General features: G+C 70.9%; 47 protein-coding genes and 5 pseudogenes (1 of these 52 running past the window's edge). 33 read left to right on the forward strand and 19 right to left on the reverse strand.

The genetic code is table 11. From position 1 onward, the window contains the following. Window positions 1-336: 336 nt before the first annotated feature. The 6 genes from HB370_RS01330 (at window position 337) to HB370_RS01355 (ending at window position 6103) form a co-directional block, all read left to right on the forward strand. Complete coding sequence (locus HB370_RS01330; RefSeq protein WP_030793834.1) at window positions 337-990, forward strand: GntR family transcriptional regulator; 654 nt, start codon at window positions 337-339, stop codon at window positions 988-990. A gap of 48 nt (window positions 991-1038) precedes the next feature. Continuing rightward, complete coding sequence (locus HB370_RS01335) at window positions 1039-1797, forward strand: PIG-L deacetylase family protein (protein ID WP_030793837.1); 759 nt, start codon at window positions 1039-1041, stop codon at window positions 1795-1797. Then, window positions 1797-2492 carry a 4-carboxy-4-hydroxy-2-oxoadipate aldolase/oxaloacetate decarboxylase gene (locus HB370_RS01340; protein ID WP_030793840.1) on the forward strand — a complete coding sequence of 232 codons (696 nt, stop codon included), beginning with the start codon at window positions 1797-1799 and terminating at the stop codon, window positions 2490-2492. Before HB370_RS01335 ends, HB370_RS01340 begins: the two co-directional genes overlap by 1 nt. Then, entirely contained in the window at window positions 2489-3571 is a 1083-nt protein-coding gene (locus HB370_RS01345) for a 4-oxalomesaconate tautomerase (RefSeq protein ID WP_030793843.1), read from the forward strand. Before HB370_RS01340 ends, HB370_RS01345 begins: the two co-directional genes overlap by 4 nt. Beyond that, window positions 3568-4521: a catechol 2,3-dioxygenase gene (locus tag HB370_RS01350; RefSeq protein ID WP_030793846.1), complete on the forward strand. Its 954-nt coding sequence runs from the start codon at window positions 3568-3570 to the stop codon at window positions 4519-4521. The genes HB370_RS01345 and HB370_RS01350 overlap by 4 nt, the downstream gene beginning before the upstream one ends. 268 nt (window positions 4522-4789) lie before the next feature. Further along, window positions 4790-6103 carry an aromatic acid/H+ symport family MFS transporter gene (locus tag HB370_RS01355; protein WP_030793848.1) on the forward strand — a complete coding sequence of 438 codons (1314 nt, stop codon included), beginning with the start codon at window positions 4790-4792 and terminating at the stop codon, window positions 6101-6103. Window positions 6104-6895: 792 nt separating this feature from the next. Here the strand turns inward: HB370_RS01355 and HB370_RS01360 are convergent. Together HB370_RS01360 and HB370_RS01365 are read right to left on the reverse strand one after the other, a co-directional pair. After that, a complete protein-coding gene (locus HB370_RS01360) occupies window positions 6896-7972 on the reverse strand; it encodes an iron chelate uptake ABC transporter family permease subunit (RefSeq protein ID WP_244405338.1) in 1077 nt (358 codons plus the stop codon). Continuing rightward, window positions 7969-9039, reverse strand: a complete 1071-nt coding sequence (locus HB370_RS01365; protein ID WP_037703303.1) for an iron chelate uptake ABC transporter family permease subunit — start codon at window positions 9037-9039, stop codon at window positions 7969-7971. Before HB370_RS01365 ends, HB370_RS01360 begins: the two co-directional genes overlap by 4 nt. Before the next feature lie 188 nt (window positions 9040-9227). On the opposite strand from HB370_RS01365, the gene fes (HB370_RS01370) reads away from it, so the two are divergent. The 10 genes from fes (HB370_RS01370) (at window position 9228) to HB370_RS01415 (ending at window position 20931) form a co-directional block, all read left to right on the forward strand. After that, window positions 9228-10544: an enterochelin esterase gene (fes, locus tag HB370_RS01370; protein ID WP_078637816.1), complete on the forward strand. Its 1317-nt coding sequence runs from the start codon at window positions 9228-9230 to the stop codon at window positions 10542-10544. Window positions 10545-10615: 71 nt separating this feature from the next. After that, entirely contained in the window at window positions 10616-11593 is a 978-nt protein-coding gene (locus HB370_RS01375) for an ABC transporter substrate-binding protein (RefSeq protein ID WP_030793859.1), read from the forward strand. Further along, window positions 11590-12363: a 2,3-dihydro-2,3-dihydroxybenzoate dehydrogenase gene (locus HB370_RS01380; RefSeq protein ID WP_030793861.1), complete on the forward strand. Its 774-nt coding sequence runs from the start codon at window positions 11590-11592 to the stop codon at window positions 12361-12363. Before HB370_RS01375 ends, HB370_RS01380 begins: the two co-directional genes overlap by 4 nt. 39 nt (window positions 12364-12402) lie before the next feature. After that, window positions 12403-13602, forward strand: a complete 1200-nt coding sequence (locus HB370_RS01385; RefSeq protein WP_030793864.1) for an isochorismate synthase — start codon at window positions 12403-12405, stop codon at window positions 13600-13602. Beyond that, window positions 13599-15227 carry a (2,3-dihydroxybenzoyl)adenylate synthase gene (locus tag HB370_RS01390; protein ID WP_030793867.1) on the forward strand — a complete coding sequence of 543 codons (1629 nt, stop codon included), beginning with the start codon at window positions 13599-13601 and terminating at the stop codon, window positions 15225-15227. Before HB370_RS01385 ends, HB370_RS01390 begins: the two co-directional genes overlap by 4 nt. 19 nt (window positions 15228-15246) lie before the next feature. After that, window positions 15247-15879, forward strand: coding sequence for an isochorismatase family protein (locus HB370_RS01395; RefSeq protein ID WP_030793869.1), 633 nt, complete (start codon window positions 15247-15249; stop codon window positions 15877-15879). Window positions 15880-15882: 3 nt separating this feature from the next. Further along, window positions 15883-16110 (forward strand): phosphopantetheine-binding protein, encoded by a 228-nt coding sequence (locus HB370_RS01400; protein WP_030793872.1) that lies wholly within the window; start codon window positions 15883-15885, stop codon window positions 16108-16110. After that, the gene (locus HB370_RS01405; protein ID WP_030793875.1) at window positions 16107-19985 is read left to right on the forward strand and encodes a non-ribosomal peptide synthetase; all 3879 of its coding nucleotides are present in this window, start codon (window positions 16107-16109) and stop codon (window positions 19983-19985) included. The genes HB370_RS01400 and HB370_RS01405 overlap by 4 nt, the downstream gene beginning before the upstream one ends. Continuing rightward, window positions 19982-20176 (forward strand): MbtH family NRPS accessory protein, encoded by a 195-nt coding sequence (locus HB370_RS01410; protein ID WP_037703297.1) that lies wholly within the window; start codon window positions 19982-19984, stop codon window positions 20174-20176. The genes HB370_RS01405 and HB370_RS01410 overlap by 4 nt, the downstream gene beginning before the upstream one ends. Beyond that, complete coding sequence (locus tag HB370_RS01415) at window positions 20173-20931, forward strand: 4'-phosphopantetheinyl transferase superfamily protein (RefSeq protein WP_063766469.1); 759 nt, start codon at window positions 20173-20175, stop codon at window positions 20929-20931. The genes HB370_RS01410 and HB370_RS01415 overlap by 4 nt, the downstream gene beginning before the upstream one ends. Here HB370_RS01415 and fes (HB370_RS01420) read toward each other — a convergent pair. Then, complete coding sequence (fes, locus tag HB370_RS01420; protein ID WP_244405340.1) at window positions 20858-22120, reverse strand: enterochelin esterase; 1263 nt, start codon at window positions 22118-22120, stop codon at window positions 20858-20860. The two genes, HB370_RS01415 and fes (HB370_RS01420), sit on opposite strands and share 74 nt — an antisense overlap. Window positions 22121-22273: 153 nt before the next feature. On the opposite strand from fes (HB370_RS01420), the gene HB370_RS01425 reads away from it, so the two are divergent. Together HB370_RS01425 and HB370_RS01430 are read left to right on the forward strand one after the other, a co-directional pair. Next, window positions 22274-24052, forward strand: a complete 1779-nt coding sequence (locus HB370_RS01425; protein ID WP_157855669.1) for a hypothetical protein — start codon at window positions 22274-22276, stop codon at window positions 24050-24052. Window positions 24053-24119: 67 nt separating this feature from the next. Beyond that, window positions 24120-25175: a YncE family protein gene (locus HB370_RS01430; protein ID WP_030793889.1), complete on the forward strand. Its 1056-nt coding sequence runs from the start codon at window positions 24120-24122 to the stop codon at window positions 25173-25175. A 164-nt stretch (window positions 25176-25339) separates the two neighbouring features. Here the strand turns inward: HB370_RS01430 and HB370_RS01435 are convergent, their stop codons facing one another. Next, window positions 25340-25831 carry a helix-turn-helix domain-containing protein gene (locus HB370_RS01435; protein ID WP_030793893.1) on the reverse strand — a complete coding sequence of 164 codons (492 nt, stop codon included), beginning with the start codon at window positions 25829-25831 and terminating at the stop codon, window positions 25340-25342. Window positions 25832-25925: 94 nt separating this feature from the next. Between HB370_RS01435 and HB370_RS01440 the strand changes: the two genes are divergently transcribed. Then, entirely contained in the window at window positions 25926-26423 is a 498-nt protein-coding gene (locus HB370_RS01440) for a tautomerase family protein (protein ID WP_030793896.1), read from the forward strand. A gap of 320 nt (window positions 26424-26743) precedes the next feature. Here HB370_RS01440 and HB370_RS01445 read toward each other — a convergent pair whose 3' ends face one another. The 3 genes and pseudogenes from HB370_RS01445 to HB370_RS01455 form a co-directional block, all read right to left on the reverse strand. Continuing rightward, window positions 26744-27490, reverse strand: coding sequence for an SDR family oxidoreductase (locus tag HB370_RS01445; protein WP_030793899.1), 747 nt, complete (start codon window positions 27488-27490; stop codon window positions 26744-26746). A gap of 70 nt (window positions 27491-27560) precedes the next feature. Then, a complete protein-coding gene (locus HB370_RS01450; protein ID WP_030793901.1) occupies window positions 27561-28631 on the reverse strand; it encodes an aldo/keto reductase in 1071 nt (356 codons plus the stop codon). Between the two features lie 69 nt (window positions 28632-28700). After that, a pseudogene (locus tag HB370_RS01455) lies at window positions 28701-29516 on the reverse strand (SDR family oxidoreductase). Between the two features lie 48 nt (window positions 29517-29564). On the opposite strand from HB370_RS01455, the gene HB370_RS01460 reads away from it, so the two are divergent. Then, window positions 29565-30128 (forward strand): TetR/AcrR family transcriptional regulator, encoded by a 564-nt coding sequence (locus HB370_RS01460; RefSeq protein WP_030793903.1) that lies wholly within the window; start codon window positions 29565-29567, stop codon window positions 30126-30128. 155 nt (window positions 30129-30283) lie between these two features. On the opposite strand, the pseudogene HB370_RS41590 reads toward HB370_RS01460, so the two are convergent. Then, window positions 30284-30764 (reverse strand): annotated as a pseudogene (locus HB370_RS41590) (IS5 family transposase); the annotation flags it as partial. A gap of 136 nt (window positions 30765-30900) precedes the next feature. Here HB370_RS41590 and HB370_RS41315 point away from each other — a divergent pair. Beyond that, window positions 30901-31419 carry a hypothetical protein gene (locus HB370_RS41315; protein ID WP_244405342.1) on the forward strand — a complete coding sequence of 173 codons (519 nt, stop codon included), beginning with the start codon at window positions 30901-30903 and terminating at the stop codon, window positions 31417-31419. A gap of 131 nt (window positions 31420-31550) precedes the next feature. Here the strand turns inward: HB370_RS41315 and HB370_RS41595 are convergent. Both HB370_RS41595 and HB370_RS01480 read right to left on the reverse strand, forming a co-directional pair. Continuing rightward, a pseudogene (locus HB370_RS41595) lies at window positions 31551-31799 on the reverse strand (hypothetical protein); the annotation flags it as partial. Window positions 31800-32868: 1069 nt separating this feature from the next. Then, a complete protein-coding gene (locus tag HB370_RS01480) occupies window positions 32869-33504 on the reverse strand; it encodes a TetR/AcrR family transcriptional regulator (RefSeq protein ID WP_167512932.1) in 636 nt (211 codons plus the stop codon). A 107-nt stretch (window positions 33505-33611) separates the two neighbouring features. Between HB370_RS01480 and HB370_RS01485 the strand changes: the two genes are divergently transcribed. Further along, entirely contained in the window at window positions 33612-34550 is a 939-nt protein-coding gene (locus HB370_RS01485; RefSeq protein WP_030793908.1) for an alpha/beta hydrolase, read from the forward strand. 274 nt (window positions 34551-34824) lie between these two features. Next, window positions 34825-35214 carry a hypothetical protein gene (locus tag HB370_RS01490; RefSeq protein ID WP_051816199.1) on the forward strand — a complete coding sequence of 130 codons (390 nt, stop codon included), beginning with the start codon at window positions 34825-34827 and terminating at the stop codon, window positions 35212-35214. Window positions 35215-35336: 122 nt separating this feature from the next. Here the strand turns inward: HB370_RS01490 and HB370_RS01495 are convergent, their stop codons facing one another. Beyond that, window positions 35337-35930 (reverse strand): TetR/AcrR family transcriptional regulator, encoded by a 594-nt coding sequence (locus tag HB370_RS01495; protein ID WP_030793910.1) that lies wholly within the window; start codon window positions 35928-35930, stop codon window positions 35337-35339. Between the two features lie 103 nt (window positions 35931-36033). Here HB370_RS01495 and HB370_RS01500 point away from each other — a divergent pair, with 103 nt between their 5' ends. Together HB370_RS01500 and HB370_RS01505 are read left to right on the forward strand one after the other, a co-directional pair. Further along, on the forward strand, window positions 36034-36879 hold the full coding sequence (locus tag HB370_RS01500) for an SDR family oxidoreductase (protein ID WP_030793913.1): 846 nt from the start codon (window positions 36034-36036) through the stop codon (window positions 36877-36879). A gap of 1 nt (window position 36880) precedes the next feature. Then, window positions 36881-37657, forward strand: coding sequence for an SDR family oxidoreductase (locus HB370_RS01505; protein WP_030793921.1), 777 nt, complete (start codon window positions 36881-36883; stop codon window positions 37655-37657). Between the two features lie 217 nt (window positions 37658-37874). Here HB370_RS01505 and HB370_RS01510 read toward each other — a convergent pair whose 3' ends face one another. Continuing rightward, the gene (locus HB370_RS01510) at window positions 37875-38462 is read right to left on the reverse strand and encodes a TetR/AcrR family transcriptional regulator (protein WP_030793924.1); all 588 of its coding nucleotides are present in this window, start codon (window positions 38460-38462) and stop codon (window positions 37875-37877) included. Between the two features lie 82 nt (window positions 38463-38544). Here HB370_RS01510 and HB370_RS01515 point away from each other — a divergent pair, with 82 nt between their 5' ends. Then, window positions 38545-39348: an SDR family oxidoreductase gene (locus HB370_RS01515; protein WP_167512933.1), complete on the forward strand. Its 804-nt coding sequence runs from the start codon at window positions 38545-38547 to the stop codon at window positions 39346-39348. Window positions 39349-39656: 308 nt separating this feature from the next. Here the strand turns inward: HB370_RS01515 and HB370_RS01520 are convergent, their stop codons facing one another. Continuing rightward, entirely contained in the window at window positions 39657-40040 is a 384-nt protein-coding gene (locus tag HB370_RS01520; RefSeq protein ID WP_030787146.1) for a hypothetical protein, read from the reverse strand. 72 nt (window positions 40041-40112) lie between these two features. Here HB370_RS01520 and HB370_RS01525 point away from each other — a divergent pair. Both HB370_RS01525 and HB370_RS01530 read left to right on the forward strand, forming a co-directional pair. Continuing rightward, window positions 40113-40457, forward strand: a pseudogene (locus HB370_RS01525) (IS5/IS1182 family transposase); the annotation flags it as partial. Between the two features lie 119 nt (window positions 40458-40576). Beyond that, a complete protein-coding gene (locus HB370_RS01530; protein ID WP_244405344.1) occupies window positions 40577-41098 on the forward strand; it encodes a TipAS antibiotic-recognition domain-containing protein in 522 nt (173 codons plus the stop codon). A gap of 47 nt (window positions 41099-41145) precedes the next feature. Here the strand turns inward: HB370_RS01530 and HB370_RS01535 are convergent, their stop codons facing one another. From HB370_RS01535 to HB370_RS01555, 5 genes are all read right to left on the reverse strand, one after another. Then, window positions 41146-43470, reverse strand: coding sequence for a hypothetical protein (locus HB370_RS01535; protein ID WP_030787156.1), 2325 nt, complete (start codon window positions 43468-43470; stop codon window positions 41146-41148). Further along, complete coding sequence (locus HB370_RS01540; protein ID WP_030787159.1) at window positions 43467-43781, reverse strand: hypothetical protein; 315 nt, start codon at window positions 43779-43781, stop codon at window positions 43467-43469. The genes HB370_RS01535 and HB370_RS01540 overlap by 4 nt, the downstream gene beginning before the upstream one ends. Further along, a complete protein-coding gene (locus tag HB370_RS01545) occupies window positions 43778-45283 on the reverse strand; it encodes a PrsW family glutamic-type intramembrane protease (protein WP_078637643.1) in 1506 nt (501 codons plus the stop codon). Before HB370_RS01545 ends, HB370_RS01540 begins: the two co-directional genes overlap by 4 nt. Continuing rightward, window positions 45280-45651: a hypothetical protein gene (locus HB370_RS01550; protein WP_157855612.1), complete on the reverse strand. Its 372-nt coding sequence runs from the start codon at window positions 45649-45651 to the stop codon at window positions 45280-45282. Before HB370_RS01550 ends, HB370_RS01545 begins: the two co-directional genes overlap by 4 nt. 81 nt (window positions 45652-45732) lie before the next feature. Further along, window positions 45733-47064: a hypothetical protein gene (locus HB370_RS01555; protein ID WP_157855613.1), complete on the reverse strand. Its 1332-nt coding sequence runs from the start codon at window positions 47062-47064 to the stop codon at window positions 45733-45735. 119 nt (window positions 47065-47183) lie between these two features. On the opposite strand from HB370_RS01555, the gene HB370_RS01560 reads away from it, so the two are divergent. The 5 genes and pseudogenes from HB370_RS01560 to HB370_RS01585 all read left to right on the forward strand — a co-directional run bounded on the left by HB370_RS01560 (window position 47184) and on the right by HB370_RS01585 (window position 53823). After that, window positions 47184-48203, forward strand: coding sequence for a LysR family transcriptional regulator (locus HB370_RS01560; RefSeq protein WP_078637644.1), 1020 nt, complete (start codon window positions 47184-47186; stop codon window positions 48201-48203). A gap of 116 nt (window positions 48204-48319) precedes the next feature. After that, entirely contained in the window at window positions 48320-48562 is a 243-nt protein-coding gene (locus tag HB370_RS01565) for a hypothetical protein (protein ID WP_157855615.1), read from the forward strand. 1390 nt (window positions 48563-49952) lie between these two features. Then, window positions 49953-50861: a zinc-binding dehydrogenase gene (locus tag HB370_RS01575; protein ID WP_030787173.1), complete on the forward strand. Its 909-nt coding sequence runs from the start codon at window positions 49953-49955 to the stop codon at window positions 50859-50861. Window positions 50862-50918: 57 nt separating this feature from the next. Next, window positions 50919-51836, forward strand: coding sequence for an AraC family transcriptional regulator (locus tag HB370_RS01580; RefSeq protein WP_030787176.1), 918 nt, complete (start codon window positions 50919-50921; stop codon window positions 51834-51836). A gap of 1163 nt (window positions 51837-52999) precedes the next feature. Next, window positions 53000-53823: pseudogene (locus HB370_RS01585) on the forward strand (IS5 family transposase). 326 nt (window positions 53824-54149) lie between these two features. Here HB370_RS01585 and HB370_RS01590 read toward each other — a convergent pair. Then, on the reverse strand, window positions 54150-57671 hold the 3' portion of the coding sequence (locus HB370_RS01590) for a glycosyl hydrolase family 18 protein (RefSeq protein ID WP_078637647.1). 1230 nt of this gene lie beyond the right edge of the window; only the last 3522 of its 4752 coding nucleotides appear in the window; its start codon lies off the right edge, out of view — the gene reads right to left on this strand; it ends in the stop codon at window positions 54150-54152.

Raw genomic sequence — 57671 nt, forward strand, 5'->3', positions numbered from 1 at the left:
GAGACCGGGATGTGGCCGAGCCGCCCGGCCAGGCCGTGACCACGCGAACCACCGGCACCAGGGCCACGCCGCCGATGAGGATTAGGGCGACTTCATCAAGCGGGCCGCCGAGGTGAGGGGCCACAAGAGCCGGCCACCGACACCGTGACACCGTGAGCCCGTTCCGCCGTCCCTTGCCGGAGCCGACCGCCATGGACGGCCTGAACACGCCGCGGCGATTGCGCCACCACCGCCGGCCCGCCGTGACTCGCACCAGCCGCAAAAGTGAGAACAGAATCGTTGACAATTCTGTTCGCCTAGATTTAGCGTCGACAGGCACTCACTCAGGGAGGGCAGATGCCGAAGGAAGCCCGTCCAGGCTCCGGAGAGCAGGCCAAGCAGTACGCACTCGAGCGGCTCAGGAAGGCGATCCTGCGGGGCGAGATGGCACCGGCACAGCGGCTGGTGGAGAACGAGCTGGCCGAGAGCTACGGCGTCACGCGCGCCAGCATGCGTGCCGCACTGCTGGATCTGACCTCCGAGGGGCTGGTCGAGCGGATCCGCAACCGCGGTTCACGGGTGCGGGTGGTCACGGTCGAGGAGGCCGTGGAGATCACGGAGTGCCGGATGGTGCTCGAAGGGCTGTGCGCGGCCAAGGCGGCGACCGAGGCCACCGACGCGCAGCTCGACGAGCTGACCGCCATGGGCAAGGCCATGGGCAAGGCGGTCGCCGACGGCGATCCGGTCACCTACTCCGAGCTCAACCATGACCTCCACGCCCTGATCCGGGACGCCTCCGGCCAGCACACGGCCGTCGGTCTCCTGGAGCGGCTCAACGCCCAGCTGGTGCGCCACCGCTTCCAGCTGGCGCTGCGGCCGGGCCGTCCGCAGCAGTCCCTGGGTGAGCACCTGGCCGTGATCGACGCGATCAGGGCCAGGGATCCGCAAGCGGCCGAGACGGCCGTTCGCGCCCACCTCAGCAGCGTGATCGACGCCCTGCGCGCCGACTGAAGCGCGCTCCTGGGGCGGGTGCGGCACCTGTCACCAAGGAGATACAGCATGACCCACGGCAACGGCGCACCCGCCGCCGCTCCGCCCCGATCGACCCTCGTCGTCACCGCGCACGCCGGCGACTTCGTGTGGCGGGCGGGCGGAGCCATCGCCCTGGCCGCCTCCCGGGGCGAGAAGGTCACCATCGCGTGCCTGACCTTCGGCGAGCGCGGCGAGTCGGCCAAGGCGTGGCGGGAAGGAAAGAAGCTCGAGGAGATCAAGGCCATACGCCGGGAGGAGGCCGAGAAGGCCGCCGCCGTCCTCGGCGCCGAGGTCCGCTTCTTCGACGCCGGCGACTACCCGCTCGTCGCCACGGCCGAGCTGACCGACCGGCTCGTCGCCGTCTACCGGGAGACGCAGCCGGACGTCGTCCTCACCCACCCCACCGAGGACCCGTACAACGGCGACCACCCGGCCGCCAACCGCATGGCCCTGGAGGCCCGCGTCCTCGCCCAGGCCGTCGGCTACCCCGGCGAGGGCGGGATCATCGGCGCCCCGCCCGTCTTCTACTTCGAACCGCACCAGCCGGAGATGAGCGGCTTCAAGCCGGAGGTTCTCCTGGACATCACCGAGGTGTGGGAGACCAAGCGCAAGGCCATGGAGTGCCTGGGCGCACAGCAGCACCTGTGGGACTACTACACCGATCTCGCCGTACGCCGAGGAGTGCAGCTCAAGCGGAACGCCGGCCCCAACCTGGGCCTCGCGCACAAGACGATGGCCGAGGCGTACATGCGGCCCTACCCGCAGATCGCGAAGGAGCTCGCCTGATGCCCGGTGTGATCGTCACCAACCCGCCCAGGGCCGAGGCGGAGGACGTCGAGGCGCTCGCCGGCCACGGGACGGCCACCGTCGGCGAGGCCATGGGTCGCACCGGCTTCCTCGGCACGCATCTGCGCCCGATCCAGCAAGGTGTCCGTGTCGCGGGCACCGCCGTCACCGTGCTGTGCTGGCCCGGCGACAACCTCATGATCCACGCGGCGGTCGAACAGTGCGGCAAGGGCGACATCCTCGTCGTCACCACCACATCGCCCTGCACGGACGGCCTGTTCGGCGAGCTGTTCGCCACCGCTCTGCAGCGGCGCGGAGTACGCGCAGTGGTCCTGAACACCGGCATCCGCGACACCGCCGAACTGCGCGCGATGGGCTTTCCCGCCTGGTCCGCCGCGGTCAGCCCGCAGGGCACGGTCAAGGCGACCGGCGGCAGCGTGAACGTACCGATCGTGATCGGCGGCCAGATGATCCGCCCCGGTGACGTGATCGTCGCCGACGACGACGGCGTGGTGGTCGTCCCGCGCGAGCGCGCCCGCGACACCGCCGAGGCGTCCGAGGCCCGCGAGCGGAAGGAGGCAGGGGCCCGCGCCGCCTTCCTGGAGGGGCAACTCGGCCTGGACCGCTACGGGTTGCGCGAAACGCTCGCACGGCTCGGGGTGACCTACCGGTCGTACGAGGAGGACGGGTCATGAGCGGCCCAGCGGGGATCCGCTGCATGCTGATGCGCGGCGGCACCTCCAAGGGCGCCTACTTCCTGGCGGACGACCTGCCCGCCGAACAGACCGTGCGTGAGGGGCTGTTGTTGCGGGTCATGGGCAGTCCCGACCCGCGCCAGATCGACGGCCTCGGTGGCGCCCACCCGCTCACGAGCAAGGTGGCCGTGGTGTCCCCGTCGGCCGACCCCGAGGCCGACGTGGACTACCTCTTCCTCCAGGTCGCCGTGGACAAGGCAGAGGTCTCGGCCCGCCAGAACTGCGGCAACCTGCTCGCCGGGGTCGGTCCGTTCGCCGTCGAGCGCGGACTCGTACGAGCGGGGACGGACGAGACGTCCGTGCGCATCCGCATGGTGAACTCCGGCGACTTCGCCACGGCGACCTTTCCGACCCCGGACGGGCGCGTCGACTACAGCGGCGACACGGAGATCTCCGGGGTCCCCGGGAGTGCCGCCCCCGTGGTCATCGAATTCCCGCCGGGCAAGGGAACGTTGCTGCCCACAGGGAACGTGCGCGACACGGTCGCGGGCATCGAGGTCACGTGCGTCGACAACGGCATGCCCACCGTCCTGGTCCCGGCCGAGGCCCTCGAGGTCACCGGTCACGAAGACCCGGAGGAGCTGGAGGCGAACCAGGATCTCACCGCCCGGCTCCACGACATCCGGCTGGCAGCGGGGCGGCTGATGGGGCTCGGTGACGTCACCGGCACCACCGTTCCCAAGCTCACCCTCCTCTCACCGCCCCGCCACGGCGGCGCCGTCACCACCCGCACCTTCATCCCGGCCCGCGTGCACACCTCCATCGGCGTCCTGGGCGCCGCCGGCGTGGCGGCCGGGCTGCGGATCGAGGGGAGCGTCGCGCACGGCATCGCGGCCCTCCCCGAGGACGGTGACCGGCTCCGCATCGAGCACCCCAGCGGATTCACAGACATCGACAGCAGCATCGAACGCGCTCCCGACGGCGGCCCGAGGGCCCGTCGCACCGCCGTCGTCCGCACCGCCCGCAAGATCTTCGACGGCACCGTCTTCCCCGTACCAGCCGCAGGAGGTCGCTCATGACCCCGCCTCTCGGCGACATCGCCCACATCGGCCACGCCCAGCTGTTCACCCCGGACCTGGACGCCTCCGTCGCCTTCTTCACCGGCTTCCTGGGCCTGACCGTCAACGGACAGCACGGCGACACCGTCTACCTGCGGACCTTCGACGACTACGAGCACCACAGTCTCGTCCTCACCGCCCGCGACCAGCCCGGCCTCGGCCGCCTCGCCCTGCGCACCTCCAGCGAGGAGGCGCTCCGGCGCCGGGTGCGGGCCATCGAGGCGGCGGGCGGCACGGGAGAGTGGACCGAGGACGAGCCCGGTCTCGGCCGGCTCTACGTCACCACCGACCCGGACGGCCACGAACACGCCCTGTACTGGGAGAGCGAGTACTACCAGGCCCCCGGCGCGCTCAAGCCCTCCCTCAAGAACCAGCCACAGGCCAAACCCAACCGCGGCGTCGGCGTACGCCGCCTGGACCACGTCAACTTCCTCGCCGCCGACGTCCTCGCCAACGCCGAGTTCCAGGAACAGGTCCTCGGCGCCCGCCCCACCGAGCAGATCCGGCTCGACTCCGGGAAGATCGCGGCGCGCTGGCTGACGTACACCGACAAGTCGTACGACGTCGTCTACACATCCGACTGGACCGGCAGCGCGGGCCGCCTGCACCACATCGCCTTCGCCACCGACACCCGCGAGGACATCCTGCGAGCCGCCGACCTCGCCATCGACACCGGCGTCTTCATCGAGACGGGACCGCACAAGCACGCCATCCAGCAGACGTTCTTCCTCTACGTCTACGAACCCGGCGGCAACCGCGTCGAACTGTGCAATCCGCTCACCCGCCTCGTCCTCGCCCCCGACTGGCCACTCATCACCTGGACCGAGGAGGAGCGCAAGAAGGGCCAGGCATGGGGCCTGAAGACCATCGAGTCCTTCCACACGCACGGCACACCACCCGTGCGGCCCTGACCTGATCCGTGCCTTTCCGGCCCCGGGGACGACGCACCCGCACCCCCGGGGCCGAATCGTTGCCTAAATTGTCAACAAAAGCGTTGACGCAACGGGAACGGCTTTCTTAACGTCTACGCCACAACAAGCTCGGCTCCCCTCGCGGAGTCCGCAGCTCAGGGGCGTGCTCCGTCCGTTTTCCCACCGGCCGCGCGAGCCACACCGGCCCCACCCCCTTGCAGCCAGGGACCAGGCCCCTGTCCGATGTCCCGCACGAGAGGAAACAACGATGTCCTCCTCCGCCGCCTCCCCGCTCGCCCAGGCGACCGGGACAGCGACCCGCCGAAGCCGCACCGCCGTCATCGCCCTGTGCTGGGGACTCGTCCTCCTCGACGGCATCGACACGTTCATCTACGGCTCCGTGCTCCCCAAGATGCTCGGCGGCCACAGCCTCGGCCTCACCCCCGACACCGCGGGCACGATCGGCAGCTACGCCAACTTCGGCATGCTGCTCGGCACGATCCTGTCCGGCATGGCCTCGAACTGGATCGGCCGCCGCGTCACCGTCTTCGTCAGCGTCGTGATCTTCACCCTCGCCACGCTGGGTACCGGCTGGTCCCAGTCCTCGGGCCAGTTCGGCTCCTTCCGCTTCGTGTGCGGCTTCGGCCTCGGCGCGCTGCTGCCGATCGCGATCTCGTACGGCATGGAATTCACCAGCCGCGGCCGCCGCGCCCTCGCCACCGGCGTCATCATGACCGCCCACCAGACCGGCGGCGCCCTGGCCCCGCTGATCGCCCTCTGGCTGGTCGACGACCACGGCTGGCGAACGACCTTCATCGCCTCCGCGATCCCCGCCCTGATCCTGCTCCCGGTCGCCTTCAAGCTGCTGCCCGAGTCGCCCACCAACCTGCTCACCCGCGGCCGCCGCGCCGACGCCGAGCTGCTCGCCGCCGACTACGGCACCGAACTGGCCGAGCCGAAGGCGAACAGCGGGGACAAGCTGGACGCGCTGAGGAATCTCTTCCGGCGCGGCCAGTGGTCCACCACTCTGTGCTTCTGGCTGACCTCCTTCGCGGGTCTGCTCCTGGTCTACGGAGTCGGCCAGTGGCTGCCGAAGATCATGGTCGACCTCGGCCACGACACCGGCGACTCGCTGCTCTTCTCGACGTCCCTGAACGTCGGCGGCATCTGCGGCATGCTCATCGCCGGCCGCACCGCCGACCGCATCGGCCCGCGCAAGGTCGTCATCGCCTGGTTCGCCCTGACCGCCGTCTTCGTCCACCTCATGGGCGTCAAGATGTCGGTCGGCGTCCTGTACGCGGTGGTCTTCTTCGCCGGACTGCTGCTCTTCTCCGGCCAGACCATGGTCTACGCGACGGTCGGCACCCACCACAACGACGAGGACCGCCCCACCGCCCTCGGCTGGGTCTCCGGCATGGGCCGCTTCGGCGCCATCTTCGGCCCGTGGATCGGCGGCGCCCTCATCGAGGCCGGCAACGCCGGCATCGGCTTCACCATGTACGCCTGCGCCGCCCTCTTCGGCGCGCTCATGATGGCCGCGGCCGCCCTCACCATCAAGACGCGTACGGCCGCCGCAGTCTGACCGCGGGCAGACGGACAAGACCCTGCACCGCCGAGGGCCTGCCAGGAGTCGTCGCACCACGTGCCGCGTGATCAGGCGGCAGCAGTCTCTGCAGACGCTCGGCCGGGGTCTCCCAGCCGAGCGTCTTGCGCGGGCGGCCGTTTTCCCCGGTCGGGGACGCGGGTGGAAGCGAGAGTGGCGGGATCCGGGACGGCCGGAAGGTAGTCGTCAAGATCGGCGCCACGCGAGGACCGGGAACGGTCAGGCCCCCCGAGTTGTACGCCCGCATCCCCCGCTGGAGTCGCCGGCCGTCGCGTGGCCGCGCCGAAGCGGATACGACCCGCTGCTGCGCGCCGCCCTCGGCCGGACCTCGGCGACGCCCTCCTGGAGCCGGCCGCCCGTACCGCGGTGGCAGCGGCCGGCAGGTGACGGACCGCGGCGCCCCGCCCAACGGCTACGCGGTCGCTGCCGGAGGGCCCGGCTCCCAGGCGTGGACTTCGCCGACGGGCAGTCTGCGGCGACCGTCCCCCTCGTCGTTCCACTGTCCGGCGGGGCGGCCACGGCGTACCGCTCGCCGCGTTCGACACGCTGGGCCACCCTGCGAGAGGCCCGTCCCCGGTCACCTCGGCACCGGCACCGGCATCCACTCGGGTGTGCGCCACGCTCCGGTCGGGACACGCGGCACGTCCCGCGGCCCAGTCGGCGAGTGCCGTGAGGCGCCGTCGCGTGCGCGCCGCAGGGCCCCTTCTCGCCTCCGGACTGCCCCAGCCCCTGCCGGTACACGTCCGGACCGTTCCCCGCCCGGCCCCGCCCTCAGAGCCGCGCCCCCCTCCGCTCGCCCCGCAGGAGCCACGCCAGGTACGCGCCGCCGGCCACGCCGGTCAGGACGCCGACCGGGAGCAGGGCCGAGCCGGTCAGGCGTTGCGTGGCGAGGTCGGCCGCGGTGAGCAGGAGGGCGCCCGTCCAGGCGGCGGGCAGGATGTTGGGGCCGGCCGCGCGGGTCATCCGGCGTGCGAGCTGGGGCGCGGCCATGGCCACGAACGGGACCGGTCCGGCCGCCGCGACGGCCAGCGCCGTCAGGCCCGTACCGGCGCTCAGCAGGATCAGGCGGCTGCGCTCGGGCGGGACGCCCAGCGCGGCGGCGGTGTCGTCGCCCATCTCCAGCATGGTCAGGCGCCGCGTGTACCCCAGGACGACCGGCCCGAGCACCGCCACGCCGAGCGCGGCGACGGTGACGTCGCTCCAGTCCCGGGCGTTCAGCGAACCGATCGTCCAACTCGCCGCCTGCGCCGCCTTGCCGATGTCGGCGCGCAGGTACAGGAAGTTGGTGACCGCGCCCAGCACCGCGGAGGCGCCGATGCCGACGAGCACCAGCCGGTAGCCGTGCACCCCCCGCTTCCAGGCCAGCAGGTAGACCGCCGCGGCCGTGGCGCAGCCGCCCGACACGGCGCCGACGGCCGTCTGCGTCGCGCCCGCGTCCAGCACGATGATGGCGACGAGCGCGCCCGCCGAGGCGCCGTTGCCGAAGCCGATGATGTCGGGGCTGCCGAGCGGGTTGCGGGTGAGCGACTGGAACACCGCGCCCGCCATGCCCATCCCGAACCCGACCAGCGCGGCGACCAGGGCGCGCGGCAGCCGGAGGTCGAGGACCACGAACCCGGCGCCCGGCGGCCCGTCGCCGAAGAGGGTTCGCACCACCTCGGCCGGGGACAGTTCGTACGTCCCCGTGCCGAGGGCGAGGACCATCGCGAGGGCGGCCAGCGCGGCCAGCAGCACGCAGACCAGGACCGCCCGGGGGTCGTACCGCAGCGACCAACGCCCCGTGCGCAACAGCCCGCGCCGCGGATCGACGTGGACGGCCGGGCGCTTCCTCTCCCGCACCGGGCTCACAACTGGGCCACCTTCCGCTGCCGTACCAGATGGATGAAGAGGAGTCCGCCGAGGAACGCGGTGACCGTGCCGACCTCGATCTCCGACGGCGGGACGACGATCCGTCCGATGACGTCCGAGACGAGCAGCAGCACCGGGGCGAACACCGCGCAGTACGGCATGAGCCAGCGCGGGTCGGGGCCGCAGAAGGCGCGGGCGGCGTGCGGGATCATCAGGCCGATGAAGGCGATCGGGCCGCACACGGCGGTCGCGCCGCCGCACAGCAGGGTGATGGCGACGACGGAGAGCACCCGTACCCGCCGCACCCGCGTGCCGAGCGCCAGCGCGTGGTCCTCGCCGAGCGCGATCGCACCGAGCGGCCGGGCCAGCGCGAAGGCGAGCAGCGCGCCGGCCACCAGCAGCGGTGCCACGGTGAGCAGGAGGGACGCGTCGCGTTTGGCGAGGGTGCCGACCGACCAGTACCGCATCTCGTCCAGGGTGCTCAGGTGCCACAGCGAGAGGCCGTTGACGTAGCCGAACAGGGCCGCGTTGACGGCGGTTCCGGCGAGCGCGAGACGGACCGGGGTGGCCCATCGGCCGCCGCCGAGGGCGTGCACGGCGGTGGCGGCGACGGCCGCGCCGGCCAGGGCGAACCACAGGTATCCGGTGAACGAGGTGATGCCGAGGACGCCGATCGCGGTGACCACGGCCGCGGCGGCACCCGCGTTGACGCCGAGCAGACCGGGGTCGGCGAGCGGGTTGCGGGTCAGGGTCTGCATGATCGCGCCGCCCAGGCCCAGGGCCGCGCCGACCGCGACGCCGATCAGCGTGCGCGGCAGTCTCAAGTCCCGCACGATCGCGTCGTTCTCGCTGCCTGACGGGGTGAACAGGCCGGACCAGACCTGGTCGAGGGGGATTCCCTTGGTGCCCACGGCCAGTGACAGGGCGGCCGCCGCCGCCAGCAGCACGGCTCCGAGGAGCAGACCGGCCGGGCGCAGCGCGGCCCGGGTGCGGGCGGCCCGGGTGCGGGCGGCCCGGGAGCCGGGTGCCGTGTCCGGCGGCGGGGCGGACGCGGTGGCCGCGCTCATGAGGCCGCCGCCGCGCGGGCCCGGCACCGCGGCCGGTGCCGGGGGGCGGACACCGTTTTCGGCCGATGGTGTGCACACATTCCAATGGACATGTGCTTAGCTTAGGCTAACCTAACCGGAGTTGTTGACGATCTCGTCCACACAACCGGTCGTCCTGCGCGCCTCAACGCGGTTCACGGAGAACACCGATGACCACCCTGTCCAGTTCCGCCCCGAATGACACAGCATCGGATGTCCGTCCGGTGCGGGTCACCGGCCCACGCGTCGCACGCCTCCTGGCGGAGACGGCCGGGGCGGACGCGGTCCGCCGCGCCGCGTCGGCCGCCGAGTTCTGGCGCGAGGCGGAACGTTCGGGCACGCCGCTGGTCGAGGAAATCGACGGTGATCCTCGGCATCGCGCGGTCACCTTCCTGTGGCGGGGTCACCGCGCCACCCGGCAGGTGCTGTTCAGCGGCAACCGCGTCACCGACCGGGACCGGCTCGCCGATTCGCTCCTGGAGCGGGTCCCGGGGACCGACGTCTGGCACCTGGGGCTGCGGCTGCGCGCCGACCACCGGGGCTCGTACCGGCTGGCCGCCGACATCTCGCTGCGCGAGCCGCCGGCCGACCCGGACGCCCTCCAGCAGCGGTTGCGCTCGCTCGCCGCGCACGCGGCGGCGGATCCGCTGAACCTCCGCAGGATCGCGACGCGTTGGCAGTCCGCCGACAGTTCGGTCTTCGCGCTGCCGGACGCCCCGGCCCAGCCGTGGTCCGGCCGCCGGGGCACCGTTGCGGCCGGGCGCGTCGAACGCCACCGGGTGACGGCCGCGGCCCCGGTCGGTGACCGGGACGCCTGGGTCTACCTGCCGCCGGAAACCGGACGCCGGGACGGAACACCGCTGCCGGTGGCCGTGGTGTGCGACGGCGACATGTGGTTCGGGCGGCTCGGTCTCGCCGACACGCTCGACGCGATGATCGCCGACGGGGCGTTGCCGCCGCTGGCCGTCGTCGCGCCGGACGCCGTGGACCGGACCGCCCGCCGGCGCGACCTCGGCGCCCGGGAGCCGTTCGTCGCCTTCCTGGCCGACGTCCTGCTGCCCTGGGCGGCGGGCCGCTGGCCGATCACCACCGACCCGCGCCGGACGGTGGTCGCCGGACAGAGCCTCGGCGGCCTGACCGCCCTGTACGCCGGGTACCTGCGGCCCGACCGGTTCGGCAACGTCCTGGCCCAGTCGCCCTCCCTGTGGTGGCGGCCGGGGCTGCCGTCCCCGCCCGGCCCCAAACCCCCCGTGCACGGCGACCCCTGGCTCGTCGCCCGCTTCAAGGCCGAGCCGCCACGCCCCCTGACCGTCCATCTGGACGTGGGGCTGCACGAGGGCACCATGGTCGACCACGCCCGCGTCCTGTACGACACCCTGCGCGCGGGCGGCCACCGGGTGACCTTCGACGCCTTCAACGGCGGTCACGACTACGCCTGCTGGCACGGCGCGCTGGCCGACGGCCTGGCCCGGCTGCTGGCCGGCTGAACCCCGGCCCCCGGCCGGAACCCCGAGAACCGTTTCCCTCCCCTCACCCTCGACCCAGGAGTTCTTCTTCCATGTCCACTCGTCGTTCCACCCGCAGAACCCTCCTGACCTCCGCCGCCGCGGTACTGACCGGCGCCGTCCTCCTCACCGGCTGCGGGAGCGACGGCGGCGGTGACGGCGCGAGCGGCAAGGAGCCGGGCACCCGTCACATCACCGATGCCACGGGCCGCGAGGTCGACGTGCCGGCCGCCCCGAAGAAGGTCGTCACGCTCAGCGAACCCACCCTGGACGCCGCCCTGGCGCTCGGTGTCGAGCCGGTCGGCGCCACCGCGGGCCGCGGGCAGAAGGGCGTCTCCACCTACCTCGCCGGCAAGGCGGGCACGGCGCAGGTGGTCGCCACGGTCGCCGAGGCCGACATGGAGAAGGTCGCGGCCCTCCGGCCCGACCTGATCCTGCTCGACGAGACGACGGCCGTGAAGACACAGGTCTCCAAGCTGGAGTCGATCGCCCCGACGGTGGTCACCGCCAAGCTCAACGAGGACTGGAAGAAGGCGTTCACGGCCACGGCCGACGCCCTCGGCAAGGAGTCCGAGGCCCAGAAGACCATCAGTGGCTTCGACGCGGACCTGGCCGCCGCCAAGAAGAAGCTCGGCGACAACGCGGGCGCGTCGGTCAGCGTGGTCCGCTGGCAGAACGGCGCCCCGTCGGCGGTCGGCCGCGGGGTGGGCCACGTCGGTTCCACCCTCTCGGACCTGGGCCTCGGCCGGCCCAAGGACCAGCAGGGCGTGGGCAGCGGCCACAGCGAGCCGGTGAGCCTGGAGAAGCTGTCCACCATCGACGCCGACTGGCTGGTCTTCGGCACCCTCGGTGACAAGGCCGACGGCGAGAAGGCGTACGCCGAGGCGAAGAAGGTCCCCAACTTCGGCAAGCTGAAGGCCGAGCGGAGCGGCCACGTCGTCGTCGTCCAGGGCTCCGCCTGGAACAGCGCCGGCGGTCCGCTCGCCGCGCGGATCGTCCTGGACGACCTGACGAAGGCGCTCGCCTCGTGAGCGCCACGGGACTGGACGGCCGCCTCGTCCTCGTGACGGGGGCGGGCCGGGGCATCGGTGCCGCGGTGGTCACGGCCCTCGTCGCGGAGGGCGCCCGGGTGGTCGCCACGGACCTCGCGTTCGGCGACGCGGCGGCGCTCGGGGAGCGGGTCACCGCCCGGACCCTGGACGTCACCGACGCCGCCGCCGTGGAGGCGCTGATCGCGCAGACCGAGGACACCCTCGGCCCGCTGGACGTCGCCGTGAACGTCGCCGGCGTCCTGCGCGACGCACCGGTGGCCGAACTCACCGACGAGGACTGGGCGGCGCACTTCGCTGTCAACTCCACCGGCGTCTTCCACGTCTCACGCGCCGTCGCCCGCCGGATGACCGGACGGGGCCGGGGCAGTATCGTCACCGTCGCCTCCAACGCGGCCGGCGTCCCCCGCGCGAATCTCGCCGCCTACGCCGCTTCCAAGGCGGCCGCGGTGATGTTCACCAAGTGCCTCGGCCTGGAGGTCGCCCGGCAGGGCGTGCGCTGCAACACGGTCTCCCCCGGCTCGACCATGACCGACATGCAGCGCGCCCTGTGGACCGGGGACGACGAGGGGGCCTCCGCGCGACGGGTGATCGAGGGGGACCTGGCGTCCTACCGCACCGGCATCCCGCTCGGCCGGATCGCCGACCCCGCCGACATCGCCGACGCCGTCGTCTTCCTGGCCTCCGACCGGGCCCGCCACATCACGATGCACGACCTGTACGTCGACGGCGGCGCCACCCTGCGGGCCTGACCACACGCCGGCCCGGCCCCTTCCTCACTGGAGACTGAGATGTCCGTTTCCCTGCACGCACCCACCGCGTTCGCGCCGGTCTCCCCCGGCGCGGCCACCTCCCTGCTCGACGCCTACAGCCCGGTCACCGACCGGTTCGTGGCCACCCCCCACCGGACGCTGCTGGGCCGCGGCACCGCCGCCGTCATACCCGACGACTCCCGCCCGCCGGCCCTGCGGGTGCGCGACACCCTCGACGGGCTGCGCCGGCCGGGAGCCGCGGCGCCGGTCGTCGTCGGCGCGCTGCCCTTCGCCCCGGACGGGCCGGCCGCGCTGGCGGTGCCGGACGTGGTGCACTGGGCGCCGCCGCTGCGTGAGGACCCGCTGGTCGCGCTGCCGGTACCGGACGACGCGGACCGGCCGGACTGGCGGGTCGAGGAAGTGCCCTCGTCCGAGCGGTACGGCGCCGCCGTCGCGGCGGCGGTCGCCCGCATGCGGGCCGGTGAGTTGGACAAGGTCGTCCTCGCCCGCAGCCTGGAACTGACCTCGGACCGCGCCCCCGACCTGCCGGCGATGCTGCGCCGGCTGGCCCGCCGCGACCCGTCCGGCTACACCTTCGCGGTGCCCGGCGGCCCGGGCCGCACCCTGATCGGCGCCAGCCCGGAACTGCTGGTGGCACGGCAGGGCGGGCGGCTGACCGCCAACCCGCTCGCGGGCTCGGCGCCGCGCAGCGAGGACCTGGCCGAGGACGTCCGGCGCGCGGTCGCGCTGCTGGAGTCCGAGAAGGACCTCCACGAACACGCCGTGGTGGTGGCCGCCGTACGGGAGGCGCTGGCGCCGTTCTGCACCGCCCTTCAGGTGCCCGAGCGGCCGACGCTGGCGCGCACCGCCGCGATGTGGCACCTGTCGACCACGGTCACCGGCGAGTTGGCCGACCCCGACGCCACCACCGCGCTGGACCTGGCGTCCGCGCTGCACCCCACGCCCGCCGTGTGCGGCACCCCGACCGACCTGGCCCGGCAGGTGATCGCCGAGTCGGAGCCCTTCGACCGGGGGGCCTACACCGGGATGGTCGGCTGGCAGGACGCCGACGGTGACGGCGAGTGGGTCGTGACGATCCGCTGCGCCGAGGCCGAGGGCAACACCCTGCGCCTGTTCGCCGGGGCCGGGGTCGTGGCCGCGTCGACGCCGGAGGCCGAGACCGCCGAGACCGCCGCCAAGTTCCGTACCTTCCTGCACGCCGTTGGAGCCTCCCTGTGACCATAACCCCCGGTGTGGACGCCCCCACCTGGCCGCCCGAGTTCGCCGAGCGCTACCGCGCCGCCGGCTACTGGCGCGGCCAGACCTTCGGTGACATGCTCCGCGAGCGTGCCGCCGCCCACCCCGACCGGACCGCCCTGGTCGACCCGGCCCCCGAGCGCCGTACCTGGACGTACCGGGAACTGGACGAGCGGGCCGACCGGCTGGCCGCCGGGTTCCTCGCGCGCGGCATCCGCAAGGGCGACCGGGTCGTCGTGCAGTTGCCGAACACCGGCGAGTTCGTCGAGGTGGTCTTCGCCCTGTTCCGGATCGGCGCGCTGCCGGTGTACGCGCTGCCCGCGCACCGCGAGACGGAGATCGCGCACTTCTGCTCGTTCGCCGAGGCCGTCGCGTACGTCGTCCCGGACCGGCACGCCGGCTACGACCACCGCGAGCTGGCCGCGCTGATGCGGGAGCGGACGCCGTCCCTGAGGCACGTCTTCGTGGCCGGTGATCCCGGTGAGCACACCGCGCTGAGCGAGGTGCCGTGCGAGCCGTCGGGGCCGTTCGACGGGCCCGAGCCGCACGAGCTGGCCTTCCTCCAGCTGTCCGGCGGCACGACGGGGCTGAACAAACTGATCCCGCGCACCCACGACGACTACATGTACTCGCTGCGGAGCTCGAACGAGATCTGCGGGGTGGACGACGGCACCCGGTTCCTGGTCGTGCTGCCCGCCGCGCACAACTTCCCGATGAGTTCGCCGGGCTGGCTCGGCGTGCTGTACGCGGGCGGCACGGTGGTGCTCTGCCCGAGGCCCGACCCGGCGACCGCGTTCCCGCTCGTCGAGGGCGAACGGATCACCATGACGGGTCTGGTGCCGCCGCTGGCCCTGTTGTGGACGGACGCCGCTGCCGCCACCGCGCACGACCTGTCCAGCCTGGAACTGGTCCTCGTCGGCGGCGCCAAGTTCAGCGAGTCGGCGGCCCGCCGCCTGGAGCCCGCGCTCGGGTGCCGGCTGATGCAGGTCTTCGGCATGGCGGAGGGCCTGGTCAACTACACGCGGCTGGACGACGACACCGAGACGGTCGTCACCACCCAGGGCCGGCCCATTTCCCCGGACGACGAGATACGCGTCGTCGACGACCAGGACGACGACGTGCCGGAGGGCGAGTTCGGGCACCTGCTCACCCGCGGCCCGTACACCATCCGCGGCTACTGGCGGGCCCCCGGGCACAACCGCCGCTCGTTCACCGAGGACGGCTTCTACCGCACCGGCGACATCGTGCGCCGCCTGCCCAGCGGCCACCTCGTCGTCGAGGGCCGGGCCAAGGACCAGATCAACCGGGGCGGCGAGAAGATCGCGCCGGAGGAGGTCGAGAACATCATCCTCGCCCACCCGGCCGTGCACGACGTGTCCGTGGTCGCCGTCCCCGACGAGTACCTCGGCGAGCGCTCCCTCGCCTACGTCATCCTCCGTGAGGGCGCCGAGCCGCTGAAGCCGGTGGCGGTCAAACGGTTCGTCCGGGAGCGGGGCATCGCCGCGTACAAGGTCCCCGACCTCGTGGAGTTCGTCGACGCCTTCCCGCACACCGGCGTCGGCAAGATCAGCAAGAAGCACCTGCGGTCCGCCGCCGAACAGTCCTGACCCTCCGAGAGGCTCCCCCATGGCACTTCCCGCCATCGCCCCCTACCCGCTCCCGGCACCGGACGAGCTGCCCGATGGCCGCGTGGCCTGGACCGTGGACCCGGCGCGTGCCGTCCTGCTCGTGCACGACCTGCAACAGCACTTCCTCGGCGCCTTCCCGGCCGGCGAGCAGCCCCTGACCGGCATGCTCGCCAACACCGCACGGCTGCTGAAGGCGTACCGCCGGCTCGGCGTACCGGTCGTCTACTCCGCCCAGCGCGGCGGCCAGACGCCCGAACAGCGCGGCCTCCAGCTGGACTTCTGGGGACCCGGTGTCGCCGACGACCCGGAGAGGCTCGCCGTTCCCGACACCGTCGCCCCGGCGGACGGCGACACGGTGCTGACCAAATGGAAGTACAGCGCCTTCGTCCGCACCGAACTGGCTGAGCTGATGCGCGACAAGGGCCGCGACCAGATCGTCATCACCGGCGTGTACGCGCACATCGGGGTGCTGATGACCGCCGTCGACGCCTGGCAGCGGGACATCCGGGCGTTCGTCGTCGCGGACGCGGTCGCGGACTTCTCCCGCGCGGACCACGACATGGCCCTGCGCTACGCCGCCGGCCGCTGCGCGGTCGTGACCACCACCGACACACTCCTCCAGGAGGTCTGAGGCATGGCGCTCACCGTCGAACAGATCCGTACCGATGTCGCCGACTGCCTCGGTGAGGACCCGGCGGACATACCCGTCGACGAGAACCTGGTCGACTACGGCCTGGACTCGGTCCGCATCATGGCGCTGCTGGAGCGGTGGCGTCACGAGCACGCCGTGACCGCCGGCTTCGCGGACCTCGCCGAGCAGCCCGCCATCGAGGCGTGGGCCCGGCTGCTGGGGGCGGCATGACCGCCGCCGCGGAGCCGGTCGCGTCGGTGCTGCCGCTGACGGCCGCCCAGTCGGGCATGTGGTTCGCGCAGGCCCTCGATCCGCTCAGCCCCGCGCTGAACACCGCCGAGTGCCTGGAGATCGACGGGCCGCTGGACACCGCGCTGTTCACCGAGGCGCTGCGCCGGGTGGCCGCCGAGGCCGAGGCGCTGCGGGTGCGGATCGAGGACACTCCGGACGGACCCCGGCAGCACGTCGCGGCGGACGTCGAACCGCCGCTGACCGTACGGGATGCGGCCACGCCCGCCGAGGCGGAGGCGTGGATGCGCGCCGACCTGGCCGAGCCGTTCGACCTGGCGGCCGGACCACTGTTCCGGCACGCCCTGTTCCGGGTCGGCGAGGACCGGTGGCTGTGGTACCAGTGCATCCACCACCTCGTCATGGACGGCTACGGCTATTCGCTGCTGGTGCGCCGCACCGCCGAGGTCTACACGGCGCTGGCGCGTGGCGAGGAGCCCGCCCCGCGGTCCTTCGGCACGCTGGCCTCGCTCGTCGAGGACGACGCCGCCTACCGGTCCTCGCCGGCCTTCGCGGCGGACCGCGCCCACTGGTCGGAGGCGTTCGAGGACCGTCCCGAGGCGCCCCGGCCGGCCGGGCGCGGCGCGCTGCCCTGCCGTACGTTCCTGCGCCGTACGACGCACCTCTCCCCGGAGGCCACCGAGCGGCTGAAGGACCTGGCTGGCCGGCTCCGCGCGACGTGGCCGGACGTGCTGATCGCCGCCCAGGCGCTGTACACCGCCCGCGCCACGGCCCGCACCGACGTGGTGCTGGGCCTGCCGATGATGGGCCGCATGGGGTCGGTGGCGCTGCGCGTGCCCGGCATGGTGATGAACGTGCTGCCGCTGCGGCTGCGCGTCACTCCCGGGGCGGCCTTCGCGGAACTGGTGCGGCAGGTGGTGCTCGGCATCCGCGAGGTCCGCCGCCACCAGCGCTACCGCTACGAGGACATCCGCCGCGATCTGGGCCTGCTCGGTGAGGGCCGCGCCCTGGCCGGTCCGCTCGTCAACATCATGCCGTTCGACTACGGCGTGGGCTTCGCGGGCGCCCCCGCCCGGGCCCGGAACCTGTCCGCGGGCCCGGTGGACGACCTGACGGTGAACGTCTACGACCGGGCCGACGGCCGGGGCCTGCGCATCGACCACGACGGCAACCCGGCGCTGTACGAGGACGCCGACCTGGCCGCGCACCAGGAGCGTTTCCTGCACCTGGTGGACCGGCTCACCGGCACCGACCCGCAGGCCCCGCTCGCGGTCCACCCGATCGCCACCCCGGCCGAACGGGAGCTGGTGGTCCAGGAGTTCAACCGCACCGAGCGGGCACTGCCGCCGACCACCCTGATCGGCCCCATCGAGGCGCGGGCCGCCCGCACGCCGGACGCCACCGCGGTGGTCTTCCGGGACACCGCGCTGACCTACGCCGAGCTCAACACGCGCGCCAACCGGCTGGCCCGGCACCTCCAGGCCCGCGGCGCCCGGCCCGGCACGGTCGTCGCCGTCTCCGTACCGCGCTCGGTGGAGCTGGTCGTGTCGCTGCTGGCGGTGCTGAAGGCGGGCGCCGCCTACCTGCCGCTGGACCCGGACTACCCGGCGCGGCGGCTGGCGTACATGCTCGCCGACGCCGCGCCCGTGTGCGCGCTCGCCGACCGCGCCGGCCGGCTCCCGGAGGGCACCGGCACCGACGTGGTCGTGCTGGACGGGCTGGACACCTCCGGGTACTCGTGGACCGACCCGGGCCGCGCGCTCACCCCGGCCCACCCGGCGTACGTCATCTACACCTCCGGTTCCACCGGCCGGCCCAAGGGCGTCGTCGTGCCGCACCGGGCCATCGACAACCGGCTGCGCTGGATGCAGGCCGAGTACGGGCTGACGCCGGCCGACCGGGTGCTGCAGAAGACGCCGTCGTCGTTCGACGTGTCGGTGTGGGAGTTCTTCTGGCCGCTGCGCGAGGGCGCGACGCTGGTGGTCGCCGAACCCGGCGGGCACAAGGACCCGGTGTACCTGGCCCGGCTGATCCGCGAACACGCCGTCACCACCTGCCACTTCGTGCCGTCGATGCTCCAGGTGTTCCTGGGCGCGCCGGAGGCCGCCGGCTGCGCGGGCGTGCTGCGCCGGGTGTTCTGCAGCGGCGAGGCGCTGCCCCGCCAGGCCGCGCACGCCTTCGCCCGCGCCCTGCCGGACGTCGGGCTGCACAACCTGTACGGGCCGACCGAGGCCGCGGTGGACGTCACATATCACGCGTGCGATCCGGCCCACGGCGGTCCGGTGCCGATCGGCCGGCCGGTGTGGAACACCCGCCTGTACGTCCTGGACTCGGCCCTTCAGCCCTGCCCGCCCGGAGTGCCCGGTGAGCTGTACCTGGCGGGCGTCCAGCTCGCCGACGGCTATCTGGGCCGGCCCGAGCTGAACGCGACCCGGTTCGTCGCGGACCCGTTCGGCCCGGCGGGCGGCCGGATGTACCGCACCGGCGACCTGGCCCGCTGGACGGCCGACGGCGAGGTCGAGTACCTGGGCCGCACCGACCACCAGGTCAAGCTGCGCGGACAGCGCATCGAGCCGGGCGAGATCGAGGCGGCGCTGGCGGCCCTGCCGGGCGTGGACGCGGCGTGCGCGCTGGTCCGCGAGGACCGGCTCGTGGCGTATGTGACGGGCGGCGCGGACCCGGCCGAGATCCGAACGGCGCTGGCCCGGGAACTGCCCGAGCACATGGTCCCGGCGGCCGTGGTGGCACTGGACGCCTTCCCGCTCTCGCCCAACGGCAAGCTGGACCGCCGGGAACTGCCCGCCCCGGTCTTCGCCGGTGCCGCGGGGACGCGGCCGTTCGCCTCGGCCCGCGAGGAGGCGCTGACCGGGCTGTTCGCCGAGGTGCTGGGCGCGGCGGGCGTCGGTCCCGACGACGCGTTCTTCGACCTCGGCGGCACCTCGCTGCTCGCCGTGCGCCTGATCGGCCGCGTCCGGGAGGAGTTCGGCCGCGAGCTGACCCTCGGGTCGCTGTTCGAGGCGCCGACGCCCGCCGCGCTGGCCGCCCGGCTGGACGCCGCCGCCCCGGCCTCGGACCACGCCCTGGGCGTGGTCCTGCCGCTGCGCGCCGAGGACGGGGGCACCCCGCTGTTCGCCATCCACCCGGCGGGCGGCCTGGCCTGGTGCTACGCGGGACTGACCGCGCGGCTCGGCCCCGGCCGGCCGGTGTACGGCCTTCAGGCCCGTGGTCTGTCGGGCGAGGAGGAACTGCCGCGCACGCTCCAGGAGGAGGCCGAGGACTACGCGGCGCGCATCCGTGAGATCCAGCCGCACGGCCCGTACCGCCTGGTCGGCTGGTCGGTCGGCGGTGTCCTCGCGCACACCGTCGCCGTCCTGCTCCAGGAGGCCGGGGAGCGGGTCGAACTCCTCGCGCTGCTCGACGCGTTCCCGTCCGAGCAGTGGCGGGAGCGGCCCGCGCCCGAGGAGGGCGACGCGCTCACCGCGGTGCTGCGCATGGCGGGCTTCGACCGCACCACCGAACGCACCCGCGAGGACGTGCTCGCCACGCTGCGCGCGGCCGGCAGCCCGCTGGCCGGGCTCACCGACCGCACCCTGTCCCGGATCGTCGACATCGTCCCCAACCACGCCCGGATGATGCGCGCGCACGAACACCGCGTCTACGACGGCGACGTGCTGTTCTTCACCGCCGCCGCGCCCCGTGCGGAGGACTGGCTGACCCGGGAGGCGTGGCGGCCGTATGTGACCGGACGGATCGTCAACCTCGATCTGCCGTGCACCCACCCGCAGTTGATGCGGGACCGGTACCTCGACGACATCGCGGCGGTGCTGGCCGCCCGGCTGAAGGAGCTGGACGCATGAGCGCCGACACCACCGGACCCTTCGACGCCCCGTCCGACGAGCGTGCGGACAGCCATCTGGTACTGGAGAACGCGGACGGACTGCGGTCCCTGTGGCCGGCCTGGTGTGCGGTGCCGGCCGGATGGACGGCCCGCTTCGGCCCGGCCCCGCACGCGGCGTGCCTGCGCGTGGTGGAGACGGGCCGGGGGTGAGCGCGGTGACGCAGGTGCGGCCGGCCGGGCGGAGGGACGCGTCCCTGTGGGTGGTGCGCGCCCCCGCCCCGGACGCACCGCCGGACGCCGCCCTTCTGGGCGTCCTCGACCCGGTCGAGCGCCGACGGGCGGCGGCGCTGCGGCGGCCCGCCGACCGGGCGCTGTACGTGGCCGCCCACGGCACGCTGCGCCGCCTGCTCGGTGATCGGCTGGGCCTGCCACCCGCCGAGGTGGCGCTGACCCGGCTGCCGTGCCCCGGCTGCGGCGGGCCGCACGGCCGTCCCGCCGTCGCCGGACCGGCCAGTGACCGGCTGCACTTCTCCCTCGCGCACACCGCCGGCCTCGCCCTGCTGGCCCTGGCCGGGCGGCCGGTCGGCGTCGACGTGGAGCGGGTGCCCGGACCGCGCCTGGCCGAGGACGCCGCCCGGGCCCTGCACCACGCCGAACGGGCCGAGCTGGCGCGGCTGCCGCCCGGGGCCCGACCCGGCGCCTTCGCGCACTGCTGGACCCGCAAGGAGGCGTATGGCAAGGCGACGGGCGAGGGTCTTTCCGGCGAGGCCCTGCGCGGGCTGTACCTCGGCACCGGTCCCCGGCCCGCCACGGTGCCCGGCTGGCGCGTCACCGATGTCGAGGTGCCGCCCGGCTGGGCCGCCGCCTGCGCGGTGCGCGAGGAGAGCCGGGTCAGCGGCCCAGGAGTTCCACGAGGCCGTCGGCCAGCTCGGTACGCCAGCACAGGTAGTCGTGACCGCCGTTGAACTCCCGGTAGGAGGAGTCGTGGTACCCCCGGTCCCGCAGGGTGTCGCGCAGTCGCCGGGCGGCGGGCAGCGCCACCCACTCCTGCTCGCCGAAGGAGAGCCGGAACCGCACCGGCAGCCGGGGCGCGGCGGCGAGCGCCCGGGTGAGCCACTCGGCGTCCTCCCCGGCCGGCCACCAGAAGGAACCCGACTGGACGAGGGCGTTGCCGAAGCGGTGCGGGGCGGCCGCGGCCGCGTAGGCGGCGGTGAGCCCGCCCAGGCTCTGCCCGGCGACGACGGTACGCGCCGGGTCGGCGGTGACGGGCAGGTGCCCGGCCGCCCACGGCAGCAGTTCGTCCGCGAGGTGGGCGACGTAGTCGGGGCGGCAGCTCAGCTCCGCCCAGCGGGTGGCTTCGTCGACGGCCTCCGGCAGCACGGCGGCCAGCGGCGGGAGGCGTCCGTCGGCGATGAGGTTGTCGAGCAGGTGCGCCAGGCCGAGCCGGGGTCCCCAGTGCTCGCCGTCCAGCAGCACCAGCACCGGCAGCCCGCCGGCCGGGGCCTCTCCGGCAGGCGCGTACAGCCAGACCCGCCGGTCCCCGCCCGGCCGGGCGCTCGGCATCCGGTGCTCGCTGAGGGTGCCGTGCGCGATGTCCGGCCGGGGCCGCCAGTCGCCCGCGTCGGGCGCGGCGGGGAGTTCGGCGTACGACACCTGCCCGCCGCCCCATCGGCGCGGCAGGGCGCGGTCGTTGAACGGGTCGGGGCGGGGCCGGGACCGCAGCCGGCGCCAGTGGCCGCCCTCGGTGTCCGCGGCTTCCACGTCCCCTTCGTCGACGTGGAAGTCGTACGTACCGCGCCAGTCGTGCCTGAGCCGCAGGGTCCAGTGCCAGACGTCCGTGCCCGGTACGTGTGTCATCAGGTTGCCCGCCGGGTCGCGCGGGTCGCCCAGCTTGTTGGGCAGCACCTCGACGGCCCGGGTGGCCGGGGTGCCGCGCCACAGGAACGTCACCGCCCGGTGCTCGGGGCTGCCCTGCGGATCGGGCCCCACCAGCGGCGTGCCGAGGCGGCGCACGTCCTTCCAGAACTCTTCCACGCCGGCCGGACCCGGCAGCGCGCGGACCGGCTCGGGGAGCCGGGGGACGGGGTTCGGCCGGGGCAGGCGGGGCGGGTGGCTCGCCGTGGCCCCGGGCGGATCGGTGAAGAGGCTGTGCACGGTTTTCATTTGACTGCTCACGATCTTCTAGTTAGGTTAGCCTTACCTTACTTGATCGCACGTCGCTTTACCGGCCGGCCGCCGCGCCGCCCCTCACGTGCCCTCCTCCTCATCGGACGTTCCGAGTGGCGTCCGCCTGCCTGGAGCAGCTTCATGACCTCTGTCAGATCCGCTTCGTCCCCCGCTGCCCGCCGGGGCCGCGTGGTGGCCGTGACCGCGGGCACCGCCCTCGGTCTCGGCGCCCTCGTCGCCGCCCCGTCGGCCGCCGCCGGCACCGGCGGTACGGACCTCACCGGCAGGGTGGCGCTGACGGCGGTGAACACGGCCGCACCCGCGGTCGCCCTGGACACGACGTCCGTACGGGCCGGCGGGGAGGTGCGGTTCACCGCCACCGGCTTCCCGGCCGGCGGCATGCTGAGCGTCAAACTCGACGACGCGACGCTGCTGGCGCAGTTCACCGTCGGCGACGGCGGCAGCGTCTCGGGCCGGGTGACGATCCCGGCGGCGACGAGCACGGGCGACGGCCACTGGCTCCGGTTCCTGGCGACCGGGACGAGTCTCAAGAGCGAGAGCCTCACGGTCACCGCCGCCCCGCCCGCCTCCCCCACTCCCACGCCGGCCCCGACGCCCTCGCGGACCACCGCGCCCGCGACGGACCCGAAGGTCAGGCTGACCGGCGGGAACAAGGTCACGGCCGGCGGCAGGGTCTCCTTCGCTCTGTCCGGGTTCGCCAAGGGCCAGAACATCACGGTGAAACTGGACGGCGGCGCCGTCCTCGGCCGGTGGAACGGCGCGGTGAAGGCCGACGGGACCTTCACCGGCACGGTCACCGTCCCCGCCCCGACCGCGGCCGGGGCGCACTGGCTGCGCGTCCTGGCCCCCGACCCGGCGTCCAGCCTCAGGGCGGATCTCACGGTCACGTCGTCCTCGCCCTCGCCGGGCGGCGGCTCGGGCGGGTCGGGCACAGCGGGCGGCTCGGGCGGAGCGAGCGGGCCGGGCGGCGTCGGCGGCGTCACGGACACCAACGGCTCCGGTCGGGGCTCCGCTTCTTCCGGTACGTCCACCGGCGCCTCCCCCGCTGCTTCCGCGACCGTCACCGGCGGCTCCCGGGTGGCCGCGGGCGGCAAGGTGTCGTTCCGGGTGACGGGCTTCCCGGCGGGGCGACAGCTGACGGTGAAGCTGGACGACAGCAAGATCCTCGGCCGGTGGACGGTCGGTTCCGACGGATCGCACGCCGGGATCGTCACCGTTCCACCGGACGCCACGAAGGGCGCCCACTGGCTGCGCTTCCTCGCCCCGGACCCGCCCACGAGCCTGCGCGCCGACTTCACCGTGACGTCCGAAGCCGCCGCGTCCTCCGGGTCCCCCGGCGGCTCGCCGTCCGGCGCGGCGGGCGGCGTCGCCGTTCCCGTGCCGGCGGCCTCCGGCGCCCCGGCCGCCGCCACCGACGACGCGGGCGCCAAGGCAGAGATCACCGCCGGCGAGGTGCAGCCCGGAGGCACCCTGCACTTCAAGGTGACCGCATTCCCGGCGGGCAAGCAGGTCACGGTCAAGCTCGACGACGAGGCCATCCTCGGCCAGTGGAAGACCGACGGCGACGGCTCCCACGAGGGTGACGTGACCGTCCCCGCCGCCACCTCCGCCGGCGCCCACTGGCTGCGCTTCCTCGCGCCCGACCCGCCCACCTCGCTGAAGGTGGAGTTCACCGTCAACGCCGCCGCCGCGGCGGCCGGTCCGGGCACGGAGGGGTCCGCCATGACCGCGCCGGGCACGGCCACGCAGGCCCTGGTGGCCGCGTCCCACTCCACGGTCTCCCACGCGACGGTCGCCTGGTCCGCGGCAGCCGCTGCGGCGGGCGGGGCCACGGGAGCCGCCGCCACCACGCTGATGGTGGTACGGCGTCGTACCGCGCGGCCCGCGCACGGCGCGTGAGACCACCTTTCCGAACCACCTCTCCCGAAGAGTTCCAACACCCCTACGACAAGGGAGCACTCCCACCATGTCCCACACCGGCACCCGCACCCACCGCCGCACCGCGATCGCCTCGGCCGTCGTCGTGGCGGTCGCCGCCGGCGGCGTCCTGACCCTGGCGGGCACCGCCTCCGCGCACACCGGCGGCTCGACCGTCAGCACGGCCAAGCTCACCAAGGGCCTGTACCAGTCGGCTTACTCCGAGCGGAACCACGTGCTGTGGGTCACCGCCGCCGTCGGCCGCCCGCCCGTCACCGAGTCCCACCTGCTGAAGGTCGACCCCAAGACCCTCACCGTCAAGGCGGACATCACCCCGCCGGTCACCGACGCCGCCACCGGTGCCGTCGAGGCCGTCTACGGCGTCGCCGTGGACGATGAGCACAACACCGTCTGGACGACCAACACCCGCAACAACACGGTGTCCGTCTACAGCCAGCGCACCGGCGAGCACCTCGCCACCCTGCCGAACGTCGGCCACGCCCGCGAGATCGCCGTCGACGAGAGGCACGACACCGTCTGGGCGAGCGCCTTCGGCGACGGAAGCCTCGTCGCTTTCGACAGCAAGACGTTCAAGGAGAAGAAGCGCGTCACCGTCGACGGCTCCGGCCCGGCCGGCCTGGCCGTCAACGAAAGGACCGGCACGGTCTACGCCGCCGACATGACCAACGACCGGCTCATCGCGGTGAAGCGCGGCTCCACGACGCCGGTCTTCATCCCGGCCGGGGACGGCGCGATCTCCGTCTCCCTGTCGAAGAACGGCAAGACCGCCTACACCGCCGACCAGGCGTCGGGCACCGTGTCCGTGATCGACCTCAAGAAGGGCGTCGTCACCAAGTCGGTGGCGACCGGCGCGGGCGCCCTGTCGGTCGCCACCGACGAGCGCTCCGGCGACGTCCTGGTCGTCAACCGCACCGCCGCCAACGTCACCCGCGTCGACGTCAAGAAGGGCGTCGTCGAGGAAACCGTGGCCACCGGCGCCAACCCGAACCACGTGGAGATCGCCGACGGCACCGCGTACGTGGTGGACAAGTCGGGCGCCGGCGCGGCCGAGGACACGCTCACCGAGATCCGCCTCGCGCGCTGACGTCCCACCCCTGGTGCCCGGCACGCCCCGCCACGGTCGGCAACGGTGCGTGCCGGGCCTCACCCGTGCCCCGCGCGGGACCGAGTCATCAGCGACCGGGGGATCAGGGGCCTGTCGGCTGACGTGATCGCGCGATGCGGGCTGCTGAGTACGATCCTGGGATCTCAGGAGCTTTCCAGGAAGCGCGCCCCCGGCCCGGGCGTGCGGCAGACGTCTTCCGGGGCGAGGTGGCTGTGCCCCGCAGCGCACTCGAGGACGACCTTGACCGGCTCGTCGCAGGAGCTCCCATCGTCGACGGGCCGGTGTCGGACGATGACCGACGGGCCCTGCGGGTCGGCGAGGTAGGTGTCGCCCCATTCCAGGAGCGCCACGAGCGTGGGCCGCAACGCCCGGCCCTGCTCGGTGAGCTCGTAGGCGAAGCGCTGCCGATCCCCGGGCTCCTGATAGGGCACGCGGCGCATCACTCCCGCGGTCACCAAGGTTTCGAGCCGAGTCGCCAGAAGGTTTTTGGCGATCCCGAGGCGGGAGTGGAACTCTCCGAACCGGCGCGCGCCGTCCAGCGCTTCACGGACGATCAGCAGCGACCAGCGCTCCCCCACCACCGAGAGGGCGCGCGCCACTGAGCAGTTCACCGGGTCGATTCGCCGCGTCTCCATGGGACGAGTGTACCCCTCTGGGTTTACAAGTTGTACTTAGCCCTCGTAGCCTCCGACCTGAGTTGAAAAATAAAACTCACTAAGGAGATCGGCCATGCCCATGCTCGACGTGTACATCCCCGACGGCGCGCTCCAGCCGGACGCCGAGGCGGCGCTGCTGAACCGCATCACGGAGATCCTCGTCCGCAACGAGGGGTTCGACCCCGCCGACCCGGTGAGCCGTTCCGTCTCCTGGCTCTGGCTGCACCGGCCGGCCGGCATCTACGTCGGCGGTGAACCGGCGGACGCACCTCGCTACAAGGTCGTCCCGTCCGTCCCCGAGGGCCAGCTCGACGAACAGAAGCGTGCGAGTGTCATCGCCGAGGTCACCGAGGCGATCCTCGACGCGGAGAACGGCGCCTGGCCGCGTGACGCCAGCCGGATCTGGGTATTCCCCACCGAGATCCCCGAGGGCCACTGGGGCGGCTGGGGCCGGATCAGGCCGCTCGCGACGATCCTCGCCCGACTCACCGGCGGCGACACCAAGCGGGCCCGTACGCTCGCGCGCGAGCGGATCGCCGCCAGCCGAGCCGAACACGCCCGCCTGCCCTGAGGACTGCGGCTCCGATCGCCAACGAACAGCATCTGGTCACCAGCACCCTCGCCGCATAACGGCACAAACAGGTGTCCACTTGGAGGGGGAAGGTTCAGTCGGCGTGTCTTCGTGGGCAGCAACAACCTCCTGGTGCGGGCGTCTTGACGCCGTCGCCGCCGAACTCGATGGCCGCCCACGCAAAACGCTCGGCTGGGAATCCCCAGTCGAGCGCCTGCACAAACTGCTCGCGGCCTGATCCACACGACCACGTGTTGCAACTCCTCGCTGAAACCGCCGTGGTAGTGGGCCTTACGCCCGTGGCGGGACGGCAGACGAGCTCAGAGCTGGGTTTCGCCGCCATCCACGGCCAGCTCGATACCTGTGGTGTACGTGGCATCGAAGGCGAGGAATGCGGCCGCCTTGGCGAACTCTTCGACGGTGCCGTAGCGCTTCATGGGGTTGCTCGCGGTCCGCTCCGCCCTGAACTGGTCAGCGGCCTCTTTGGACAGGTTCATCGTTTCCAGGATCCCCGAGTCGATGGGGCCCGGGCTGATCGCATTGACACGGATTCCCCGCGGAAGCAGCTCGCGGGAGAAGGTGCGGGCCATCGAGCGCAGCGCCGCCTTGCCGGCCGCATAGACGCTGGTGTCCACCATGCCGATGACGTTCGCGATCGAGGTGGTGAGGACGATGCCGGCGTTCGCGCTCAGCAGCGGAGCGAGCTTCTGCACAGTGAAGAAGGCGCCCTTGACGTTGATCGCGAACAGCTCGTCGTACACGTCCTCGGTCGTCGACTCGAGGGGCGTGAGGGATGAGATGCCGGCGTTGACGAACAAAGCCTCATTCGAACCGAGTTCGCTCTTCACACGGCCGACGAGCATATCCAGGTCGGACAGTGAGGCCACATCCGCCCGGACAGCCACGGCATTCTCGCCGAGCCGTTCGCGTGCCGCGTCGAGTTTGGCCTGAGAGCGGCCGGTGATCACCACGCGGGCTCCGCCTTGCACCAGCAGCTCCGCCAGCGCGAGCCCCATGCCACTGCTGCCACCCGTGATCACCACATTCTTGTCACTGTACGCACCCATAACCGAGGTCTCTCCGTTCCATCATCAAAAACATGCCGATAGAGCTGGATGTCGCCATTCATGAAGCGAATCAGCCGCGGGTTTCGATCTTCATGTCGCCTGTGGTGACCGTGCGGATGTGATCGCTGGCGAGCAGATCGTGCGGATTACCGAGGTCGATGGAGCTGACCTCGTCGAGGCGGGCCAGGTGGGAGGGAGTGAGGTCGACCCGCAGAGCACCCAGGTTGTCCTCCAGCTGGGCGATGGTGCGGGCCCCGATGATGGGTGCCGTCACGCCCGGGGCGCTCAGGGTCCAGGCCAGTGCGACCTGGGCGGGTGTGCGGCCTAGCTCCGAGGCCACCTCCTTCACCACATCGGCAATGGCAAGGTTGCGGTCGGTGACCCATCCCAGGGCGACGTTGAGGGTCTTGCGGTTGCCGGCGGTTTCGCCGACAACGGAGCTCGCCTGGTCCTGGTCCTCCCGGCTGTACTTGCCGGTGAGCACCCCGCCGCCCAATGGGGAGAAGGGGACCACGCCGAGTCCCATCTCGCGTGCCATCGGGATCAGGTCACGCTCCGCGGTGCGCTCGATCAGGCTGTACTCGGTCTCCAGTGCGACCAGTGGTGACCAGCCGCGCAGGTCGGCGATCGCCTGCATGCGCGACACCTGCCAGGCCGGGGCGCTGGAGATCGCCACGTACAGCACCTTGCCCTGCCTCACCAGGTCGTCCAGGCCCCGCAGTATCTCCTCCACCGGCGTCCTGAAGTCCCATACGTTCACATAGAGCAGATCGATGTAGTCGGTGTTCAGCTGCCGCAGACTGGCTTCCACCGACGCCAGCATGCTCTTGCGGTGGGCACCCCCGGAATTCGGGTCACCGGGCTGACGCAGCGTCGAGTACTTCGTCGCCAGCACCATCTTGTCGCGGTTGGCGCGGGCGAATTCGCCGAGCAGTCGCTCGGAGCTGCCGTTGGTGTAGGTGCTGGCGGTGTCGAAGAAGTTGCCGCCGAGTTCGGTGTAGCGGTCGAAGAGCCTGCGCGCCTCGTCGCGCTCGGCGCCCCAACCCCACTCGGTGCCGAAGGTCGCCGTGCCCAGCGCCAGCGGTGAGACCCGGAGTCCGGAACGGCCCAGCAGCCGATAGGTGTCGAGAGCGAGTGCCATCGTGTTCTCCTGTGAGGTGCGGTTCGTGGCGTTCGAGAGGTGCGGATCGGTGGTCGACTCGCCCGGGCTTCAGGCGCCGAGGCCGTAGCCGCCGGCCACGGTGATGTCCTGGCCGGTGATGTAGCCGGCGGCGTCCGAGGCGAGGAAGGCGACTGCTTCCGCGACCTCCTGGCTGGTGCCGAAGCGCTTGAAGGGGATCTTCGAGCGCATGGCGTCCCGGCCGCTCTAGGGCACCCCCAGCTTGTCGAGCAGCGGAGTGTCGGTGGTCCCGGGGCTCACGGCGTTGACGCGAATCCTGCGCGGGGCCAGTTCGAGCGCGAGGGAGGGCAGCATGGCGAGCAGCGCACCGCGTGTCGCCGCCCCCACCGTGGCGCCAGGGGCGCCATGACGGGAACCGACGCCGACGGTCAGCACGATCGAGCCGCCGTCGTTCATGAGGGGAAGGGCCTTTTGAAGAGTGAAGTACTGGCCCTTGAAGTTGAGGTCGGCGTGCTCGTCGAACGATTCCTCCGTCACCTCGGCAACCGGTGCCGGACGGAAGATCCCGGCGTTGAGGAAGAGCAGGTCCAACGCTCCGAACCGCGCCGACACCGCCGACATCAGGGCGTCGGTGTCGGAGAGCACGCGCCCGTCGGACCGGACGACGAGCACGTCACCGGGGAGTCCGGACTGCGCCCGCGCGACGGATTCGGGATTCTGTCCGGTGACCGCGACCCGGTAGCCGCGGGCGTGCAGCAGCTCGGCCGCCGCTCTGCCGATCCCGGTCGTCCCCCCGGTGATGAGCGCTGTAGGCATGGCAAACCTTTCGTCGCTGAAGCGATGGGCGAGACCACCCGTAACCGGGGAACTCCCCGGTTGTCTCACCGTACACTGAACCGGGGACATCCCCGAATCGTTCCCGAGCCCTATCCGACACTCACGATCGCGAAGGTCATGACACCTCCACGCAGCACCCTGCGCGCCGACGCGCAGCGCAACCGCGAGCAGCTGATCGCCACGGCCGCCGAAGCCTTCGCCTCCGGACGCCCGATCTCGCTGGACGCGATCGCCAAACGCGCGGGAGTGGGGAACGCCACCCTCTACCGGCACTTCCCCACCCGAGAGGATCTGGTCGAAGAGGTCTACCGGGACCAGACCCGCCCCTTGCGCGAAGCCGCGCGCACCCTGCTGGCCACCAAGCCGCCCGCGCAGGCCCTCCACGCGTGGATGCTCCGATTCGCCGACTGGGCCGGCGAACGACGCGGCATCTGCGAGGCCCTGGTCGCCATGAGCGCTTCCGGCCGCTTCGGCACCGGACCGGTCTGCGACGAGGTCCAGCAAGTCCTGGCGATGGTGCTCGAGGCCGGCGTCACAGCAGGGGAACTGCGCAGCGACATCGACCCGGTCGAGGTGGGCGGCATCCTCGCCGGTTTGCTCTCCGTGGCCGGCACACCCGAGCAGCGCCCCCAGCTGAACCGGATGCTGGACGTCGTCGTCGACGGGCTCAGGACCCGCTGATCGACACTCCAGCGGTTCGGCGAGGCGTCGGCCCATGCCGGACGGCATGGCTGCTGCCGCGGCGGTCGTGGTACCCCGGACCTTGGTGAGGACCATCGGGATGGTTGCCTACGTTCGGCTCGTTCCCCACCTCGCGACAGCGCCCGAACGGCTCCTCAGGTCTTCCTGTCGTCGCCGCCCCAGGCGGGGAAGACGCCCGCGATGTGGAGTCCGGCGAGGTGGATGGTCGCGGTCTGCTCGTGGCGGGTGGCGATGCCGCGCCCCTGTTTCAGGCGGTTGAGCACCGCTCAACGGTGTTGCGCTGCTTATATGCCTCGCGGTCAAAGGCCGGCGGTCTGCCGCCCGCATGTCCGCGCCGCCGCCGGTTGGCCTGCTGGTCGGCCCGCTCCGGAATCACCGCGCGGACGCCGCGTCTGCGCAGGTGGTCACGGATCGCACGGGAGGAGTACGCCTTGTCGGCCAGGACCAGGTCCGGCCTGGTGCGAGGACGTCCCACAGGACGCGGAAGCGCAGGCGGGCCATGACGTCCGTGAAGGCAGGTGCGTCTGCGGCCTGACCAGCGGTGAGGACGAACACCAGCGGCCGGCACCGGCCGTCGGCCGCGAGGTGGATCTTCGTGGTCGGTCCGCCGCGGGCCAAGCGCCTGACGGTGCCCGTAGCCGCCTTCCGGTGGGCCCGGCACACCGGCCTGATCCCCGCCCGGACGTGTCGTCGTCGCGGTGGTCGCGTGCCGTCGTGGAGGCGATGGACGCCGACGCCATCCGGGCCGCGAATGCCCACCCTGGCGTTCTCCGGCGGCGCGGCGGCGGACCGGATAGCCGATGCGCTCGGCACCCCCAACGTGATCGGCGAGCGGGCGAACGTGACGGCGTTCGTGGTGCGCCGGTTCGTCGACCGCGGCCTCCTGGTCGACCTGAGCGTGAACCCGGACGGGACGCTGCACCACCCCGGCCAAGCCGACCAGGTCTGCCGCCGCGCGGACCTGGCGGAGCTGGTCGTCGCCGACACCCCGCTCGGACCCGAGCAGGCCGCCACCCGGCTCCGGGTGCGCAGGGTCGACTTCGACCACATGGTGCGGCTCGGATCGGTCCGCGTCCCGCAGTCGGTCGAGGCCCGCTTCGGCACCAGCCGGGCCGGAACCGTCGACGTCCCGCTCTACACCACCGCCTCCGTCGACGCGATCCCCGCCGCACACCCGGAAGTCGACTGGGAGCAGCTGCGCACGGTGGAGAAGGGCCGGCGCTCTGCGCTGGCGTCGCTGCGCCCGGAACCGGCGGCGGCATCCGCGTGAGCCTGCTGGAACAAAGGCGGTCCTCCTCGCACCCTGAACGTCGGGTGCGAGGGCCGCCTCCTTTTGTCGCCGTGGTCACGGTGTGCCGCCGGAAGTGGTAGCAGCGGCAGCTCACCCCGGGGCCGGAAGAGCGCGGGCTCGCCGGGGCGCGGGTCGTACAGGGCCCGGCCGCCGGGGCCGAACTGCCCCAGCTCGGTGGCCAGCGCGACGCCGGTATCGACCTCGTCGGGCCTTCGACCGGTGATGTCCGGCAGCAGGCCGTCCAGCGGGCCGCCGACCAGTTCGGCGTGGGTCCGGTGCGGGAGCGGTCTGGGATCGGGATCGTCGTGGTCGGCGCCGTGGACCTGGCGGCGGAGCAGCTGTTCGTCTTCACGGTCCATCCGTTCAGCCTGGCAGCCGCCGCTGACAGCCGGGTGCGGTCGTCACCCGACCCGCGGTCGTTGAGTCGGCCAGCTCTCCCGGGAGGCCGCCGGTTCCCTCGAACGGGCGAGGTCTGCGGCGGCTGGCTCAGGCTTGCCCGGCCGCCGGCTCCCACAGCGGGCGGGCGCGCCCAGTCCCGCCGCCGCAGTGGAAGCACCGGCCTCCCCCTGGCGTGCTGCGGGCACCGATGGTGCCGGCGCGTGGCGGAAGAGCCGGTGAGGCCCGCAGTGTGGGCCTCGTGGATCGGGAGTTCCTGCCGTCTGCCGAGCGTTACCTCCAGCGCGACGCCGGGACCGGTGAAGTGAGGGTGCATGCTCCCGGTGATCGCACAGAGCGTCTCGTTCAGCTCCTGCATCGTCTCGGCGTCGGACAGCTGCACGCGGGCCGCGAGGACGGTGTCGGCGGCCGCGGCGAAGGGCAGCCATCCGACCGGGCGGGCGAGCGGCCCGATGCGGCCCACGGGGGCGGGGTGGGTGTGCTGGATTCGGGACAGGGCGTGCCACAGGTCGCCCGGCAAGTCCTGGGGTGCGGTTTCTTCTCGGCTGCGTCTCATACGGCCTGTGTAGGTCGGGCGTGGCCCGCTGGAAGATCCCGAGTGCTTGCAGGAGCTCCCGACGTCGAGGCCCGGTCGAAGTCCTCCAGTGCCTGGGACGCCTTGCGACATCTGCATGAGGGTTGTCGGATCTGCGGCACCCCCTGTCCGCCGGATCTGACCTGCGGAAACGTCCGGCTTCTGACGGTGGGGTGGTGGAGGGGCCCACGGAGGAGGTCTTTCCGGCCGCCTCGAACCGCGGCCCTGTGGACAGAGTCCGACCGCCGGAGGAGGAGAACTCTCCCCCTCCGGGTTGATCACGATGCAGTCACGACGGAGGGGTTTCTCGCCCGCCGGCGTCACACGGTGCCCGGATTTCCGACCGTGGCTTCGAGGCCGCCGCGATCAGCAGGGCGCCCCGACGATGAGTGCCTGTTCCCGGAACTCTGTATCAGCAGGTCGAAAGGTGTCAGTGGTGAGCTGACGCCACCAAGCCGCTACCGGACGAGGAGGCTCTCGATGTGGTCGATCACCGCTGACACGGCCTGCCGGTAGGCGGTGCTCGACCGGCGGACCTGGGACAGCAGCATGCCGCCCTGGACGGCGGCCAGCAGAGCGGTGGCGAGCGCGGCGGTATCGGCGCGCTCGCTCAGCTCGCCCCGTGCCTGCATGCGTGCGAGTCCCGACCTGATGGGCTCTTCCCACCGGTCGAAGGCGGAGACGAGTCTGGTCCGTGCCGACTGGTCGCCGTCGGCGAGTTCACTGGCGAGCGAGCCGATCTCGCAGCCGCCTTCGCATCCTCTTTCGTCCTGCCGGCTCCCTGCCCTGTCGCACCACTCGCGCAGGGCCTCGATGCTGTCCAGGTTGTCCAGCAGCGGACGCTGCTGGGCGAGCCGGGTGTCCGTCTGGTGGTCGATGACCGCCAGGACCAGGCCCTGCTTGTCGCCGAAGTAGTGGTAGATCTGCGACGCGCTGACCCCGGCGGCCGCCTGGATGTCCGGGATGCTCGTGCCCCCCGCGCCGCGGTGGAACATCAGCTCCGCAGCGGCCTCGATGATGCGTTCGCGGGTCTTGCGGCCCCCCTTGGTGAGTCGCTGTCTCTTCGGCTCTCCGGTACTCGCTGGTGCGCTCATATGCCCACGCTACTCAAGTTGGAATTGACATTCCAATCATGCCCTGCCGATGATCCTGGAAAGGTCATTCCATCCCGGGTGGCCGTCCCTTCAGACAGGTGAGTGCCATGCCCCTCGACCCCCAGATCGAGATTCTGCTCAAGGAAGTGGCCGCAGAAGGCGGACCGGCTCCCGAGACCCTGACGGTGGCGGAGAACCGCGCGTTCGGGCGCGCCTTCGGCGCCCTGGCCGGCGCTCCCGTACCGGTCGCCGACGTCCGGGACACCACGGTCCCTGCCATCGGCCGCGACATACCCGTCCGCATCTACCGGCCCTTCACCGAGCCGGACGCCGGGCCACTGCCCGTGACGCTCTTCTTCCACGGCGGCGGATGGGTCTTCGGCGACCTGGACACCCAGGACAACATCGCCCGCATCGTGACCAGCCGCTCCGGCACGATCGTGGTCTCCGTCGACTACCGGCTGGCACCCGAACACCGCTTCCCGGCCGCAGTCGACGACGCGTACGCCGCGCTGACCTGGGTCGCGGGCAACGCCGCGGGCTTCGGGGGCGACGGAGAGCGCATCGCCGTGTTCGGCGAGAGCGCCGGCGGCAACCTTGCCGCGGTTCTCGCACAGGAATCCCTGCGCCGCGGGGGACCTCGCATCACGCTCCAGGTGCTCGCCTACCCGGCGGTCGACCGGTTCGACGACAGCCCCTCGATGTACGAGAACATGACGGGTCCCGTCCTCTCCCGTTCCTATCTCGAGTGGTTCTGGGGCGCCTACCTCAGCACCCCGGACCAGGGCGCCGACCCGCGGGTCTCACCGGCGCGCTGCGACGAACTGGCCGGACTTGCTCCCGCCGTCATCGTCACCGCCGAGAACGACCCCCTGCGCGACCAGGGCGACCACTACGCCCGCAAGCTGGCCGACGCCGGCATACCGGTCCAGCACCTCCCGGTCGAAGGAGCCATTCACGGCTTCCTCTCGTTCACCGGCTCGGTGCAACTCTCGCGGGACATACTGAACCAGCTCTCGGACGCCGTGGCCACGGCCTTCAACTGACCCAACCTGGCACCGCCAGCCGACGAACCTCTGCCGCACGCCCGCGGGACAGCGACCACCACCGAGCTGCCCCTCGCCATGAAACGGCCGGTCCAGGGCCGCTCGGATCGGCCTCTTCATCGGCGGCAGAGTGTGGCCCCCCCCCGGCCGATGAGCCGTTCGGCGACCGGTCACGGTGACTGTTCACCAAACGGCAGGCCCTCACCCCCGGAGAACCCAAACGGACCCTGACCAGTCCTCAACGAGGTTCAGGAGCAGGCACTGAGGAGCCACCATGGCCGAGAACACCGTCACCACGCCGCTCGCCCCGATGGAGCTGGACGACGCCTTCGCCTACATGTCCGGGCGTTGCAGGCCGGAGAACATCGACACCGCCGGCGCGGTCGCCACGACACGGGACCCGGCTGCTCCTGGACGTCGCCGCGCGCATCGTCATCCCGGTCACCGCCGTGGACGACTGCGAGGGGGAGCCGTGCGTGCACTCCTTCCTGGCGACGGCGCCTGCCTGGGCTTCCCGCCGGGCATCGCCCGGGCCATCATCCGCTCCACCGAGAACATCCTCCCCGAGGACCACGGCGACGTCGCCGACGTCCTGCGCCAGCTGGAGGCAGCAGGGATGAAGCAGGCGATGGAGGCGCACCCGGCCCACCGCACCACCAGGTAGCCGCACCTCCGGGACGGCGGTGGTGCGGTGCGCACCGGACCGGACGCGGTGGCGCACCATCGCGGTGCGCCACCGCGTCCGGCACGATGTCATCCGCTTCTGAGAGCGGCACATCGCCGGTGTCAGCCGGTCCGTAGACCGTCGAGAAGAACGGTCAGCACCACATGGTGACCGTTTGCAGGGTCGGGCTCGAGTCCCAGCACGCATCCCTGTACCGCTGGGGCGCCGGTCAGCCGCAGCACTTCCTGCCAGGCCAGATCCCGGCGAAGACGTCCCTGGTCCTGAGCGCGTTCGATGACCCTCCGGGTGAGGTCGAGGAGCTCGTGGCGCTGCTGGGCGACAGCGGGCCCGCCGTGCTGGTCCAGGGAGCCGGACAGTCCCGCGTTCTGAGCGGTGCCCAGGGCCAGGCCGCTGAACAGCGACGAGAAGCCCTCCCAGGCGTCATCGCAGTTCAGCGCCTGGTGTGCGGTGTCGGTCAGTTCGGTGAGGATGTCGCTCAGCACCGCCGCCATGAGCTGGTCGCGTTCGGGGTAGCGCCGGTAGACGGTGCCCACGCCGACGCCGGCCTCCCGGGCGATCTCGTGGTAGCTCACGTCCAGCCCGTGAGCGGCGACGGCACGACGCGCGGCCGCGCGAACCCGCGCGGCATTGCGCTGGGCGTCGGCACGCACGGGCATCGCCGTTCGCTGGGTCGTCGCAGGCCGCTCGGTGTTCATCGCCCCATCCTATCTATAAGTGGACAGTTTCTGTCCGCATCCTCTACCCTGAAGAAACGGACAAGATTGGTCCGTTTATTTGCTCGTGCGAGAGGTGTGAAGCATGGGGTCTCGCGTGTGGCTGGTCACCGGCGCGTCCGGAGGGTTGGGTCAGGCTCTGGTCGGTGAGGTTCTGAACGCAGGTGAGCGAGTGATCGCGGTCACGCGTGCCGACAAGCCGCTGCGACCGCTGACCGCCGCCTTTCCCGGGCGTCTGCGCACCGTGAGCGTGGACATCACCGACGCCGGTGCGCTGCGTCCGGTACTGGATGACGCGATCACCGGGTTCGGCCGCCTCGACGTCGTCGTCAACAACGCCGGCTACGCGCTGGCGGGCCCCTTCGAGGAACTGGACGACGCGGAGCTGCGCGCCCAGTTCGAAGTGAACTTCTTCGCCGCCGCCAATGTCCTGCGCGCCGCTCTGCCCCACCTGCGCGCGGCGAAAGCGGGCCGTGTGCTGCAGATCAGCTCGCTGGCAGGGCAGATCGGCGCCCCCGGGATGAGCGCCTACACGGCCGGCAAGCACGCCCTCGAAGGTCTGAGCGTCTCACTGGCCGCCGAGCTCGCCCCGCTGGGCATCCGGACGACGCTCGTGGAGCCCGGAGCAGCCCGCACCGACTTCCGCGCCAATTGGGCGAGCCGGCTGCCCGGCAGCACCCCCCTCCCCGACTACCTCCACGTACACGAAGCGCTGGCGCGCTCCGCCGGCGCCGTCGGAGGCCAGGCCGGCGACCCCGCCCGTATGGCCCAGGCCCTCGTCGCCCTCGCCGACATGCCGAGCCCCCCGCTGCGCCTTCCTCTCGGCAGCGACGCCCTCGCCGGCATCGGGAACGCCCGCAGCGACCAACTCGAAGAACTACGCCGGTTCGCGACGCTGAGCGCTTCCACCGACCACACAAAGGCGATCTGACATGCCCGAGCACCGCACCACCGGCCGTTTCGCCGTCGTCACCGGCGGCAGTGAGGGCCTGGGTCTGGCCATCGCCGGTGCCCTCGCCCGCGACGGAGCGGACCTGATTCTCGTCGCCCGCAACCGCGGCAAGCTCGAGACCGCCGCCAAGGAACTCGGCCGGCACGGCACTGTCGTGCACACCGTCCCCGCGGATCTCTCGGCGCCCGACGCCCCCGCCCGGATCGCCGCGCACGTCGGAAACCTGACCGACCGGGTCGACACCCTCGTCAACAACGTCGGCACCGCACACTTCGCCTCCCTCGCCGACACCACGGTCGACGAGATGAACACCATGTGGCACCTCAACGTCCAGGTGCCGCTGCTGCTGAGCCGGCAACTCCTGCCCGCCCTCGTGAATGCCCGGGGAAGCATCATCAACATCAGCAGCTACTGGGCCCGCAAAATGGTCGCCGGCCGTCATTCGGCCGCCTACTCCGCCACCCGCGGAGCACTCAACTCCATGACCCTGGCACTGGCCAGCGAACTCGGCCCCCAAGGAGTCCGTGTCAACGCCATCGCTCCCGGCGCCGTCCGCACTCCCCAGTACGAACGCTCCTATCTCGCTCCCATGACCGCAGAGGAACGCACCGCACACGACGAGCAGATCGAGCACTCCTACCCCCTGGGACGCCTGGGCACTGCCCAAGACATCGCCACCGCGGCCGCCTACCTGGCCTCGGCCCAGTGGACCACCGGCACCATCCTCGCCGTCGACGGAGGCCTCACCATCCGCTGACTCCTGCAAACTTCCTGAGGCTGCGTCGATCTGACGGCTGGTCCTATGCGTTGAGTGTTCAGTTGTTGCTCGGGGGCAGGCGCTCCCGGAGGCGACCTGGAACGCGTTCAGTGGAGCCTTCCAGAGCATGGCCCACCGCTTGACTCTTGCCACCGCTGCGGTCGACAGCGGGCGGTGGCGTCGGGTCTTGCGCGAACGTGTGCTGGGGATACGTACCTCAGCTCTGGTCCCGCACCGCCGCGAGGCACTGGTCGTAGAGGTCTGCCAGGTCGATCCGCCCGTCATGTCCGGCCCAGAGTTCGGTTGCCGTGTCGATACAGGCGAAGACGGTCGCGACGATCGCCTTGGCCTGCGTGTCGGGAGCCGGGCGGCCGGGACCGTCGCCCAGCCGCGCCCTGACGACGGGGACGAGTTCCGCCTGCCAGCGCAGCCGCTTCTCGATGTAGCGGGCATGCAGCGAGGGCGTCTCGAAGATGAGGCGGGACAACTCCAGCGCACGCTCAGGAGGGTGGTTGGCGGTCAGAACGACCTCGAATCCGGCGCGCAGGGCATCCCAGGCGGACATCTCGGCCGGCTGCTGCTCGACGGTCCGTTTCAGCAGCTCGCCCAGCGCCTCCTGGTCGCCGCAGACCAGGTCCTCCTTGGTGCCGAAGTAGCGGAAAAGGGAGCGCTGCGAGATCCCCGCCTCCCGCGCGATCTGCGCGATCGTCGTCTGCTCGTAGCCCTGCTCGGCGAACAGGCGTACCGCCGTATCCAGGATCGCCTGGACGGCGACCTGCCGCGAACGCTCCCACAAGGTCGTCATGGACATCAGGGTACCCCTCTGGACAGCGACCGCCTACTTGGCATTAACTGCCAGAAAGGCAGCGAATGAAAGAAGGACGCCCATGCCGGCCGTCGATTACCACGGACACACCACCCTCATCACCGGGGCCAGCGCGGGCCTCGGCGCCGAGTTCGCCCGCCAGCTCGCCGCCCGCGGCTCCGACCTGGTACTGGTCGCCCGCCGCAGGGACCGCCTGGAAAAGCTGGCCACCGAGCTGCGCGGACAGCATCGGATCCAGGTGCACGTGGTCGAGATGGACCTGGCCACGGACCACCCCGGGCAGGCGCTGGCCGAGCAGGTGGACCAGCTCGGCCTGCACGTCACGAGCCTGATCAACAACGCCGGGTTCGCCACCTTCGGCCCCTTCCACCAGGCGGACCCGGACCGGCTGCGCCGGGAGATCGCGGTCGACGTGACCGCGGTCGCCGACATCAGCCGGGCCTTCATCGGCCAACTGCGCACCGCGGGCCGCGGGGTACTGGTCAACGTGGCGAGCATGGCCGCGTACCAGCCCAACCCGCGCATGGCGCTCTACGGGGCGACCAAGGCGTTCGTGCTCAGCCTCACCGAAGCGCTGTGGGAGGAGTCACGCGGCACCGGTCTGCGGGTGCTGGCCCTGTCCCCCGGCGCGACCCGGACCGAGTTCTTCGACGTCGTGGGCACCCCACAGGCCGCGGGAGGGACCAGGCTCGCCTCACCCGTCGACGTCGTCCGCACCGCGCTGGCCGCCCTGGACCGCAAAAACCCGCCGCCCAGCGTCATCGCAGGCCGCATGAACCGGGTGATGGCCTTCCTCGCCCGACGCCTGGCCACCCGACGCCAGGTCATCCGGGCCATCGGCCGGCTCACCGCCAAGGAGGCATGACCATGGACGGAAAGGCCGTAGTGACTCCCGAACTCATGCCGGTCATCTCCGTCCCTGTGGCATTGACGTTCCGAGGGCGACACACGCCGGTCCGGCGGGTGGACAAGACAGTGACGGGACTTCCGGGCCAGGCGCCTGTAGGGTCAGACGCCCTCGTCCGGCCGCGTACGCGGCGGCCCTGCCGACGAGCCGGCAAATCCCGGACAGGACAGTCGATGAAGTCGGTCAGTAAGTGAGCCAGGCTCACTTACTGACTGTCCCCACCATGAGCCATCCCCTCAACGACGGGTCGCTCCGCGCTCCCTGGGTCAGCCGAAGACGAGCTCAACGTCCTTGTCCACGCAGAACCGAAGGACGGTGATCAACTGCCTGACGTCTTCGATACGCCGTCGAAGGACGGGGTCGCTGTCGTCAGGCTGACGTTGGTCGAGAACCGCTTCCAGCCGGGGCAACATGGCCGCGCATTGAGCGGGTGCGAGGTCGGGGCCATCGTCGTCTGGATGGTTGAGCAGTGGCGCCAGCGTGGTGGAGACGCTGCACCACCGGCGCTCTCCGCCGAAGCCGTCCATCTCGGTGAGGGTGATCCCCTCGGCCTGGGCCAACCACTTCCTGAACATGCTGAAGCCGGTGTAGGACCAGGAGATGTCCGGGCTCGCCACGTCGTCGTCGCCTGGAAAGAGCATCAGTCCCACCTTGTCCCCCTTGGTTGCTCGTAGCCCAGGATCGCCGCGGGGAAGGATGTCGGCAACTGAAATGATCTCCGGATGGCTGGCATGATTACGGCGGCGCAGCCGTCCTGGACAGCCCCGTTCACCGGACTGAGCCCGCGCACCTTGAGCAAGCTGGTGACACAACTGCGCAGGGAGGGTGCGGACGTACCGGGTCGCGGGCGGCCGTGGAGGCTGCCGCTGGCGGACCGTGTGCTGCTGGTTGCCGCGGACTGGCGGACCAACCTGACGTTGCGGCAACTGGCGCCTCTATCTGATGTGTCGAAGTCCGCGGCCAGTCGCGTCATTGACCGCCTCGGCCCGAAGCTCGCGCTCAAGCCGCGCAAGCGGTTCGCGAAGGACGCAGTGCTGATCGTGGACGGCACCCTGGTACCCACCCGTGTTAGCTCGTCCTGCCGCGCAAGGTCACCACGGGAATTCGGGCCGCGCCTTTTCGCCACCGGCTGACCGGGACGAAGCGCCGGAGGGTCCAGGAAATGGTTTGCCGACCCGGTGGCTGTGTGTCACCGTTCGGCCTGGACTGGCAGTTGATCATCGGCGGCCGGTCGATGTTGACATGTCGCGGCCTCTCGGGGTTCCACCGGAGAGGTGACGAAACGATGGGAACCGGTGCCGTGGGGAACAATTACGAGGACGAGTGTCGCCGGTCGTTGGCCGAGGAGCAGGCGAAGAGCCTTGCCGGGACCAACAACTGGGAACATGTGGACAGGGAGCAGGTCCACCAGGACTGGGACGTCCTGTACCGGGAGATCACGACTTTGCTGGACGGCGGCTCCCTGCCAGGGGACCAGCAGATCCAGGAGCTCGTCCGCAGGCACTTCGACATCGCCTGCCGGTTCTACACCCCCTCCAGGAAGGCTTATGTCGGCATGTCCCTCTTTTACGCCGAGGACGAGGCCATGAGGGCGTTCCACGACTCCTACCACCCCGGGATGGTGGATTTCCTGGGCGCCGCGATCAAGGTGTTCGCCGAGCAGGGGAGTGGGTTCGCCCCCAGCGCAGAGGCCGAGACTTCGGCGTAGTCGGGCGGCACGGGCGATTCACTCGCGTTCACCAGATCCGTCTATTTCTATTTCCGTCGCGGGGGCCAGCCCATCGCTGCGCGGCGCAGAGGGCTGCTCGAAAGGGTGGTCAAACGCCGTCGGCGACGCAGCAGCAGGAGGGCCAAGGGGGCGATCAGTATGGGTAGCAGACGGATCGCCCAGGAGCCTGCGGACACGGGTTTCTCCGCCGGTTCGATGCCAGTGGCCGCCTGACGGGGAGTGGGAGCACCAAGCCAGACCGTGTTGTCGGGTCCGGTGACCGAAGGGGTGCGGAGGGAGCGGTCCACACTCGCGGGAATCGTCCCGAAGTCCGCCGCGAACGCGCTGTCGGAGACCTTGCGGACGGGAACGCTGGTGAAGTCGACTCCGCCGTACACGTACCTTCTGACGTAGGTCGTGCCGCCCCTGGTGGTCCGATCCGTAACCTTGTACTCGCCCTTTGTGTATGACTCGACGTACTTGTCAAAGGTGTCCCGTGGCTTCCAGTCGCCGGTGATTCGCCAGTCGGTGATGTCGCCCGAGTCCACGAGCTCGCCGTACGTGGTGTCCTTCGTGGTGCTCAGTTCGCGGTACCACTCGGCGGCCACCCGGGCGAGGTGGACGCGACGCAGGGCGGCGTACTCGGGGGCGGTGTTGATGGCCTTCCTGAGCCTGGGCAGGATCAGAGTGCGGTCCAGGTGTTCATTGTGATCCTCGGTGGCCTGATCTTGTTTCGGGCAGGTAGGGGTGTCAGCGGAATCCCCGGAGGCCACCACGTACTCCGTCTCCATCTTCACGTCGAGGGGTGCGTCGAGGATGTACAGCTTGTCGCCGTCCTGGTACACCGATGCGGGTGCGGGGACGATCCAGTTGCGAGACGAGACGCAGTCACCCCGGATGCCGTCCCAATACCGTTTGCCGAGTGTGGTGTGCGGGTGAGTGAGCTTGGCCACGGTCTTCTTCATCTGCAGGTCGGCCTCCAGCAGGACACGTCCGGCGTCCGTGCGGCCCAGTTGGCCGTCGACGATACGGTCGGGTTCGTCGGGGCTGAGGTTGACCCAGAAGTGCTGGGGGTTCAGGGCCAGCCAGACGAAGAAGGCGTCCGAGCTCTGGGTGGCGGCCGCCACGCCCGTGGACTGGCGGACGTCCCCCCGCAGAGGGTTCAGGTCGGCGTTGAAGGAGTACTGGAGACCACTGCCGTCGCCAGGATCAGCGAGGTAGCTCAGCTTCATGGTCGAGAAGTCGATGCCGCCATTACCCAGTCCTGGGTTGGTGAGAGTGGCGCCCAGGCCGGTGGCACCGATGGCGTCATCGGTGCCAGAGGCGTCGGCCGAGGCGGTGGAGTCCGCATCGCCCGACGTGGCCTTGTCTTCATCGCACTCGACATCCGCCGCCGCAAGCACCAGTGCCGGTGACTTCGCGTCACCGCCGGGCACGGACAGATGCTGGCCCAGGGCGCTCGGGCGCGGGCAGGCAGGCTCGGCGGAGGCGAACAAGGAGTGGCTGAGTACTTGGCGTTCCCAGCTCTTCGACACCTTCCGCGCCTCTTCGAGGTCGAGTTGCAGCTTTTCCCGTGTCGAGGCGTTCCGTGTCCTCTCCAACTCTTCGAGCTGGGAGCGTACGTGCCGCTCCGCTCGGTCCTGGGCCTTGGGGCCTGACACGGCCGCGTCCTTCCGTGCGCGCGCGACCAACTGCTCCATCCGGGCCGTCTCCCACACGGTGAGGCCGTAGGCGCGCCCGAAGCCGGTAGGCATGTCCGGCGGGTACAGGAGGGCGCACCTGGCGGCGCACTGCTGGCGTTCGGATGCGCCGTAGATACGGGCATCATCGGGGATATGCAGCCGCTTCCGCACCCGTTGGATCATTTGCTCGGCATGGAGTCGCCTCGGGTTGTTCAGCGCGCTGACCGCGATGAGGCGTTCGACGTGGTGTTTCCTCAACTCCTCGACGACCGCGCGCTCCAGGAAGCCATCCATCCGGTCGACCTCGACGGTCGACGTCCGCCATGCCTGGCTTCCGGTGAAGGACAGGCTGGTGGTCTCGCCCAGGAGCTGCTCGATCTGCCGGTCGGTCAGCCGCAGCGGGTTGAAGTATTCGACAGCCCCGTTACGCCGGGGATCCCAAGCGAGCTCCTTGTCCGCCTTGGGCAGAATGTGACCGACTGCAACGCGCAACTCCAGGACCGGCCTCAGAGGTGGGCTCAGCAAAGGGTTGTCGTACTGCCGGGAAAGGTCCATGCCCTCTGCCGATCCGGGCGGGCGCTTGTCGTCGGCCGCGGCCGTCGGCACCGCCGTGCCGGCGGTCAGGAATGCCAGCAGCAGCGCCGTCAGGGCGCGCAGCCAGAGGAGACGGGTGGCGCGCTGGCAGATCACTCCTCCCCCGCATTCCCGTGCTCTGCGTCACCGAACACCTCGTCGATCGTGGTCAGATCGCCGTCCGTGGTGGCCCGCCCCCGGGAGAGCGCGCGTGCAAGTCCCAGCACGGCCGCGAGGACGACGAGCGCCACCGCTCCCGCCGACGCGCCGCCAGCGACCGTCTCAGGGCACTCTCCGACCCGCAGGGGCAGACCGCCGTGATAGGTGGGCGCAGCGCACTGCGCCGAGGCGAGCGAGGGTGTGCCGAGGACAAGGGTTGCGGTGGCGGCGGTCAGGGCGGCCAGCCGGCCGGTACGGGAACCGGTCATGACGTCGCCTCCCGGGCGGACGGAGAGGGTGTTGTTGACGAGATCACAGGGGCGCCCTTCAACTCCAGTACCTTTACCCGGAGTTCCTCCTCCAGGGGAATGAAGGAGTCGGCTCCGGGACGTTCGCGGTGCCAGCGCTGGACGGCGAGGTCGAGCTGTGCTTGCTGGAACCGCAGCAGGAGGCGCAGCCCGGCCGTACCGTCACGGCGCCACACCCGCAGCTCCAGCAGAAGGCGGCGGCGGGGAGAAAGCAGCAGGCCGATCTCCGGCTCGGTGACCGCGCGATGCCCGGAAGCGGCTTCGGCGCGAAGCGCGCGGGCCACCCCCGTCGCCTGGGCCTTGAGCCCGCGCCGCAGGATCAGCACGTACAGCGCCACGAACACCCCCGAGGCGATGATCACCATCACCGGGATCCCGATGAGCAGACCGAGCATCTCGTTGGCGTACCAGTCCGCCCTGCGCCCGTCGAGCCACATCAGCAGCACGTCGGTCTCGTAGTGCCCGCCCACCGCGGCCAGCAGGCCGCCGCCGACGGCCACCATCCGGTCGCTGCGCACCGGCAGCCAGCGGGCCGCGCCGATGCCGGCGCCCGCGAGCGCGGTGAACGCCACATGTGCCGTCATCAGTCCCACCACCTGCCGGTCCCAGAATTGAGTGGGGTGGTGGGCCGGGTTGATGTGATCCAGATAGTGGATCGTCTCCGTGAGGTTGAAGCCCAGGCCGACGGCCGCTCCGAGGACGACTCCGGAGACGAGGCCGTCGATGTGGCGGCGGAAGAGCAGGCAGAGGACGGCCACTCCGGCGGCCTTGCCGAGTTCCGTCACGACGGCCGTGCCCAAGGGGAACAGAGTGTAGAGCTCGCGCACGCCATCCTTGGGGCTTGTCCACGAGCCGGAGATGAAGTAGCCCGGCATGGAGCGTTGGAACCATGTGATCATGACGAGGCCGAACCCGCCGCCGACCAGCGCTCCCCACCCGAAGCCTGCCAGCAGCAACCCTCCGGGCATACGCCGGTAAAGCTGCAGCCGGTGAACCAGGAGCAGCGCCGCCAGTGTGGTAGGCAGACAGAGCAGCAGGTTCGGCAGACCGCTGCCCATGTCTGCCAGGGGCATCGCCGTGAAGGGCAGGAGCAGGCAACCGAGAATGCCGTACTGGCAGGCCCGCACGGCACGGTCGGCCCATGCACCTGCCGCGCGGTTTCCCTGCGGTGTGCTGCCGGACCGAATGAGCAGCAGCGCGAGACCGAGCACGGCCGCGACACCCCAGCCGACCGGCACCAGGATCCGCGTCACGCGGAAGGGAGTCGGCTCGGGTACGAGGAAGAAGGCGACCAAACGGGTGCGGGAGGTGAGTTCGGGCGAGGACCAGAAGAGGATCTGTCCCGCCGCGTAAGCCGCGGACAACACCAGCGCCAAGGCGATCGCGTTCGTCACCCCGTGCCGTGGCCCGGGGGAAAGCCCGCCGCCGGGCCCGGGCGACACGGTTGCGGACGTCGCGGTCATGACACACCACCGACCTGCGGAAGCCGGGGCAGACCGGGAAAGTCCGTGGGGAAGGTCGGCAGATCCGCCGGCGGCGGCTCCTGCGGCTCACCGGTCGGCACAATGTCCGGAAGCCTGGTAGGCAGCGTCGGAAGCCCGCTCGGCAAGGTCGGGACGCTGTCCAGGAACGGCAGCGCCGGATCGGTCGAAAGCCCGACGGCCGCCGCGACGCAGGCGGCGATGATCCCGAGACCTCCGATGGCAGTCATGAGACGGAGATATGGCCGGGCACCGAGCTCCGGCTCGTCCAGCGACACTTGTTCCAGTGTCGGCCGGATGCCGCCCGACCGTTCACCGACTGCTTCTCCCTCGTCCGCGGCGGATGCCATGGCTACCTCCCCGAGGCGGTACCGCTTGCGTCCGTCTGTGCGCATGTCATGGTCTGGTTCGTCGGCACCGTGCCGGGCACATCAGCCTGTGCCGAGAGCGGCAACGGCGTCGGAGTCGACCCGCTTCAGAACGTCTTCGGAATGACTGGGCCCCGTGATGTCGGAGTCCAAGCGGCTCGCCCGGGTGGCGAACCACAGGTGCACGAATCCGTGCTCATCCGTCGCCTCATCGACCGCCTTCCGCAGCTCTGCCCCGCTGACCGTGCAGGCACCGCGGACCGTGGCACCCGGCCGGGCGGTCGGCAGCCGTACGGTGCAGGAGCCGAGGTCCATCTCGTCGAGACTGCGGCCAAACGGTTCTCGAGCCGTGAGACGGACCTCGTACAGTGCGGTAACCGACTCCTGCGGCATGTCGTTCGTCAACGTGACAGCCACGGTGGCGGTGTGGCACAACGGCCCGCACTGCGCGTCGCTGGTGCTGACCGAGACCGCTTTCTCGGAGAGGATGTCACTGACGGGCACGGTGGATGGCAAGGAGCGGACCGCCGTCCGCAGCGCCGCGTAAGTAGTGCGAGCGGCTGATGCGTTCTCCATACGGACCGACAGCTTCGCCGCAGCCGAGTCCGGCAGCCTCTCATACGGCTCGGCGTGGCTGTCGTACCGGACGTCGAGACCCGAGTAGCCGAGCAGTCGAAGAGGTGCCCCGGAAGAAACCCAGTAGACGCCGGGACCGGTGCCGTCATCCCCGGCGAAGGTCACTGGCACCGCGTCGGCGGGCACCCCGGGCGGGCGCGGGAACCGCCTGGCCACGGAGGATCGGGCGGGCAACGACGTTCCGGTGGCCTCACCGGTGCCGTCCGCCGTGGACGAGGCGAGGAGCGAGCCGAGGGACGACGGGGAGAGCCAGCTCAGCTTCAGTCCCAACACGTCGCTGAAACTGTTCGGCCGATTGATCTTCATCCAGCGGCCGGCAGGGGACCTGGGGTTCTTGTCACCTACGGCCCGATGCTTCGCGCGATCGTCCTTGACGAACAGGGCAAGGCCCGAGATCAGCATGACCTGAGTGTGAACCCCGTCCGCGGTGAGGGTGCCGAACACGTCACCGTCGCCCATGGCACGCAGATCGGCCGTCACGACGGTCGACGATTCGTCGGTCAGCCCCCCGTACTCGTCCCGGTGGTACAGCCGCCAAGACCCCGACCAGTGCAGCACCTTCGTCTGCTTGACCGCCGTACCCAGACTTTTCAGGGACGGCGCTGACGGGCCGTGCGAGTCGTGCGCGTCGTCCGGACTCGGCCCGGAACAGGCGGCAAGCAAGACAACCCCCGCGAGGGCGAGAACGCCCGGGATCCGGCGCAATCGTGCCGCATCGCTCCCTGCATGGTGCCGACGGCTTGTGCCGACAACGCGCATATGGATGCTCCCCCTGTCTTCGCTGTGCCCCTCCCCTGCACACCATCCTTCACCGGACCGCTGTGCGGGCATAACGGTTCTTCCATCAAATTCGCCGCCCGATCGATACCCTTCGTTCTATGGAACGCGTTCCGGACGGTGACCGGTCTGCGGCGAAGACGGACGGCTTCGCATTCCCAACGCACGACCGCGATCCCAGCACCCATCAGCTGCGCCTGTTTCTCACGCTGGCGCAGGAATTGCACTTCGGACGAGCGGCCACCCGGCTGTTCATGACCCAGCCCGCGCTGAGCAGGCAGATCCGCATGCTGGAGCGCAAACTGGGCGTCGACCTGCTCGACCGGACCAGCCGGTCGGTGACCCTCACACCGGCGGGACGGGCACTGATCCCCGAGGCCGAGCAAGTGGTATCGGCCATGGCCGGGTTACGGCGCCGGGCGACCGAGCACTCCCGCGAGGTTCGAGGCCACCTCGTCCTCGGCTTCATCGCGGGGGAAGCGGCGATGCCCTACACCCACGCCATCCTCGGTGAACTGCACCGGCGTCAGCCCCGTATCACGGTCGAACTGCGCGCGCTGTCCTTCGGCAACCAGGTGGAGGCACTCGCAAACGGCGACGTGCACGCAGCCCTCCTCAGGTCTCCGCTGCCGCCTCCGCTGCGTACGATCAGGCTGGCCACCGAACCCCGCGTCGCGTGCCTGCCGGCGGCAGACCGGCTGGCCGCCCTCCCCGACGAGCGGCCGGTCACCCTCACGGATCTCGCGGATCACCTGGTGGTGGACATGCCGGCGCAGGCGCCCCGCGACTGGTGGGACGACTGGGCCGCCAACCCACGCCCGGATGGCTCCCCCGTACGCTTCGGCCCCGTCGCCGCGGACATCGAGAGCCTGCTGCACATCGTCGCGCGCGGACAGGCCATCAGCTTCCTGCCAGCCGCGGCCCGCCGTCTGTACCCACGCGCCGGCGTCGCGTATGTCGACATGGCCGACGCGCCACCGTCCACGGCCGCCCTCGCCTGGATACCTGCCGGCCAGGAACGCCCGGTCCTCTCCTGCCTGCTGGACACGACCCGCACGGTGGTCGCGACGGCGGCGGAGAGACCAAGGACCGGCGGCGCCTACCGCGCCGCCGGGGCATGAACGGCATAAGAGGTCGTTTGTCGTCCAGCCGGTGCAGCACGGCTTCGTGCAGGCGGCCGCAGACACCGGCTCTTCTGGCTGCCGAAATCAACGCCAACGAGTCGACGTGCAAGAAGGTGCTCTCCCGGCTGACGAAGACGGCCCTGCTGCTCAAGCCCTCGCCGCGGGCCGCGGCGTACCAGCTGACCCCGCTGCACTACTGGGAGGGCGCCGGCAGCACGCACGTCACTGCGGCCAAGCGGCTCGGCCCACCTAGAATCGCCCCTGACGACAAGGCCAAGACCAAGACGGCGTCGAAGAACGCCGGGGACGCGAAGGCGACTCCGCTCCGACGAGCTGCTGGAGAGACGAGCCGATGACCGCGCCACCCACGCCTTCGCCCCCGAGAACGAGTTCGTCGCCCCGCTCCTCCACCCCCTGAACCTCACCGCGGCGCAGCGGTACGTGCTCAACTGGATAGAGGGCCACGGCGGGCTGTTCCAGGCGATCACCGTGCCGATGGAAGCCGTTACGGAAGACGTGGAGCACGCCGAGTCCACCGTGTATGACGCCCTGGCCCGGCTCACCGCACTCGGCCTCCTGGTCCACGACGAGACCGGCGGGCACCGCGTCAACGCCCGTACTTCTTCTCCGCCGATCCCGACCTGCGACGCTTGGTCGCGGCACCGCTCGCCGACCCGCCCATCACGCCGGACGCCCGGGCGGAGGCGCCCCGGAAACGGACCCGACGCAATAATCTCTACAGTCGCAGAGCCGACAACGAGTCATAGACACGACGCCCGCAACAGTGGATCACCAAAACTCTGGCTCTTGCCATTCAATACACGTCGGCTGCCGTCCTCCGGACAACAAAAATTCCTTGACAGCCTGACGCACAAGTGAAATTGGAATTTCTGAGCAACTCGGAAATTCGGTCGCGCTTCCCATGATGGAGTAGCAGACTTCCGGCCGTCCCGCCAAAGGGTCGAACGAAACCATAACTTTTTCATTCGTGAAAAGAGCGTCGAGTGTTCGATGGCAACGCAACCGCTGCCTGCACGGCCCAGACGGATTATTGATGACCACTTCCACTTTGCTTACGTCATCCCTAATTACGATGGCAGCCATCCCCTGTCCAACGTCGCCCGCACAGGCGGATCTAGTCTCTGTGACACCCTTGTCGCGAAGAGTCTTATGGACTATGTCTATCAAGCCAGAACCCGCTTTCTTATTCTCGCTGATGAGACTATAGAAACGTCGGAACTGGCACCAATGCCGCTCGTCGGGCCGTTTCCGATACCGGCAAGGAAGCGGCTCGGTATGGAACCTCGTTGAACGTCTCCCGGTTCCTCGTCACCCCCAATGCGGTCCGGGGCTGGCACTCCGCTGGGCTGAAGGTCTACACCTGGACGGCGAACTGGCCGGCGACGTGGGAGAAGGCGAAGGCCGCCGGTGTGCCGCCCTCGCGCAGGGAAACGCAAGGGCGGGCTGCCGGAAGTCTCCACATTCTGCGGAAGCGCTGACACCTCAAGATCATCACATTGCCGGGCAGGTCTGCCCGTCACAGCGCCATCCACCGGCTGGACGCAGGACTCGACGCGCCGTGAGCCGCGCTGACCCAGATCGTCAACTGATTGATTCTCACGGGTCTGGTCGCTGTCCCGGTCCTGCGTAGGGTTCCAAGAAGACGACAGTGCGGCATGTACGCACTCGATCTATTGCCGCGCCGAATGTTCAGGCACATCCATGAGAGAAGGAAACACACCCCTTATGCGCGCCCTTGTGGTCGATCACAGTGAGGCCGGACCCGTCCGGTTCGCCGACGTCGATGAGCCCGTACCGTCCACCGGTGAGGCGTTGGTGGAGATACGGCACATCGGTCTCAACTTCGGAGAGCTGCATTACGTGGACCAGTGGCCGGCCGGCGCTGTGCACGGTCACGACGCGGCCGGCGTCGTGGTGCGCGCCGCATCCGACGGCTCGGGGCCGCCCGAAGGTACGCGAGTCGCAGTGGGAATGGCTCCCCACGCGTGGGCGGAGCGGGTGGCAGTCAGCCCCGCCTCGCTCGGCACCGTCCCCGAGGGCGTGGATCTGGCCGACGCCGCCGCGCTGGGGATCGCCGGGGTCACCGCATTCCGGGTGCTGCGCAAGCGTTCCCTGCTGGCGCGCGACGTGCTGATCACCGGCGCCAGCGGGGGCGTGGGGCACTTCGCCGTCCAGCTGGCGGCGCTGGCAGGCGCCCGGGTGACGGCACTCGTCGGTTCACCGGAGCGGGCCGCCGGGCTCCGTGAACTCGGCGCCGACAGGGTCCTGACCGACTTGGCCGAAACCGGGGACCGGTTCGACCTCGTCCTGGACACGGTCGGCGGCCCGCTGTTGGCCCAGGCGTGGAATTCCCTCGCCGAGGGCGGCACCATCCACCTGGTCGGTTACTCCTCGGGGCAGGAAACCACGTTCCCGTCAGGGGCCTTGTTCGGCTTCGGCGAACCCCGCACCATCGCCACCTACGGCGACATGACGCCGACCGGCGGGGAGCTGACGGACCTGCTGGGCCTCATGGCCGCCGGAAGGCTCTCGGCACCGGTCGGACTTCGAGGCGACTGGCAGGACGTGGGCGACGCCGTCCAGGCGCTGTTCGCCCGCAAGGTGCACGGAAAAATCGTTCTCGACGTGGCCTGAAGCTGCGGACGAGGACACATGCGGCGGCGGTTCGCGGCGGTGGACGAGAATGGGCCCATGGATGTGCTGGCGGAGGTCTTGCGTGTTTCGGGTGCGCGTGGGGCGCTCGGGGTCATGCTGAAGGCCGGAGGAACCTGGGGCCTGTGGCTGGACTCCTTTCCAGTAGCGGCACTGCACGTGGTGTCCCGCGGCACCATGTGGCTCCACGTCACAGGCGAGAAACCTCTTCAGGTGCAGGCCGGAGACGCCGTCCTGGTGTCGCCGGGCACCGCACACGGGATAGCCGGCAGCCCCGGCGTGACGATGGGTTCCTGCGACCGGGAAGAGGCGGCCCGAGCTTTTGGCGATGGCCGGGCCCTGCGTCTGGGCTCGCCACCGGTGCAGACGGAAGTGATCGTCCTGCACTACGAGCAGGACCCGGAGGTGCACACACCGGTGCTTACCTCCCTCGCTCGGCCGATGCACGTCACAGCCCAGGAGAACGCGCAGCTCGGAAGGGCCGTCGAACTTCTCGCTGCCGAGCTCGCACAGCCGCAGATCGGCACCACCGCCGCCATCAACAGCATCGTCGACCTTCTGCTCGTCCAGTTCGTACGCGCCTGGCTGGCCCGCCACCCGCAGGAGCAGACCGGCTCATGGCTGGGAGCGATGCGTGATCCGGTCGTACGCGACGCTCTGGCACGTGTCCACGCCCGACCAGAACATCCCTGGACCACGGAGACCCTGGCCGCCGCGACGAGCGTCTCCCGGGCGACGCTGTCCAGACGTTTCCGGTCCGCCCTCGGGCAGACGCCGGCCGCGTACGTGACGCAGTGGCGCATCGACCTGGCGTCCGTCCGGCTCCGCGATACCGATGAGCCGGTCGAGTCGATCTCCAGCGCGGTCGGATACGGCTCTCCGCACGCTTTCAGCCGTGCCTTCAGACGTGCCCGGGGCACTGCCCCGGGCGAGTACCGTTCTCGACTTCGCAAGTGATTCGGGCGCGGGTGCCGTCCGGCGCCGTACACAGGGCGGCCGCGTCGCGCTGGAAGGCCCGGTCGCCGGGCCGCTGTGCGGTGGCGTACGACGTCACGGCCAGGCCCTCGTCCACGTCCTCGCGCATGCGGCAAGCCTTCCAGAACGCGGGATCCGGGCGGATTGCTTCGCGAGGGCGCCCGTGCCCGGACGGGCGAAGCCGACCGGCGGGGCCGGGGAATGTGACACCCCATCCCGGCACCGCCGCGGTCTACGCGGGAGACGTCCCGCCGGTCACCGGGACGTTTCCGACTCGCGGGTGCGGCGACGCCTGATCGCGTCCATGGATCTCACGCTGCCCTCGCCGTCCTCGATGCGACGGCGGTACTCCTGCCCGTCCTCGGGAGTCCATTGGTCCAGGGCCGCGGGGAACGCCTCGTCGCCGCCGTACACCGGTCCGCCCCCACGGCCGGGACACCGTACATGGCCGCGCAGCATGCGCAGGCACGCAGGCCGCCCACGGGGTACTGGGGCAATGCCGTCCCCGCGCACCACACGCACGACATGCCGCGCACTGTCGGTCCGTCAAGGCGTCCGGGTTGATCATCGGGGCGGGGCGTCCACCAGTGGCGGCAGGTGGCCAGTCGTGCTGCGCGTCGTCATGGTCCGTCGCCTCGCGCTCGCGGTCGGTTCGGCGTGGTCGTCACCGACGGGGGCGGGGACGACCACCGGGCCGCAACGCGCCCTGGTGCGGGGCGGTTGGGCTGCCATCCAGCCCTCCAGTGGCAGCAGAACTTGCTGCCCTGACCGGCACCGCCGGCAGCAAGAGGCCCCCGGCGGCGCCACGGGCCCGACACATCTCGGCGTTGCACAGCGGGCCGCAGACCCGGCGGCGTAGCAACTGCTCGTCATCACGGTCCATCCGCAGCGCGGGCTCAGCCCCGAGACCGTCGGGACGGCCGGGGTGGTGGGGGCGGTGGGGGCGACGTCGCCTCGGCGCAGGGTCAGGAAGAGCCGCCGATGAGGAGAATCCGCCCGGCGCCACGGCTCACTGCGTCGGCTGCTCCGCGACCGGGGCTGTGGGGGCGGGGTGACGTCAGGTGCGTGTACTGCCTGCGTCAGGTGGAGCCTCAGCCCTAGGCCCTGTCGTCAAATGATCTTGGCTGGGGGATCATGGTCGTGTGATACGTCGTCATGAACTGTCCGATGCCGAGTGGGAGTTCCTTCGGCCGCTGCTGCCAGTCTCGTTGCGGGGCCGGAAGCGGTTGGACGACCGGACGGTCCTCAACGGGATCGTATGGAAGTTCCGTACCGGAGTGGCCTGGCGGGACGTGCCCGAGCGGTACGGACCGTGGGCCACGCTGCACACCCGTTTCCGCCGGTGGGCCAAGGACGGAACATTCGAGCGGATGCTGCGGGCAGCGCAGGCCAAGGCGGACGCGGCCGGGGACATCGACTGGCTGGTGTCGGTCGACTCCACGATCGTGCGGGCCCACCACCACGCCGCAGGAGCCCGAAAAGGGGGCCCCGGGCACTCGGACGGTCGCGAGGCGGCCTGACCAGCAAGATTCATCTGGCCTGCGATGCCTTCGGTCGCCCGCTCGCGCTTGTGGTCACCGGCGGCAACACCAACGACTGCACCCAGTTCACCACGGTGATGGAGGCGATCCGGGTGCCCCGCATCGGCCCTGGCCGGCCCCGGACCAGGCCGTCTCATGTCATCGGTGACAAGGGCTACAGCTCGAAGGCGATCCGCACCTGGCTGCGGCGGCGGGGCATCGCTCACACGATCCCCGAGCGGGCCGACCAGGTTCGCAACCGCCTCCGCCGTGGCAGCCGTGGTGGCCGGCCCCCGGCCTTCGACCAGCAGCTCTACAGGCGGCGCAACGTGGTGGAACGGTGCTTCAACCGGCTGAAGCAGTGGCGCGGCATCGCCACCCGTTACGACAAGACGGCCGAGTCCTACCAGGCAGCCGTTACCCTCGCATCCCTGCTGATGTGGGCGTGACATTTGACGACAACTCCTAGGCGGGACGGCGGCATCCGGCCGTCGTTGAACAGTACGTACTGGATCCCGGTGTGCAGCACGAACAGGATCCCGCACAACGCCTGCCGGTCCGGTACCCGAGGCCGGCCCGCCACCAGCTTCGGAGCTCATTCGTAGCGGTCGGCTGCGCCAAGCCCGCCACGGCAGTGACACTTGAGCGCTGTCGGCGAGACCGGCCCGTCCAAAAGGTGGGCTCCTCGTCCTCCCTCGCGGGATGCGAGGGGGACAAGGAGCCCACTCATGGCCGAACAGGTCCAGCCTCGATCAGGCTGGGCGGCTGAGAACGGTCAGCCGGCGTCGCCGATCAGCTTCCAGGGCTCGTGGTCGGCGTCGGCCCCGGTGCCGGGGGCATCGCCCTGCGTCCACCACTTGGCCTTCCAGACCTTGCCGTTGTACTTGACCGTGGTCTGCTCGATCGGCTGGCTGGCCGGGGAGTAGGCCTTGGTCGCGTCCCAGTTCCCGGCGCTGCAGCCACCGGCCGGCGGGGTCGCCGAACCGAGTCCCTTGAGGTTGTCGGTCACCGGCGCGTATGCCGTACCGCCGATCGACAGACTCGTGTTCACCGGCCCGGTGATCGGGAGGTAGTAGATGATCGGCAGGTCGAGCGACTTCCCGGCCGGGATGATCTGGCAGTAGTCCAGCGTCGTACTGATCCGGTGGAGCGTCGTACCGGGTGTCAGCTTCCACTGGCCGCCTTGGGCATCGGTTTGCCAGTTGCCGTCCTTGACCAGCCATGACGTCGAGGCCGGGATGTCGAACGACAGCTTCGTGTCCTTGCCACCGCCGAGCGTGCGCCCGGTGTTGTTGGTGATGCGGACGGTCGGCTGCAACGGCCACAGGTTCGCCGTCGAAGTCGGGTAGTTGACCAACTCGACGCTCACGTTGGCCGTCACCGCCGGCGCGGCACCGCTGCTGCCGGTGCGCAGATCGTTGTCGTAGGCAGTGGCATTGCCCAGCTTCTGGTTCAGCCGGGTGGTCAGCGTGTACCCCATCCCGCACGGGGTGTCCGGCTGGACGTCGGCCGGGCAGGCGTAGTCGCCGCCGAGTTCCCACATCATCACGCCGCCCGCACCGGTCGACTTGACCAGATCGGTGACCGCGTCGATGCCCTGCTCGTCCTCGGTCGAAAGGAACACCTTCTTCTCGGCGTTCCACAGCCACGACGTCTTGGTGGTGTCGTCCCAGTACCGGGTGTAGTAACCCGTGCGCCGGTCGGTGACGTCGGTGTGCGGCTTCAGCCCGACGCTGGGGGCGTAGACCGGGGTGATGTTCTTCTCCAGGTTCTTGGCGTGCCACAGCGGGTTCGTCCCGGAGCCGAGCTCGCTGCCGTTGCTGGTCTCGTCGTGCCAGATGTTGTCGATGCCGAAGGCACCGTCACCGCACGGCCGTTTGATGCCCGTACCCGGCTCGCAGCCGTTCGGCTTGGGCGACGTACCCCACAGGCCGTTGGTGCCGCCGGTGACGTTCTGCCAGCCGCGCGTGTAGTAGGGCACACCGATGTTGACGCGCCCGGCCTGCATCGCGCCGCGCATGTACTTCATCGCCCAGTCGGTGTTGAAGTACCCGATCCTCCCGTACTCAGGGGTGGCGTACTGGTCGGCCAGTTCGGGGTCCTTGCCGTCGTCGAACAGTGCGGCGTTCGGGCCCACGACGTCGTTCCAGGTGCCGTGGTAGTCGTACGCCATCAGGTTGGTGAAGTCCTGGTACTTCAGCGCGGTCTGGTTCGCCATCCCGCGGGCCAGGTAGCCGGAGGCCGACGACGCCGAGGTGAGCAGGTAGTACTTGCCGTCCGCGGCCGAAGCCCGGTTCAGCGAGTCCCGCAGCGCCTTCATCAGCGCGGCGTATGTCGTGGGCAGGCCCTTGCGGCGCGGGTTCGACACCGCCCAGTCGGCCGGATTGCCGGTGTCCTCGAGGACCGTGGGGTACTCGAAGTCGATGTCGACACCGTCGAACCCGTAGGTCCGCAGGAAGTCCACGACCGAGCTCGAGAACGTGTCGATCCCGCCCTGGTTGACCGAGCCGTCGGCGTTGGTGGTCATCGTGTAGAAGCCACCGGAACCGGCCCAGCCACCGACCGAGATCAGCGTCTTCACCCGCGGGTGCAGGCGCTTGTACTTCGTCAGCAGGTTGAAGTGCCCCTTGTAGGGCAGCGAGGGATCCATCTCGGCGCCGGCCTCGCCGGGCCACTCCTTCTGGGTGGCGTTCGAGTCGACCTTGATCTTGTTGTTCTCCACCGACGCGAACGCGTAGTTGAGGTGGGTCACCTTCGACCACGGGATGTTCTTCACGAGGTAGTGCGGCGTGCCGTCGGCGCCCGTGCGGCCACCGTTGAAGTAGCCCACGACCCGGCGACTGCGGCCCTCGCCGAGCCATTCGCGGCCGTCGCTCTGATAGATCTTGCAGTACGGCGTCGCCACACCCGGAGTGGTCGCCAGACCGTCCGGTCGGCAGTCGCCGGTCGCGGCCGGCCGCGTACCGCCGTCGTCGCCACCGGGGTGCGACTCCATAGGGTCGCCGACACCACCATTGACACCGAGATCACCGGCACCGCCGTCGGTGCGGCTGCCGTCACCGTAGCTCGGCACCAGCCAGCCCTCGATGTCACCGTCACCACTCGCTGCGGCCTCTCGGACCGCCTTGGCTGCCTTGAGGGCGGTCTTCGCCTTCGTAGCCGTAGTCGTGGCCCCGGAGCGGGTCAGGGTGAAGTCCTGGATCCCGTCGCCATTGAGGTCGGCGAAGGTTCCGGTGGTGCCCTGGAACGGGTCGCCGGCGCGGATCACGCCCAGCGATTTCCAGCCGGAGGTGACGCTCCACGGCGAGCCGGTGTTCTCCCAGGCCCGGACGTCACCGGTGGTGAACTCGACCCGGACCGTGTCGGCCTTGCCGTCACCGGTGATGTCGGCGAAGGCGACCTGCGCGGCGGGCGACTCACCGGGAGTGGCGAAACCCGAGATCTTGCTCCAGCCGCCCGGAGTCGGCATTTCCTTGCCCTTGTTCTGCCAGGCGGTCGGGAAGCTCATCCGGTCCAACGTGATCAGGTCGTCGCGGTGGTCACCGTCGAGGTCGGTGAAGTACATCTGCGGCGGGTAGCCGAGGTTGTTCGCGACGATCGTCGCGGTGCCCCAACTGATGCTGTCGCCGCTGCTGGTGTTGCGCGACATCCGCATCGCGACGATGCCGGTCGGTGAGTCGGCCGGCGGCAGGATCCGGATGTAGTCGTCCTTGCCGTCACCGTCCAGGTCGGCGAAGTAGACCTCATCCGGGTTGTTCCCGCGGTCGGCCGGGCTGATGTCGCCCAGTGAGACCGCTTCCTTGGTCGGGTCGTCGTTGCGCCAGCCGGTGACCTTGCCGTCCGTACCGACCACCGCGTAGTCGGCCTTGCCGTCGCCGTTCAGGTCGGGGAAGGCGATCTTCGAGCCGGTCGCGGCGGCGTCCCGGATCTTGCCGATCGGCTTCCAGGCGTACGAGCGGCCGCTGATCAAGTGCTGCAGGAGCGCGATCCGAGTGCCTGCGGCGAAGGCGTCCGCGACCTTCTTGTAGCCGGCGTCGGTCGGGTAGATCTCGTCGGTGATGTCCTCCGTGGTCACCGCGCCCATGTCGACCAGCACCAGCCGTGCGCCGTCCTGGATCTTGTCGTGGGCCATCGTGCGGAGCGCGCTGTTGTAGGCGTCGATCCGGGCCTGGTACGTCGGGTTCGTCGACGGCGGCAGGGTGCCGAGCAGGACGGTCGTCGTCGGCGAGGTCCGGTGGATCTCGTCCAGGAAGCCCCGCATCTTCCCGGCCGTCGCGGCGCCGTCGGCACCGCCGGT

Source organism: Streptomyces sp. DSM 40868, from assembly GCF_011820545.1.
In the GTDB taxonomy this organism is placed as follows: Bacteria; Actinomycetota; Actinomycetes; order Streptomycetales; family Streptomycetaceae; genus Streptomyces; species Streptomyces eurythermus.

Coding starts and splice junctions, on each gene's coding strand:
- HB370_RS01385 (WP_030793864.1), top strand. CDS start 12,403: ATGTCCGTTTCCCTGCACGCACCCACCGCGTTCGCGCCGGTCTCCCCC.
- HB370_RS01400 (WP_030793872.1), top strand. CDS start 15,883: ATGGCGCTCACCGTCGAACAGATCCGTACCGATGTCGCCGACTGCCTC.
- HB370_RS01425 (WP_157855669.1), top strand. CDS start 22,274: ATGACCTCTGTCAGATCCGCTTCGTCCCCCGCTGCCCGCCGGGGCCGC.
- HB370_RS01545 (WP_078637643.1), bottom strand. CDS start 45,283: ATGACCGCGACGTCCGCAACCGTGTCGCCCGGGCCCGGCGGCGGGCTT.
- HB370_RS01330 (WP_030793834.1), top strand. CDS start 337: ATGCCGAAGGAAGCCCGTCCAGGCTCCGGAGAGCAGGCCAAGCAGTAC.
- HB370_RS01490 (WP_051816199.1), top strand. CDS start 34,825: ATGGCCGAGAACACCGTCACCACGCCGCTCGCCCCGATGGAGCTGGAC.
- HB370_RS01555 (WP_157855613.1), bottom strand. CDS start 47,064: ATGCGCGTTGTCGGCACAAGCCGTCGGCACCATGCAGGGAGCGATGCG.
- HB370_RS01540 (WP_030787159.1), bottom strand. CDS start 43,781: ATGACCGGTTCCCGTACCGGCCGGCTGGCCGCCCTGACCGCCGCCACC.
- HB370_RS01550 (WP_157855612.1), bottom strand. CDS start 45,651: ATGGCATCCGCCGCGGACGAGGGAGAAGCAGTCGGTGAACGGTCGGGC.
- HB370_RS01350 (WP_030793846.1), top strand. CDS start 3,568: ATGACCCCGCCTCTCGGCGACATCGCCCACATCGGCCACGCCCAGCTG.
- fes (WP_078637816.1), top strand. CDS start 9,228: ATGACCACCCTGTCCAGTTCCGCCCCGAATGACACAGCATCGGATGTC.
- HB370_RS01560 (WP_078637644.1), top strand. CDS start 47,184: ATGGAACGCGTTCCGGACGGTGACCGGTCTGCGGCGAAGACGGACGGC.
- HB370_RS01495 (WP_030793910.1), bottom strand. CDS start 35,930: ATGAACACCGAGCGGCCTGCGACGACCCAGCGAACGGCGATGCCCGTG.
- HB370_RS01480 (WP_167512932.1), bottom strand. CDS start 33,504: ATGAGCGCACCAGCGAGTACCGGAGAGCCGAAGAGACAGCGACTCACC.
- HB370_RS01395 (WP_030793869.1), top strand. CDS start 15,247: ATGGCACTTCCCGCCATCGCCCCCTACCCGCTCCCGGCACCGGACGAG.
- HB370_RS01345 (WP_030793843.1), top strand. CDS start 2,489: ATGAGCGGCCCAGCGGGGATCCGCTGCATGCTGATGCGCGGCGGCACC.
- HB370_RS01460 (WP_030793903.1), top strand. CDS start 29,565: ATGACACCTCCACGCAGCACCCTGCGCGCCGACGCGCAGCGCAACCGC.
- HB370_RS01580 (WP_030787176.1), top strand. CDS start 50,919: ATGGATGTGCTGGCGGAGGTCTTGCGTGTTTCGGGTGCGCGTGGGGCG.
- HB370_RS41315 (WP_244405342.1), top strand. CDS start 30,901: ATGCCCACCCTGGCGTTCTCCGGCGGCGCGGCGGCGGACCGGATAGCC.
- HB370_RS01340 (WP_030793840.1), top strand. CDS start 1,797: ATGCCCGGTGTGATCGTCACCAACCCGCCCAGGGCCGAGGCGGAGGAC.
- HB370_RS01435 (WP_030793893.1), bottom strand. CDS start 25,831: ATGGAGACGCGGCGAATCGACCCGGTGAACTGCTCAGTGGCGCGCGCC.
- HB370_RS01375 (WP_030793859.1), top strand. CDS start 10,616: ATGTCCACTCGTCGTTCCACCCGCAGAACCCTCCTGACCTCCGCCGCC.
- HB370_RS01445 (WP_030793899.1), bottom strand. CDS start 27,490: ATGGGTGCGTACAGTGACAAGAATGTGGTGATCACGGGTGGCAGCAGT.
- HB370_RS01485 (WP_030793908.1), top strand. CDS start 33,612: ATGCCCCTCGACCCCCAGATCGAGATTCTGCTCAAGGAAGTGGCCGCA.
- HB370_RS01355 (WP_030793848.1), top strand. CDS start 4,790: ATGTCCTCCTCCGCCGCCTCCCCGCTCGCCCAGGCGACCGGGACAGCG.
- HB370_RS01430 (WP_030793889.1), top strand. CDS start 24,120: ATGTCCCACACCGGCACCCGCACCCACCGCCGCACCGCGATCGCCTCG.
- HB370_RS01410 (WP_037703297.1), top strand. CDS start 19,982: ATGAGCGCCGACACCACCGGACCCTTCGACGCCCCGTCCGACGAGCGT.
- HB370_RS01450 (WP_030793901.1), bottom strand. CDS start 28,631: ATGGCACTCGCTCTCGACACCTATCGGCTGCTGGGCCGTTCCGGACTC.
- HB370_RS01505 (WP_030793921.1), top strand. CDS start 36,881: ATGCCCGAGCACCGCACCACCGGCCGTTTCGCCGTCGTCACCGGCGGC.
- HB370_RS01575 (WP_030787173.1), top strand. CDS start 49,953: ATGCGCGCCCTTGTGGTCGATCACAGTGAGGCCGGACCCGTCCGGTTC.
- HB370_RS01515 (WP_167512933.1), top strand. CDS start 38,545: ATGCCGGCCGTCGATTACCACGGACACACCACCCTCATCACCGGGGCC.
- HB370_RS01335 (WP_030793837.1), top strand. CDS start 1,039: ATGACCCACGGCAACGGCGCACCCGCCGCCGCTCCGCCCCGATCGACC.
- HB370_RS01510 (WP_030793924.1), bottom strand. CDS start 38,462: ATGACGACCTTGTGGGAGCGTTCGCGGCAGGTCGCCGTCCAGGCGATC.
- HB370_RS01500 (WP_030793913.1), top strand. CDS start 36,034: ATGGGGTCTCGCGTGTGGCTGGTCACCGGCGCGTCCGGAGGGTTGGGT.
- HB370_RS01405 (WP_030793875.1), top strand. CDS start 16,107: ATGACCGCCGCCGCGGAGCCGGTCGCGTCGGTGCTGCCGCTGACGGCC.
- HB370_RS01365 (WP_037703303.1), bottom strand. CDS start 9,039: ATGAGCGCGGCCACCGCGTCCGCCCCGCCGCCGGACACGGCACCCGGC.
- HB370_RS01440 (WP_030793896.1), top strand. CDS start 25,926: ATGCCCATGCTCGACGTGTACATCCCCGACGGCGCGCTCCAGCCGGAC.